General features: G+C 60.5%; 59 protein-coding genes and 1 tRNA gene (1 of these 60 only partly in view). 21 read left to right on the top strand and 39 right to left on the bottom strand.

Annotation, left to right across the window (positions count from 1 at the left end):
- The 9 genes from HYE77_RS29120 to HYE77_RS29080 all read right to left on the bottom strand — a co-directional run.
- Window positions 1-362 carry the 5' portion of a sigma 54-interacting transcriptional regulator gene (locus HYE77_RS29120; protein ID WP_177070190.1) on the bottom strand. 571 nt of this gene lie to the left of the window's left edge, so the window shows 362 of its 933 coding nt (coding positions 1-362); it begins with the start codon at window positions 360-362; the stop codon falls past the left edge of the window.
- Between the two features lie 402 nt (window positions 363-764).
- A complete protein-coding gene (gene ychF, locus HYE77_RS29115; RefSeq protein ID WP_008432257.1) occupies window positions 765-1,865 on the bottom strand; it encodes a redox-regulated ATPase YchF in 1,101 nt (366 codons plus the stop codon).
- 23 nt (window positions 1,866-1,888) lie between these two features.
- Complete coding sequence (gene pth / locus HYE77_RS29110; RefSeq protein WP_177070189.1) at window positions 1,889-2,473, bottom strand: aminoacyl-tRNA hydrolase; 585 nt, start codon at window positions 2,471-2,473, stop codon at window positions 1,889-1,891.
- Window positions 2,474-2,638: 165 nt separating this feature from the next.
- A complete protein-coding gene (locus HYE77_RS29105) occupies window positions 2,639-3,238 on the bottom strand; it encodes a 50S ribosomal protein L25/general stress protein Ctc (protein WP_003208391.1) in 600 nt (199 codons plus the stop codon).
- A gap of 138 nt (window positions 3,239-3,376) precedes the next feature.
- Window positions 3,377-4,318 carry a ribose-phosphate pyrophosphokinase gene (locus HYE77_RS29100; protein ID WP_003208392.1) on the bottom strand — a complete coding sequence of 314 codons (942 nt, stop codon included), beginning with the start codon at window positions 4,316-4,318 and terminating at the stop codon, window positions 3,377-3,379.
- A gap of 45 nt (window positions 4,319-4,363) precedes the next feature.
- Window positions 4,364-4,438, bottom strand: a tRNA-Gln gene (locus HYE77_RS29095).
- A 36-nt stretch (window positions 4,439-4,474) separates the two neighbouring features.
- Complete coding sequence (gene ispE / locus HYE77_RS29090) at window positions 4,475-5,326, bottom strand: 4-(cytidine 5'-diphospho)-2-C-methyl-D-erythritol kinase (RefSeq protein WP_003208395.1); 852 nt, start codon at window positions 5,324-5,326, stop codon at window positions 4,475-4,477.
- Window position 5,327: 1 nt separating this feature from the next.
- Window positions 5,328-5,945: a lipoprotein insertase outer membrane protein LolB gene (lolB, locus tag HYE77_RS29085; protein WP_177070187.1), complete on the bottom strand. Its 618-nt coding sequence runs from the start codon at window positions 5,943-5,945 to the stop codon at window positions 5,328-5,330.
- 4 nt (window positions 5,946-5,949) lie between these two features.
- A complete protein-coding gene (locus tag HYE77_RS29080) occupies window positions 5,950-7,674 on the bottom strand; it encodes a tetratricopeptide repeat protein (RefSeq protein WP_177070185.1) in 1,725 nt (574 codons plus the stop codon).
- A gap of 274 nt (window positions 7,675-7,948) precedes the next feature.
- Here HYE77_RS29080 and hemA point away from each other — a divergent pair, with 274 nt between their 5' ends.
- From hemA to HYE77_RS29050, 6 genes are all read left to right on the top strand, one after another.
- Window positions 7,949-9,238, top strand: a complete 1,290-nt coding sequence (gene hemA, locus HYE77_RS29075; RefSeq protein ID WP_008432265.1) for a glutamyl-tRNA reductase — start codon at window positions 7,949-7,951, stop codon at window positions 9,236-9,238.
- The gene (gene prfA / locus HYE77_RS29070) at window positions 9,235-10,317 is read left to right on the top strand and encodes a peptide chain release factor 1 (protein WP_003208405.1); all 1,083 of its coding nucleotides are present in this window, start codon (window positions 9,235-9,237) and stop codon (window positions 10,315-10,317) included. The genes hemA and prfA overlap by 4 nt, the downstream gene beginning before the upstream one ends.
- Entirely contained in the window at window positions 10,318-11,145 is an 828-nt protein-coding gene (gene prmC / locus HYE77_RS29065) for a peptide chain release factor N(5)-glutamine methyltransferase (RefSeq protein WP_177070183.1), read from the top strand.
- Window positions 11,142-11,897: a molybdopterin-synthase adenylyltransferase MoeB gene (locus HYE77_RS29060; protein ID WP_177070181.1), complete on the top strand. Its 756-nt coding sequence runs from the start codon at window positions 11,142-11,144 to the stop codon at window positions 11,895-11,897. The genes prmC and HYE77_RS29060 overlap by 4 nt, the downstream gene beginning before the upstream one ends.
- Window positions 11,890-12,684 (top strand): glutamate racemase, encoded by a 795-nt coding sequence (murI, locus tag HYE77_RS29055; RefSeq protein WP_008432270.1) that lies wholly within the window; start codon window positions 11,890-11,892, stop codon window positions 12,682-12,684. The genes HYE77_RS29060 and murI overlap by 8 nt, the downstream gene beginning before the upstream one ends.
- A gap of 112 nt (window positions 12,685-12,796) precedes the next feature.
- Window positions 12,797-13,315, top strand: a complete 519-nt coding sequence (locus HYE77_RS29050; protein ID WP_003208415.1) for an acyloxyacyl hydrolase — start codon at window positions 12,797-12,799, stop codon at window positions 13,313-13,315.
- Between the two features lie 137 nt (window positions 13,316-13,452).
- Here the strand turns inward: HYE77_RS29050 and HYE77_RS29045 are convergent, their stop codons facing one another.
- From HYE77_RS29045 to HYE77_RS28990, 12 genes are all read right to left on the bottom strand, one after another.
- Window positions 13,453-13,758 carry a YkgJ family cysteine cluster protein gene (locus HYE77_RS29045; protein WP_003208416.1) on the bottom strand — a complete coding sequence of 102 codons (306 nt, stop codon included), beginning with the start codon at window positions 13,756-13,758 and terminating at the stop codon, window positions 13,453-13,455.
- 54 nt (window positions 13,759-13,812) lie between these two features.
- Entirely contained in the window at window positions 13,813-14,304 is a 492-nt protein-coding gene (locus HYE77_RS29040) for a DUF2878 domain-containing protein (RefSeq protein WP_177070180.1), read from the bottom strand.
- On the bottom strand, window positions 14,297-15,568 hold the full coding sequence (locus tag HYE77_RS29035; protein ID WP_087693767.1) for a cyclopropane-fatty-acyl-phospholipid synthase family protein: 1,272 nt from the start codon (window positions 15,566-15,568) through the stop codon (window positions 14,297-14,299). The genes HYE77_RS29040 and HYE77_RS29035 overlap by 8 nt, the downstream gene beginning before the upstream one ends.
- The gene (locus HYE77_RS29030) at window positions 15,555-16,361 is read right to left on the bottom strand and encodes a DUF1365 domain-containing protein (RefSeq protein ID WP_087693766.1); all 807 of its coding nucleotides are present in this window, start codon (window positions 16,359-16,361) and stop codon (window positions 15,555-15,557) included. The genes HYE77_RS29035 and HYE77_RS29030 overlap by 14 nt, the downstream gene beginning before the upstream one ends.
- Complete coding sequence (locus HYE77_RS29025; RefSeq protein ID WP_177009579.1) at window positions 16,358-17,605, bottom strand: FAD-dependent oxidoreductase; 1,248 nt, start codon at window positions 17,603-17,605, stop codon at window positions 16,358-16,360. The genes HYE77_RS29030 and HYE77_RS29025 overlap by 4 nt, the downstream gene beginning before the upstream one ends.
- Entirely contained in the window at window positions 17,602-18,384 is a 783-nt protein-coding gene (locus HYE77_RS29020) for an SDR family oxidoreductase (protein WP_177070177.1), read from the bottom strand. Before HYE77_RS29020 ends, HYE77_RS29025 begins: the two co-directional genes overlap by 4 nt.
- Window positions 18,381-18,803 carry a nuclear transport factor 2 family protein gene (locus HYE77_RS29015; RefSeq protein WP_008432282.1) on the bottom strand — a complete coding sequence of 141 codons (423 nt, stop codon included), beginning with the start codon at window positions 18,801-18,803 and terminating at the stop codon, window positions 18,381-18,383. The genes HYE77_RS29020 and HYE77_RS29015 overlap by 4 nt, the downstream gene beginning before the upstream one ends.
- Entirely contained in the window at window positions 18,796-20,241 is a 1,446-nt protein-coding gene (gene phrB, locus HYE77_RS29010; protein ID WP_177070175.1) for a deoxyribodipyrimidine photo-lyase, read from the bottom strand. Before phrB ends, HYE77_RS29015 begins: the two co-directional genes overlap by 8 nt.
- Complete coding sequence (locus HYE77_RS29005) at window positions 20,242-21,171, bottom strand: MerR family transcriptional regulator (RefSeq protein WP_177070173.1); 930 nt, start codon at window positions 21,169-21,171, stop codon at window positions 20,242-20,244. It lies immediately after the preceding gene.
- Between the two features lie 3 nt (window positions 21,172-21,174).
- Window positions 21,175-22,146: a DUF523 and DUF1722 domain-containing protein gene (locus HYE77_RS29000; RefSeq protein WP_008432288.1), complete on the bottom strand. Its 972-nt coding sequence runs from the start codon at window positions 22,144-22,146 to the stop codon at window positions 21,175-21,177.
- 112 nt (window positions 22,147-22,258) lie between these two features.
- Window positions 22,259-22,474: a TIGR02450 family Trp-rich protein gene (locus HYE77_RS28995; protein ID WP_177070171.1), complete on the bottom strand. Its 216-nt coding sequence runs from the start codon at window positions 22,472-22,474 to the stop codon at window positions 22,259-22,261.
- Window positions 22,471-23,457 carry an NAD(P)/FAD-dependent oxidoreductase gene (locus HYE77_RS28990; protein ID WP_003208434.1) on the bottom strand — a complete coding sequence of 329 codons (987 nt, stop codon included), beginning with the start codon at window positions 23,455-23,457 and terminating at the stop codon, window positions 22,471-22,473. Before HYE77_RS28990 ends, HYE77_RS28995 begins: the two co-directional genes overlap by 4 nt.
- Window positions 23,458-23,666: 209 nt before the next feature.
- On the opposite strand from HYE77_RS28990, the gene HYE77_RS28985 reads away from it, so the two are divergent.
- Both HYE77_RS28985 and hemH read left to right on the top strand, forming a co-directional pair.
- Window positions 23,667-24,566: a TIGR01777 family oxidoreductase gene (locus HYE77_RS28985; RefSeq protein ID WP_003208436.1), complete on the top strand. Its 900-nt coding sequence runs from the start codon at window positions 23,667-23,669 to the stop codon at window positions 24,564-24,566.
- Between the two features lie 14 nt (window positions 24,567-24,580).
- Window positions 24,581-25,606 (top strand): ferrochelatase, encoded by a 1,026-nt coding sequence (gene hemH / locus HYE77_RS28980; RefSeq protein ID WP_134325751.1) that lies wholly within the window; start codon window positions 24,581-24,583, stop codon window positions 25,604-25,606.
- A 752-nt stretch (window positions 25,607-26,358) separates the two neighbouring features.
- Here the strand turns inward: hemH and HYE77_RS28975 are convergent.
- From HYE77_RS28975 to algW, 3 genes are all read right to left on the bottom strand, one after another.
- The gene (locus HYE77_RS28975; RefSeq protein WP_177068003.1) at window positions 26,359-27,078 is read right to left on the bottom strand and encodes a DUF4198 domain-containing protein; all 720 of its coding nucleotides are present in this window, start codon (window positions 27,076-27,078) and stop codon (window positions 26,359-26,361) included.
- Between the two features lie 12 nt (window positions 27,079-27,090).
- Window positions 27,091-29,202, bottom strand: coding sequence for a TonB-dependent siderophore receptor (locus tag HYE77_RS28970; RefSeq protein ID WP_177070169.1), 2,112 nt, complete (start codon window positions 29,200-29,202; stop codon window positions 27,091-27,093).
- Between the two features lie 108 nt (window positions 29,203-29,310).
- Window positions 29,311-30,465 carry a Do family serine endopeptidase AlgW gene (algW, locus tag HYE77_RS28965; protein ID WP_003208442.1) on the bottom strand — a complete coding sequence of 385 codons (1,155 nt, stop codon included), beginning with the start codon at window positions 30,463-30,465 and terminating at the stop codon, window positions 29,311-29,313.
- A gap of 103 nt (window positions 30,466-30,568) precedes the next feature.
- On the opposite strand from algW, the gene HYE77_RS28960 reads away from it, so the two are divergent.
- The 3 genes from HYE77_RS28960 (at window position 30,569) to cysN (ending at window position 34,409) form a co-directional block, all read left to right on the top strand.
- Window positions 30,569-31,327, top strand: coding sequence for a Nif3-like dinuclear metal center hexameric protein (locus HYE77_RS28960; protein ID WP_003208444.1), 759 nt, complete (start codon window positions 30,569-30,571; stop codon window positions 31,325-31,327).
- Between the two features lie 256 nt (window positions 31,328-31,583).
- The gene (cysD, locus tag HYE77_RS28955) at window positions 31,584-32,501 is read left to right on the top strand and encodes a sulfate adenylyltransferase subunit CysD (protein ID WP_003208447.1); all 918 of its coding nucleotides are present in this window, start codon (window positions 31,584-31,586) and stop codon (window positions 32,499-32,501) included.
- 9 nt (window positions 32,502-32,510) lie between these two features.
- Complete coding sequence (cysN, locus tag HYE77_RS28950) at window positions 32,511-34,409, top strand: sulfate adenylyltransferase subunit CysN (RefSeq protein ID WP_008432291.1); 1,899 nt, start codon at window positions 32,511-32,513, stop codon at window positions 34,407-34,409.
- Window positions 34,410-34,578: 169 nt separating this feature from the next.
- On the opposite strand, the gene HYE77_RS28945 is transcribed toward cysN, so the two are convergent.
- From HYE77_RS28945 to HYE77_RS28935, 3 genes are read right to left on the bottom strand one after another with little or no spacing between them, the layout of a single operon-like run.
- Window positions 34,579-35,478, bottom strand: a complete 900-nt coding sequence (locus HYE77_RS28945; protein WP_003208452.1) for an acyltransferase — start codon at window positions 35,476-35,478, stop codon at window positions 34,579-34,581.
- Window positions 35,479-37,578, bottom strand: a complete 2,100-nt coding sequence (pta, locus tag HYE77_RS28940; protein ID WP_003208454.1) for a phosphate acetyltransferase — start codon at window positions 37,576-37,578, stop codon at window positions 35,479-35,481. It abuts the gene before it with no gap.
- A 60-nt stretch (window positions 37,579-37,638) separates the two neighbouring features.
- Window positions 37,639-37,977: a DUF3565 domain-containing protein gene (locus tag HYE77_RS28935; protein ID WP_003208456.1), complete on the bottom strand. Its 339-nt coding sequence runs from the start codon at window positions 37,975-37,977 to the stop codon at window positions 37,639-37,641.
- Between HYE77_RS28935 and HYE77_RS28930 the strand changes: the two genes are divergently transcribed.
- The 3 genes from HYE77_RS28930 to HYE77_RS28920 all read left to right on the top strand — a co-directional run bounded on the left by HYE77_RS28930 (window position 37,946) and on the right by HYE77_RS28920 (window position 40,384).
- On the top strand, window positions 37,946-38,431 hold the full coding sequence (locus HYE77_RS28930; protein WP_003208457.1) for a peptidylprolyl isomerase: 486 nt from the start codon (window positions 37,946-37,948) through the stop codon (window positions 38,429-38,431). The two genes, HYE77_RS28935 and HYE77_RS28930, sit on opposite strands and share 32 nt — an antisense overlap.
- A 135-nt stretch (window positions 38,432-38,566) precedes the next feature.
- Window positions 38,567-39,049 carry a glutathione peroxidase gene (locus HYE77_RS28925; RefSeq protein WP_087693757.1) on the top strand — a complete coding sequence of 161 codons (483 nt, stop codon included), beginning with the start codon at window positions 38,567-38,569 and terminating at the stop codon, window positions 39,047-39,049.
- 231 nt (window positions 39,050-39,280) lie between these two features.
- Window positions 39,281-40,384 carry an NADH:flavin oxidoreductase gene (locus HYE77_RS28920; protein WP_003208465.1) on the top strand — a complete coding sequence of 368 codons (1,104 nt, stop codon included), beginning with the start codon at window positions 39,281-39,283 and terminating at the stop codon, window positions 40,382-40,384.
- 82 nt (window positions 40,385-40,466) lie between these two features.
- Here the strand turns inward: HYE77_RS28920 and HYE77_RS28915 are convergent, their stop codons facing one another.
- From HYE77_RS28915 to cysZ, 3 genes are all read right to left on the bottom strand, one after another.
- Complete coding sequence (locus HYE77_RS28915) at window positions 40,467-40,643, bottom strand: hypothetical protein (protein WP_177070167.1); 177 nt, start codon at window positions 40,641-40,643, stop codon at window positions 40,467-40,469.
- Window positions 40,644-40,860: 217 nt separating this feature from the next.
- Entirely contained in the window at window positions 40,861-42,048 is a 1,188-nt protein-coding gene (locus tag HYE77_RS28910; protein WP_102368138.1) for a glycosyltransferase family 1 protein, read from the bottom strand.
- Between the two features lie 64 nt (window positions 42,049-42,112).
- Window positions 42,113-42,868, bottom strand: a complete 756-nt coding sequence (gene cysZ, locus HYE77_RS28905) for a sulfate transporter CysZ (RefSeq protein WP_177070165.1) — start codon at window positions 42,866-42,868, stop codon at window positions 42,113-42,115.
- A 293-nt stretch (window positions 42,869-43,161) separates the two neighbouring features.
- On the opposite strand from cysZ, the gene trxB reads away from it, so the two are divergent.
- A complete protein-coding gene (gene trxB, locus HYE77_RS28900; protein WP_003208470.1) occupies window positions 43,162-44,124 on the top strand; it encodes a thioredoxin-disulfide reductase in 963 nt (320 codons plus the stop codon).
- A gap of 182 nt (window positions 44,125-44,306) precedes the next feature.
- On the opposite strand, the gene HYE77_RS28895 is transcribed toward trxB, so the two are convergent.
- The 6 genes from HYE77_RS28895 to HYE77_RS28870 are packed head-to-tail and all read right to left on the bottom strand — an operon-like array spanning window position 44,307 to window position 47,244.
- Window positions 44,307-44,648, bottom strand: coding sequence for a HopJ type III effector protein (locus tag HYE77_RS28895; protein WP_008432300.1), 342 nt, complete (start codon window positions 44,646-44,648; stop codon window positions 44,307-44,309).
- Window positions 44,641-44,937, bottom strand: coding sequence for a DUF1244 domain-containing protein (locus tag HYE77_RS28890; RefSeq protein ID WP_008432302.1), 297 nt, complete (start codon window positions 44,935-44,937; stop codon window positions 44,641-44,643). The genes HYE77_RS28895 and HYE77_RS28890 overlap by 8 nt, the downstream gene beginning before the upstream one ends.
- Before the next feature lie 23 nt (window positions 44,938-44,960).
- The gene (folX, locus tag HYE77_RS28885) at window positions 44,961-45,332 is read right to left on the bottom strand and encodes a dihydroneopterin triphosphate 2'-epimerase (RefSeq protein ID WP_003208474.1); all 372 of its coding nucleotides are present in this window, start codon (window positions 45,330-45,332) and stop codon (window positions 44,961-44,963) included.
- A gap of 2 nt (window positions 45,333-45,334) precedes the next feature.
- Entirely contained in the window at window positions 45,335-45,895 is a 561-nt protein-coding gene (folE, locus tag HYE77_RS28880) for a GTP cyclohydrolase I FolE (RefSeq protein WP_003208476.1), read from the bottom strand.
- A gap of 20 nt (window positions 45,896-45,915) precedes the next feature.
- Complete coding sequence (gene folM, locus HYE77_RS28875; RefSeq protein ID WP_177029268.1) at window positions 45,916-46,626, bottom strand: dihydromonapterin reductase; 711 nt, start codon at window positions 46,624-46,626, stop codon at window positions 45,916-45,918.
- A gap of 57 nt (window positions 46,627-46,683) precedes the next feature.
- Entirely contained in the window at window positions 46,684-47,244 is a 561-nt protein-coding gene (locus HYE77_RS28870) for an antibiotic biosynthesis monooxygenase (protein ID WP_008432309.1), read from the bottom strand.
- Between the two features lie 215 nt (window positions 47,245-47,459).
- On the opposite strand from HYE77_RS28870, the gene HYE77_RS28865 reads away from it, so the two are divergent.
- Window positions 47,460-48,416 (top strand): MerR family transcriptional regulator, encoded by a 957-nt coding sequence (locus HYE77_RS28865; protein WP_043225723.1) that lies wholly within the window; start codon window positions 47,460-47,462, stop codon window positions 48,414-48,416.
- Window positions 48,417-48,418: 2 nt separating this feature from the next.
- Here the strand turns inward: HYE77_RS28865 and HYE77_RS28860 are convergent, their stop codons facing one another.
- Both HYE77_RS28860 and HYE77_RS28855 read right to left on the bottom strand, forming a co-directional pair.
- Window positions 48,419-49,024: a hypothetical protein gene (locus HYE77_RS28860; protein ID WP_003208483.1), complete on the bottom strand. Its 606-nt coding sequence runs from the start codon at window positions 49,022-49,024 to the stop codon at window positions 48,419-48,421.
- Window positions 49,025-49,082: 58 nt separating this feature from the next.
- Window positions 49,083-49,550 (bottom strand): PAS domain-containing protein, encoded by a 468-nt coding sequence (locus HYE77_RS28855; RefSeq protein WP_003208484.1) that lies wholly within the window; start codon window positions 49,548-49,550, stop codon window positions 49,083-49,085.
- A gap of 113 nt (window positions 49,551-49,663) precedes the next feature.
- On the opposite strand from HYE77_RS28855, the gene HYE77_RS28850 reads away from it, so the two are divergent.
- Window positions 49,664-50,119: a flavodoxin gene (locus HYE77_RS28850; RefSeq protein WP_003208486.1), complete on the top strand. Its 456-nt coding sequence runs from the start codon at window positions 49,664-49,666 to the stop codon at window positions 50,117-50,119.
- Here HYE77_RS28850 and HYE77_RS28845 read toward each other — a convergent pair.
- Window positions 50,100-50,996: a LysR family transcriptional regulator gene (locus HYE77_RS28845; RefSeq protein WP_003208487.1), complete on the bottom strand. Its 897-nt coding sequence runs from the start codon at window positions 50,994-50,996 to the stop codon at window positions 50,100-50,102. The genes HYE77_RS28850 and HYE77_RS28845 overlap by 20 nt on opposite strands.
- A gap of 99 nt (window positions 50,997-51,095) precedes the next feature.
- On the opposite strand from HYE77_RS28845, the gene HYE77_RS28840 reads away from it, so the two are divergent.
- The 4 genes from HYE77_RS28840 to HYE77_RS28825 all read left to right on the top strand — a co-directional run bounded on the left by HYE77_RS28840 (window position 51,096) and on the right by HYE77_RS28825 (window position 53,992).
- Window positions 51,096-51,482 carry a CidA/LrgA family protein gene (locus tag HYE77_RS28840; protein WP_087693754.1) on the top strand — a complete coding sequence of 129 codons (387 nt, stop codon included), beginning with the start codon at window positions 51,096-51,098 and terminating at the stop codon, window positions 51,480-51,482.
- On the top strand, window positions 51,472-52,158 hold the full coding sequence (locus HYE77_RS28835) for an LrgB family protein (protein WP_177070163.1): 687 nt from the start codon (window positions 51,472-51,474) through the stop codon (window positions 52,156-52,158). The genes HYE77_RS28840 and HYE77_RS28835 overlap by 11 nt, the downstream gene beginning before the upstream one ends.
- A 149-nt stretch (window positions 52,159-52,307) precedes the next feature.
- On the top strand, window positions 52,308-53,090 hold the full coding sequence (locus HYE77_RS28830) for a class II aldolase/adducin family protein (RefSeq protein WP_102368141.1): 783 nt from the start codon (window positions 52,308-52,310) through the stop codon (window positions 53,088-53,090).
- Window positions 53,090-53,992 (top strand): alpha/beta fold hydrolase, encoded by a 903-nt coding sequence (locus tag HYE77_RS28825; RefSeq protein WP_177070161.1) that lies wholly within the window; start codon window positions 53,090-53,092, stop codon window positions 53,990-53,992. Before HYE77_RS28830 ends, HYE77_RS28825 begins: the two co-directional genes overlap by 1 nt.
- Window positions 53,993-54,060 lie beyond the last annotated feature (68 nt).

The following is a 54,060-nucleotide window of genomic DNA, read 5'->3' as shown; positions in this document are numbered from 1 at the left end:
TTGGCTTGCAGGGTGAGGGGCATGCTGTCTATTTCGTCGAGGTACAAGGTACCCAAGTGTGCGGCTTCGACAAAGCCTGCCCGTGATTGCATCGCACCGGTGTAGGCGCCGCTGTTGACCCCGAACAGTTGGCTTTCCGCCAGGCTTTCGGGAATTGCAGCACAGTTGACGGCGACGAAGTTGCCGCGCCGGCCCGATAAGCGATGGATGCGTTGGGCCAGGGTATCTTTACCGGTGCCGGTTTCCCCCAGCAAAAGTATGTCGATGTTTAAAGCCGCAGTATTGTTGATAGTGGCTTCAATGGTTGGGCATTCAGTAAATGGATCATCCGTTTCAAACGCGCTTTGATAGGAGGCCGACATATCGCTGTTGCTCCTATTGTTTCTCATTGTTTTACTGAGGGGCTTCCCTGCTGATATGGATAAGTAGAACGGAATTTAGCTGATTTGTCATTCTGTCGGAGAGTGCGAAATAGACGTTTGTGATGTGTGAAAAACCAAAAAATCTTAAGTTAAATATTATCAAGTGGGCGCTCGCTCGTGATTGCCTGATAATGGGTCGGAATAATCTTAAACTCGGGGGTGTCAGGGAGGAATGGCGTATTTTTACGTATTGAGGGCTGTGGTTGTTTTATAGGGTTGCCGTATTAAGATGTCAGGGGATATTTCAAAGTCGATCTTTGTAGAAAGTTGCAAACATCGCCCACAAAAAAGCCGATGCAGTGCATCGGCTTTTTGTTTTGCGGCATAGGCCGCAGGTAAAGCTTATACGTTGAAGCGGAAGTGCATCACGTCGCCATCCTTGACGATGTATTCCTTGCCTTCCAGGCGCCATTTACCGGCTTCCTTGGCACCGGCTTCACCCTTGAACTGGATGAAGTCGTTGTAGGCGATGACTTCGGCGCGGATAAAGCCTTTTTCGAAGTCGGTGTGGATCACCCCAGCCGCTTGCGGGGCAGTGGCACCGACCTTGACGGTCCAGGCGCGTACTTCTTCAACACCGGCGGTGAAGTAGGTCTGCAGGTGCAGCATTTCGTAGCCGGCACGGATCACGCGGTTCAGGCCAGGCTCTTCCAGGCCCAGGGCCTCGAGGAACATATCTTTCTCTTCGCCGTCTTCCAGCTCGGCGATTTCCGCTTCGATCTTGTTGCACACCGGAACAACGATAGCGCCTTCTTCTTCGGCAATGGCCAGGACCACGTCGAGCAGCGGGTTGTTCTCGAAACCGTCTTCAGCCACGTTGGCGATGTACATCACCGGCTTGGTGGTCAGCAGGTGGAAGCCCTTGATCACAGCTTTTTCGTCGGCGCTCATGCTCTTCATCAGGCTGCGTGCCGGCTTGCCCAGGGTGAAGTGGGCAATCAGTTGCTCCAGCAAGGCTTTCTGGACCACTGCGTCCTTGTCGCCGCCCTTGGCGTTACGCGTGACCTTTTGCAGTTGCTTCTCGCAGCTGTCGAGGTCGGCGAAGATCAGTTCCAGGTCGATGATCTCGATGTCGCGTTTCGGGTCGACGCTGTTGGAGACGTGAATCACGTTCTCGTCTTCGAAGCAGCGGACCACGTGGGCGATGGCATCGGTCTCGCGGATGTTGGCGAGGAACTTGTTGCCCAGGCCTTCACCTTTCGACGCGCCGGCTACCAGGCCCGCGATGTCGACGAACTCCATGGTGGTCGGCAGGATGCGCTTTGGATTCACGATGGCCGCCAGGGCGTCCAGGCGTGTATCGGGCATCGGCACGATACCGGTGTTCGGTTCGATGGTGCAGAAGGGGAAGTTCTCCGCCGCAATACCGGATTTGGTCAGGGCGTTGAACAGGGTGGACTTGCCGACGTTAGGTAGGCCGACGATGCCGCAATTGAATCCCATGGTGTTTCCCCTCGGGTAAAGAGTCAGGCCTTCTGGCTGTGCAGGTTTTTCATCGCACGGTTCCATTCACCGGCGAAGATATCCGGCAGCACGCCGAGGGCAAAATCGATGCTGGCATCGAGTTTTTCCTGTTCGGCGCGTGGCGCACGACCCAGGACGAAATTTGAAACCATACTGGCAACGCCCGGGTGGCCAATGCCAAGCCGCAAGCGGTAGAACGTATTCTGATTGCCCAACTGCGCGATGATGTCGCGCAGGCCATTATGCCCGCCATGGCCGCCGCCTTGCTTGAGCTTGGCAACGCCGGGTGGCAGGTCTAGTTCGTCATGGGCCACCAGGATTTCTTCGGGTTTGATCCGGAAGAAGCCCGCAAGCGCCGCGACAGCCTGGCCGCTGCGGTTCATGTAGGTGGTGGGAATCAACAGACGAACATCCTGAGCCTGATGCGAAAAGCGTCCGGTCAGGCCAAAATATTTGCGATCGGCCACAAGATTGACGCCTTGGGCGTGGGCGATACGCTCAACAAAAAGGGCCCCCGCGTTATGCCGGGTCTGTTCGTATTCGGCGCCTGGATTTCCCAGGCCAACGATCAGTTTAATGGCAGTCACGACAGGGGCCCTTCCTTTGGAGTTGTGGATAACATCGCCGTTGGTGCGGCGAAAGTGGACGACAAAAACTCATTAACCGTTAGAGGCCAACTTCGCATTCTCGCCCGCTTTCTCGCTACGTTCCGGTCCGCGATGTTTCCTCAAGCTCCGGCATTACAGAGTGAATTACTCTGCAGCGCCTTCTTCAGCTTCTGGTGCAACGCGTGGAGCGTGTACGTTTGCAACAGCTTTGTCGTCACCGTGAGCCAGTGCAACGAACTCAACGCCTTTAGGAGCCTTGAGGTCGGACAGGTGAACGATTGCGCCGATTTCCAGAGCCGACAGGTCGACTTCGATGAACTCAGGCAGGTCTTTCGGCAGGCAGGTCACTTCGATCTCGGCGATAACGTGCGAAACTTCGCCGCCTTTCTTGACCGGAGCTTCTTCACCAACGAAGTGCACAGGCACGATAGCGGTCAGTTTCTGACCAGCTACTACGCGTACGAAGTCAGCGTGCAGCACGTGGCCTTTAGCTGGGTGGCGTTGCAGTGCCTTGATGATGACGTTCTGCTTGGTGCCGCCAACGTTCAGCTCGATGATGTGGCTGTAAGCCGCGTCGTTTTCGAGCAGTTTGGCGATTTCTTTAGCCAGCATGCTGATGGATTCAGGGGCTTTTTCGCCACCGTAAACTACAGCTGGAACCAGGCTTGCGAGACGACGCAGGCGGCGGCTCGCACCTTTCCCCAGGTCGGAACGCAGTTCAGCATTCAAAGTAAAATCGTTCATGTTGTATCTCCAAAATAACCACATTCGCCCTAGCGTTTGCGACCAGCGCTAAAGGCGATATGGGCAAAAAAGCCCCGCCCCAACAGAATGCTGGGGCGGGGCGCTTTTCGTCAGGTTGATGCCGCTAAGGTTTGACCCTTAACGGAACATCGCGCTGATCGATTCTTCGTTGCTGATGCGGCGAACCGCTTCGGCAACTACCGGTGCGATATCCAGTTGACGGATACGCGAACAGGCTTGAGCGGCAGCGGACAACGGGATGGTGTTAGTCACCACCAGTTCGTCCAGCATTGAGTTCTCGATGTTCTCGATCGCTCGGCCCGACAGCACAGGGTGTGTGCAGTAGGCGAAGACTTTTGCTGCACCGTGCTCTTTCAAGGCTTTCGCCGCGTGGCACAGGGTGCCGGCGGTGTCGACCATGTCATCAACCAGAATACAGGTACGCCCTTCGACATCACCGATGATATGCATCACTTCAGAGTGATTGGCTTTCTCGCGGCGTTTGTCGATGATCCCGAGATCCACGCCCAGGGATTTGGCAACAGCCCGTGCACGCACGACGCCACCAATGTCCGGGGACACGATCATCAGGTTTTCAAAGCGCTGGTCTTCGATGTCATCCACCAGGACGGGGGAGCCGTAGATGTTATCTACCGGAATATCGAAGAACCCCTGGATTTGGTCAGCGTGCAGGTCAACCGTGAGAACACGGTCGATACCTACCACGGTCAGCATGTCAGCAACGACTTTCGCGCTGATAGCCACACGTGCGGAACGCGGACGGCGATCCTGACGGGCATAACCAAAGTAAGGGATTACAGCTGTGATTCGAGTCGCTGAGGAGCGGCGGAAGGCATCAGCCATCACGACGAGTTCCATCAGGTTATCGTTGGTCGGAGCGCAAGTCGGCTGAATAATGAAGACATCTTTACCGCGGACGTTTTCATTGATCTCGGCTGTAATTTCGCCGTCGGAGAATTTACCGACAGAGATGTCACCGAGAGGGATATGCAGCTGACGTACAACACGCCGAGCCAGATCGGGGTTAGCATTCCCCGTAAAGACCATCATCTTGGACACGCGCAGTACCTAGAGGCTGAGGGTAACCTGGATGAGTATAGAAAATGGCAGGGGCGGCTGGATTCGAACCAACGCATGGCAGGATCAAAACCTGCTGCCTTACCGCTTGGCGACGCCCCTGTATCTGTTGCAACGAGTACCCAGTACTCGGTTCCTTTAGAGCAGACTTTGCAGCTTGCGATGCAACATCGAAACGTTGCTTCCCTTTGCTACAAACCCTGTAAGGGTCTCTGTAAGAAGGGCCGAGACTTTATCAGCTTCAGCTTTGCTTGGGAAGCCCCCAAACACACAACTTCCAGTTCCGGTTAATTTTGCTTCGGTAAAATTACCTAACAAATTCAAAGCGTTACGTACATCTGGATAACGCCTTGCTACAACCGGTAAGCAGTCATTTCGACTGTTTCCCTTGGGAACGGGGCGCACTTTAATGGGAGGAGAGTTACGTGTCAACAGTGGATCTGAAAAAATTTCTGCTGTACTTACAGATACTTGCGGAACAAGCACGACATACCACGGCTCTTCGGGGTCTACAGGGGTGAGTTTCTCCCCCACGCCTTCGGCAAAAGCGGCGTGCCCACGCACGAAAACCGGGACGTCCGCGCCCAGTGTCAGGCCCAGCGCCGCCAGGCGATCGTGGTCCCAACCCAGTTGCCACAAGTGATTCAGGCCGAGCAATGTCGTTGCGGCATTTGAGCTGCCGCCACCGATGCCGCCGCCCATGGGCAGGATTTTTTCGATCCAGATGTCGATGCCCAGTGGGCAACCGGATTGTTCCTGGAGTTTTTTCGCGGCCTTCACAATCAGGTTGCTGTCGTGAGGCACGCCGTCGAATTCGGTGTGCAACTGGATCACGCCGTCATCGCGAACGGCGAAGGTCAGCTCATCGCCGTAGTCGAGAAATTGAAAAATCGTCTGCAACTCGTGATAGCCGTCTTCACGGCGACCGAGAATGTGCAGCATCAAATTCAGTTTGGCCGGGGAGGGCAGGGTCAGGCGTTGCTCGTTCATCTCACTGCCCCAGCTTGCGCGGTTGCCAGTCCTTGATCACCAGCGTGACGTCAAGGTCGGTGCCATGCAGCTTGATGCGCTCGGGCAGCCAGTAACCGTTCTGTTGCACATAGCTCAGGTATTCGACCTGCCAGCCATCCTGTTCCAGCGAAGCCAGGCGGCTGTCGCCATTGAGGCTCAGGCGGCTCTTGCTGTCTGGCGCAGGAAGACCGCGTACCCACCACACCAGGTGCGATACGGGGAGTTTCCAGCCCATCTGTTCTTCCAGCAGGGCTTCCGGCGTTGGCGCTTCATAGCGGCCCTGATTGGCCACTTCCAGGCTGACTTGCCCCGGCCGGCCGGTCAGGCGTGCCGCACCGCGGCCCAGCGGGCCGGACAGGCGAATGTCGTAATAGTCCTGGCGTTGCAGCCAGAACACGGTGCCGCTGCCCGAATCTTTCGGGGCGCGAATGCCCACCTTGCCCTCGATCTGCCAGCCATCAAGGCTGCTCAGTTGATCCTTGTGCTGCTGCCACTGCGCCGGGTTGCCCGGGCCTTCGACAGATTCACGGGTGCCAAGACCGGAACAGCCGGCAAGCAGGGCGATAAAGCTGAAAACGATAACGTGGCGCAAAAACATAAAATTAAAGGGTCTCGGATCCGGTCAGGCGCTTGATGGTGCTGCGCAGGATTGGGCTTTCGGGCTGTTCCTTGAGGAACTTCTCCCAGATTTGTCGCGCTTCACGCTGCTTGCCATTGGCCCAGAGCACTTCGCCCAGGTGTGCGGCGACTTCCTGGTCGGGGAAGCGCTCCAGCGCCTGGCGCAACAAGCGTTCGGCTTCGTCCAGGTTGCCCAGGCGGTAATTCACCCAGCCGAGGCTGTCGAGTACGGCCGGGTCTTCCGGGTTGAGCTGGTGAGCTTTTTCAATCAGATCCTTGGCTTCGGCGTAGCGCGTTGTACGGTCGGACAAGGTGTAACCCAGGGCGTTCAGTGCCATGGCATTGTCCGGGTCGCGCTTGATGATCAGGCGCAGGTCTTTTTCCATCTGCGCCAGGTCATTGCGTTTTTCCGCCTGCATGGCGCGGGTGTACAGCAGGTTCAAGTCGTCCGGATATTGCAGCAAGGCTTGCTGGAGGATTTTCCAGGCGCGATCGCCCTGCTTGTTGGCCGACAGGGTCTCGGCCTGGATCAGGTACAGCTGGATCGCGTAGTCCGGTTCGGCATCCCGTGCGGCAGCCAGGCGTTTTTCCGCCTCGTCGGTGCGGCCGTTGTTCATCAGGATATCGGCCTGGCGCAGTTGCGCCGGCAGGTAGTCATTGCCGGCGCCGACCTGGGCGTATTCAAGCAATGCAGCCTGCGGGTCGTTACGCTCTTCAGCGATGCGGCCCAGGTTCAGGTGCGCCGAATCCACGTGGCTCTCGCGGGCGATCAGGTCTTCCAGGTAACCCTTGGCCTCATCCCAGGCCTTGGCTTCCAGGCACACCAGCGCCAGGGAGTAGCGCAATTCGTCATCGTCCGGGTATTGCTGCACGAGGTTGGCGAATTGCACCTTGGCGTCTTCCATGCGGTCCTGTTCAACCAGCATGCGGGCATAGGTCAGCAGCAGGCGTTTGTCGCCCGGGTACTTCTTGATGCTTTTTTCCAGCAGCGGAATCGCTTCCTTGCCGCGGTTGAGGTTTTGCAGCAGGCGGGCACGCAGCAGGATCGGCGCGATCTCGCCCTCTTCCGGCGGGTGTTGCTCCAGCAGCTTCAGCGCAGCCTCGGGCTCATCATCCTGTTGCAACAACAGCGCCTTGCCGAAAATCAGCTGGCTGTTGTTCGGGTGTTTTTGCAGCAGGCGGTCGAAACTCTTCATCAGGCCGTTGCGGGTGTCCTGATCGGTGTCGGCGGCCGACAGCGCGAGGAAGTCGAAATGCGTGTCGCCCTTGCCCTGCAGGACCTTCTCCATATACACCATGGAGTCGTCATAGCGCCCGGCGCGGGCCAGTTGAATGGCCGCTGCCCGTTGTGCCTCGAGATCGTCCGGGGCGTTTTTCGCCCAGATCAGCGAGGAGTCCAGGGCCGCCTGATCGGCGCCCAGGTACTCGGCGATGCGAAACGCCCGCTCCGAAATCCCCGGATCCTGAGTATTGATGGCCTGGGTCACGTAGTTATCCAGGGCAATGTCGAAACGATTGCGCTGGCCGGCCAGCTCCGCGCTCAGCAGGCTGAAGATCGTCTCTTCACTGAACGAGGAATAAACCTTGGGCTTTTCAGGGGCGGGGGTGCTGTCTTCTACCGGCGGCGTACCGTCCGGCGACACGGGTGCCATGGCCTGGCAGCCGCTGAGAAAGACAAAAGCAAGGAGCAACGCGGAAGATCTATTCATATAGGAAGAGGACGACTAACCTGCGGTCGGATCATCATGACACAAGCCTTCGGCCAAACATAACCGTGTAGGAGCGAGCTTGCTCGCGAAGAACCAGAGGACAACGCGTTTTATCCCGTAAGCCAGCGTTATCGTTAACGACCATCGCGAGCAAGCTCGCTCCTACAGATGGCCTTTATAGGCGTAAGCTACTAGGACAATAGCCTACGGTGGTTGTTCTGAATCATTCGAAGTAGGACAATTGTCGGCTTCCCGACATCATCAGCGATATTGAATGGCCTTCCTTGCACTCGGTATTAACCACAAGACTGCTTCTGTAGACGTCCGCGAGCGCGTGGCTTTTACTCCCGAGCAGTTGGTTGAGGCCTTGCAGCAGCTCTGCCGGCTCACCGACAGTCGCGAAGCTGCGATCCTTTCGACCTGTAATCGCAGCGAGCTCTATATAGAGCAGGAACATCTTTCAGCGGATGTGGTGCTGCGCTGGCTGGCCGATTACCACCATTTGAGCCTCGATGAGCTGCGCCAAAGCTCATATGTGCACGAAGAGGATGCGGCAGTTCGTCACATGATGCGCGTCGCCTCCGGGCTGGATTCGCTGGTGTTGGGCGAACCGCAGATTCTCGGCCAGATGAAGTCCGCCTACGCCGTGGCCCGCGAGGCCGGCACCATCGGCCCGCTGCTGGGGCGCCTGTTCCAGGCCACCTTCAACTCCGCCAAGCAGGTGCGCACCGACACCGCCATCGGTGAAAACCCGGTGTCCGTGGCGTTTGCCGCCGTCAGCCTGGCCAAACAGATTTTCAGTGACTTGCAGCGCAGCCAGGCCCTGCTGATCGGCGCCGGCGAGACCATCACCCTGGTCGCCCGCCACCTGCACGAGCTGGGCGTAAAGCGCATCGTCGTCGCCAACCGTACCCTGGAACGCGCCAGCATCCTGGCCGAGCAGTTCGGTGCCCACGCGGTGTTGCTTTCCGACATCCCGGCCGAGCTGGTGCGCAGCGACATCGTCATCAGCTCTACTGCCAGCCAGTTGCCGATCCTCGGCAAGGGCGCGGTGGAAAGCGCCCTGAAACTGCGCAAGCACAAGCCGATCTTCATGGTGGATATCGCCGTTCCCCGGGATATCGAGCCTGAAGTCGGCGAGTTGGACGACGTTTACCTCTACAGCGTCGACGACCTGCACGAAGTGGTCGCCGAAAACCTCAAGAGTCGCCAGGGCGCTGCCCAGGCTGCCGAGGAAATGGTCAGCACCGGTGCCGACGATTTCATGGTGCGCCTGCGTGAACTGGCGGCAGTGGACGTGCTCAAGGCCTACCGTCAGCAAGGCGAACGCCTGCGGGACGAGGAATTGATCAAGGCCCAGCGTATGCTCGCCAACGGCAGCAGTGCCGAAGATGTGCTGATGCAGTTGGCGCGCGGCCTGACCAACAAGTTGTTGCACGCTCCCAGTGTCCAGTTGAAAAAGCTTACCGCCGAAGGCCGCCTCGATGCGCTGGCCATGGCCCAGGAACTCTTTGCCCTCGGTGAGGGCGCGACAGAAAGCTCTTCGGATAAAAAACCGCAATGAAAGCGTCACTGCTCAATAAACTGGACGTCCTTCAGGACCGTTTCGAAGAACTGACCGCCTTGCTCGGCGATGGCGAGGTCATCTCCGATCAGACCAAGTTCCGCACCTATTCCAAGGAGTACGCGGAAGTTGAGCCGATCGTGGGCACCTATAAACAGTTGCTCAAGGTTCAGGCTGACCTCGAAGGCGCCCAGGCGCTGCTCAAGGACAGCGACCCGGACATGCGCGAAATGGCCGTTGAAGAAGTGCGAGAGGCCAAGGACAAGCTGATCGAACTGGAAGGCGACCTGCAACGCATGCTGTTGCCCAAGGATCCGAACGACGGGCGCAACGTGTTCCTTGAAATCCGCGCCGGCACCGGCGGTGACGAAGCGGCGATTTTCTCCGGCGACCTGTTCCGCATGTATTCGCGCTATGCCGAGCGTCGCGGCTGGCGTGTGGAGATTTTGTCCGAGAACGAAGGCGAACACGGCGGCTATAAAGAAGTCATCGCCCGGGTTGAGGGCGAGAATGTCTACGGCAAACTGAAGTTCGAATCCGGCGTGCACCGCGTGCAGCGGGTGCCGGCCACGGAATCCCAGGGCCGTATCCACACCTCGGCGTGCACCGTGGCCGTGTTGCCCGAGCCCGACGAGCAGGAAGCCATCGAGATCAACCCGGCAGACCTGCGGGTCGACACCTACCGCTCATCGGGCGCCGGTGGCCAGCACGTCAACAAGACTGACTCGGCGATCCGTATCACTCACTTGCCTTCGGGCATCGTGGTGGAATGCCAGGAAGAACGTTCCCAGCACAAGAACCGTGCGCGGGCCATGTCCTGGCTGTCGGCCAAGCTGAATGACCAGCAGACCAGCGCCGCCGCCAATGCGATTGCCAGCGAACGTAAGCTGCTGGTGGGCTCGGGCGACCGTTCCGAGCGCATTCGTACCTACAACTTTGCCCAGGGCCGGGTCACCGACCACCGCGTCAACCTGACGCTGTACTCCCTGGACGAAATCCTCGCCGGTGGCGTCGATGCGGTAATCGAGCCGTTGTTGGCCGAATACCAGGCCGACCAGCTTGCGGCGATAGGTGAATAAATGACCATTATTGCCAGTTTGTTACGCGCCGCCGACCTGCCGGACTCGCCGACTGCGCGCCTGGACGTGGAATTGTTGCTGGCCGCCGCCTTGGGCAAGTCCCGCAGCTACCTGCACACCTGGCCGGAAAAAATCGTCAGCAGTGAACACGCGCTGACCTTTGCCGACTACCTGCAACGCCGTCGTGCCGGCGAGCCCGTGGCCTACATCCTCGGCCAGCAAGGCTTCTGGAAGCTCGACCTGGAAGTGGCACCGCACACGCTGATCCCGCGTCCGGAAACCGAGATGCTGGTGGAAGCCGCCCTGGAATTGCTGCCTGCCACACCGGCCAAGGTCCTGGACCTGGGCACCGGCAGCGGCGCGATTGCCCTGGCCCTGGCCAGCGAACGCCCGGCCTGGCAAGTCACGGCGGTCGACCGCGTGCTGGAAGCCGTGGCCCTGGCCGAACGCAACCGCCAGCGCCTGCACCTGAACAACGCCACGGTGCTGAACAGCCATTGGTTCAGTGCCCTCGAAGGCCACACTTACAACCTGATCATCAGCAACCCACCTTATATAGCCGACACCGACCCGCACCTGGTGGCCGGTGACGTGCGCTTTGAACCGGCCAGCGCGCTGGTATCCGGGCATGACGGCCTGGACGACCTGCGGCTGATCATCGCCCAGGCGCCTGCGCACCTCGACGCCGCGGGTTGGTTGCTGCTGGAACACGGTTACGACCAGGCGCCCGCCGTGCGCGACCTGCTGCTGGGGGAAGGCTTTGAAGAAGTCCACAGCCGCATCGACCTGGGCAGCCACGAACGCATCACGTTGGGACGCCGCCCGTGATGAACGACCAGGAGCTGTTGCGCTATAGCCGGCAGATTCTGTTGCAGCATGTCGACATCGAAGGCCAGTTGCGCCTGAAAAACAGCCGCGCGCTGATCGTCGGCCTGGGTGGCCTCGGTTCGCCGGTGGCGCTGTACCTGGCGGCGGCGGGTGTGGGTGAGCTGCATTTGGCGGATTTCGACACTGTCGACCTGACCAACCTGCAACGCCAGATCATTCACGACACCGACAGCGTCGGCCTGAGCAAGGTCGACTCGGCGATTCGCCGCCTGAGCGCGATCAATCCTCAAATACAGCTGGTTGCCCATCGCAGCGCGCTGGATGAGGATTCCCTCGCGGCCGCCGTGGCGGTGGTCGATGTGGTACTGGATTGCAGCGACAACTTCTCCACCCGCGAAGCGGTCAACGCTGCGTGTGTCGCTGCCGGCAAGCCTTTGGTGAGCGGTGCGGCGATTCGCCTCGAAGGCCAGTTGTCGGTGTTCGACCCTCGTCGCGCCGAAAGCCCCTGCTACCACTGTTTATACGGGCACGGCAGCGACGCCGAACTGACCTGCAGTGAAGCCGGTGTCATCGGCCCGCTGGTGGGTTTGGTCGGCAGCCTGCAAGCCCTGGAAGCCTTGAAATTGCTGGCCGGTTTCGGCGAGCCGCTGGTGGGGCGGCTGTTGTTGATCGACGCCCTGACCACGCGTTTTCGCGAGTTGCGGGTCAAGCGCGATCCCGGCTGCAGCGTCTGCGGTAGCCAACATGGTTAAGGATGCGCCGATTGGTGTGTTCGACTCCGGTGTCGGCGGCCTGTCGGTGCTGGACGAAATCCAGCGTCTGCTGCCCCATGAGTCGCTGCTGTACGTGGCGGATGGCGGGAATATCCCCTACGGCGAGAAAACCCCGGCGTTCATCCTCGATCGTTCGCGACAGGTGGCGGCGTTCTTCCGTGAGAAGGGCGCCAAAGCGTTTGTGATTGCCTGCAACACGGCGACCGTTGCGGCGGTTGCCGATTTGCGTCAGGACTATCCCGACTGGCCATTGGTGGGCATGGAACCGGCAGTCAAACCCGCGGCCGCCGCGACCCGCAGTGGCGTCGTCGGCGTGCTGGCGACCACCGGCACCCTGCAAAGCGCCAAGTTCGCCGCCTTGCTCGACCGCTTCGCCACCGATGTGCGGGTGATCACCCAACCCTGCCCGGGCCTGGTGGAGCTGATCGAAACCGGCGACCTGGACAGCCCGGCCCTGCGCCTGCTGTTGCAAGGCTACGTGGAGCCGCTGATTGCGGCCGGTTGCGACACCATCATCCTCGGTTGTACCCACTACCCGTTCCTCAAGCCCCTGCTCGCCGAGATGCTCCCGCCGACGATCATTTTGATCGACACCGGGGCGGCAGTAGCGCGTCAATTGCAGCGTCTTTTGAGTGATCGCGAACTGCTGGCCACTGGCAATCCGCCGCCTGTACAGTTCTGGACCAGCGGCGATCCGCAGCATCTAAGAAATATCCTACCGACCCTATGGAAATCTCCCGGAGTTGTGAGTAGTTTTGGCGTGTGAAAAAAACGTGAAATAACGCCTTTATCCGCTGAACTTCTGGCTATACGGCAGCTTCTATAGCAAGTTAGCCGGTACAAAATCATACAACTTCGTTCGGAAGGGATGTTTCTCTATGAAGCGCTTGTTCTGTTTGGCTGCGATTGCGGCCGCAATGTTGGGGCACTCTTTTTCCGCACAGGCGGCAGGCCTGGAACTTGGGGTGGGAAGTACGAGCGATTCGACCATGACCTATCGGTTGGGGCTGACCTCGGACTGGGATAAAAGCTGGTGGCAGACCGATACGGGGCGCGTGACCGGGTACTGGAGCGGCGCCTACACCTACTGGGACGGTGACAAGCGGGCCAGCGTCAGCAGCCTGTCGTTCTCACCCGTGTTTGTGTATGAGTTTGCCGGGGAGAGGGTGAAGCCGTACATCGAGGCCGGCGTGGGTGTGGCCGTGTTCTCCCGCACGCGGGTAGAAGACAACAATATCGGCCAGGCTTTCCAGTTTGAAGACCGGCTGGGCTTTGGCTTGCGCTTTGTCGGTGGCAGTGAAGTGGGGATTCGGGCCACCCATTACTCCAATGCCGGGATCAGCAGCAATAATGATGGTGTAGAGAGTTATTCGCTGCACTACACGCTGCCGTTGTAGTTTTTTAAGCACACTGCAAAACCATTGTGGGAGCGGGCTTGCTCGCGAAAGCGGTATATCAGCCACGAATCAGTTGACTGACACACCGCTTTCGCGAGCAAGCCCGCTCCCACATTGGCTACTCATTGGTTCCGAAATCAGCGATACACCGTCGCAATCCCCTGGCGCTCATCGATGCACTCCGGCGCGCCCATCTCGAATTCCCGGCAGATCAGCGGCCGCTTCTCGTAAATCGTGCACATCATCGTGTCGCGGTCCAGCGCCGCGCACCAGCCGTCATCCAGGCGTAGCATGACTTCGCCGCCCCAATCGTCGGTATCGATAAAGCGATCGGGCACGCCGGTATCAGTGATCAGCATGACTTCCAGCTGGCAGCAGCACGCGGCGCAGGTGGAGCAGGTGACGGCAGGTTCGGCGATTTGGGTATGGGGGATGTTGGTCATAGGCGCGCAGTGTAAGGCAAGCGGCTCATAGGTGTGTGAAAGGCCTGACGGACGTCAATGCGCCAACTGCCTGGCGACCCAATGCAACAACGGAAAAATCATCCCCCAGAGTAACGCCAGGCCGATGACGGTCGGCACGGTGCCATAGCCGAAACTCACCCCCGCCAGTTGGCTGCCCGCGTAATAGGACAGCGGCCCACCCACCGCCCCCAACAAACTCGCAAGCCACCAGGGCTGCGCGCTCCAGGCCAGGCAATGGCGCAGCGTGGTCGCCAGCAATGCCCACAACAGGATCAGCCACAATGGCGCCAACAGCCCGGGCAGGCTGAAATGAAACACGCCGAATGCACGTAGCACGGTGTCGATCACGGTGCCCAACAAGGTGACGGCAACAATCACCTGGCCTTCCGCTGACCACGAACTTATCCACAGCAGGTGGATTACCAGCACCGCCAACCCCACCAACAGCCACAGACTGTCGCCGCCCAGCACACAGGCAAACCAGCCGCACTGGAACAGCACGGCATTTGCCAGTGGTTTAAGCATCAAAGCGCCCGAGCAGTGGCTGGGTCAGCGCCGCCGGCTTGGCCAGCAGCATCTGCGCGGTGCCGATGGTGCGCTCCATAAAGCCGCCTTCGCAGTAGCACAGGTAAAACTCCCACAGCCGCAGGAAGTATTCGTCGTAGCCCATTTCCGTCAGGCGGCTGTGGGCGCGACGAAAGTTCTCATGCCACAGGCGCAGGGTTCGCGCGTAGTGCAGGCCGAAGTCCTCCATGTGCAGCAGGTTCATGTCAGTGTCGCGGCTGACGACCTCCAGCATCTTCTGTACACAGGGCAGGGCGCCGCCGGGGAAGATATAGCGCTGGATAAAATCCACGCTGCTCTTGGCTTGTTCGTAGCGCTGCTCGCGAATGGTGATCGCTTGCAGCAACATCAGGCCGTTGCTCTTGAGCAACTGCGCGCACTGTTTGAAATAGGTCGGCAGGAAGCGGTGGCCCACGGCTTCGATCATCTCGATCGACACCAGCTTGTCGTACTGCCCGGTCAGGTCGCGGTAGTCCTCCAGCAGCAACGTCACCTGATTCTGCAAACCCAGGGCCTCGATGCGTTTTTCAGTGTAGGCAAACTGCTCTTTGGACAGGGTCGTAGTGGTGACCTTGCAGCCGTACTGCTGCGCGGCATAAATCGCCATGCTGCCCCAGCCGGTGCCGATTTCCAGCAGGTGGTCGGACGGTTTCAGCGCGAGCTTCTGGCAGATGCGTTCCAGCTTGTTCAGTTGTGCCTGTTCCAGTGTGTCATCGGCGGTGAGGAACTGCGCGGCCGAATACATCATGGTCGGGTCGAGGAATTCCTCGAACAGGTCGTTGCCCAGGTCGTAGTGGGCGGCGATGTTTTTCTGCGAGCCCTTGCGCGTATTGCGGTTGAGCCAGTGCAGGCCCTGGGTGAAGGGCCGCGCCAGTTTGGCCAGGCCACCTTCCAGCGCATCCAGCACGTCGAGGTTGCTGACCATCACCCGTACCACGGCGGTCAGGTCCGGGCTGCTCCAGTAACCATGGATAAATGCCTCGCCGGCGCCGATGGAGCCGTTGGCCGCCACCAGCCCCCACACGGCTGAATCGAGGATCTGGATCTCCCCCAGCAGGTGCGCTTCCCGTGCGCCGAAGACTTGCCGTTCGCCGTCCTCGATCACCACCAACTGGCCGTGGCGCAGTTGGCCGAGCTGGCGCAGCACGGCTTTGCGCAGCAGCGCGGCGGTCATGCCGTTGACGTTCAAGCGGTTGGATTTGACCGATAAGCTAGGGGATTTCATGGCGGCGATCCTTGGTGTATCCGACTGCGGTGCGAGAAGCGCCTTCGGCGGCGTGATGGGAAAAAATCGGCGTGCGTTTAAGCAAGAGGCGCAAGGCCTGCCAATAAATGGCCAGGCAGGTCTTGGCGGTCATCCACGGGAAGCGCCACAGGTAGCGGTGCAGGCTGGCGCGGTTCAGGGCTTCGCGTTGCAGGCTCAAGGTGGCGTCAAAGACTTTCAGTTCGCCCTGCCAGTCGGCCATATGCACGCCGAGCCTGGCGGCGGGCGGGCTGAAGCTCATGCGGTATTCCAGGTCCCGGGGCAAGAACGGCGACACATGAAACGCCTTGGCCACGGCGAAGTGCTGATGCTCACCGGCAGGCAGCGCCTGGGCCGGCAGCACGTAGTGATAGCGCTCGCGCCACGGGGTGTTGGTCACTTCACAAAGGATCGCGGCCAGCGTTCCGTCGGCCTCGAAGCAGTAGAAGAAACTCACCGGGTTAAAGGCCAGGCCCCAACTGCGGGCCTGGGTCAGCAGGCAGATAACGCCCGAGGGGATGCGCCCCAGGGCCTTGCCGACTTCTTGGCGCACGGCATCGGTCAAACTCATGCCGTGACGGGTCAATTCACGCAGGTAATCCTGCTGGCGAAACGCGAACGGCGCCCAGCGCTCACCCGCCAATGGCGACAAGCCGAACACTTCGTCCTGTTCGCTGAGGTCCAGGTACAGCAGGCCGATCCGGTAGCGGAAGGCATGGCCCTTTGGCGTAAACCGCCGATGGGCGATCCAGCCACTGTACAGGGCGCTGTTCACAGGATTTCCCCGAACGCCTTGGCCACGCGCAATGCGCTGACCACGCCGTCTTCGTGGAAACCGTTGGCCCAGTAGGCGCCGCAATAATAGGTGTGCTGCGCGCCGTGCAGTTCTTCCCAGCGCGCTTGGGCGGCCACGGCGGCCAGGCTGTATTGCGGGTGGGCGTAGGTGTAGCGGGCGAGGACTTTGAGCGGGTTGATCAGCGCCGTTTGGTTGAGGCTCACGCAAAAGGTGGTGGTGCTGTCGATGCCTTGCAGGATGTTCATGTCGTAGGTCACCGCCGCCTGTTTTTGCGCGCGGCCATCCAGGCGGTAATTCCAGCTGGCCCAGGCCAGTTTGCGCTCGGGCAGCAGACGGGTATCGGTGTGCAGGACGACGTCATTGTCGGCGTAGGGCAGGGCGCCAAGGATCTGTTGCTCGGCCAGGCTCGCATCCCCCAGCAACGCCAGGGCCTGGTCGCTGTGGCAGGCGAACACCACCTTGTCGAATGCCTCGCTGCCGGCGGCGCTGTGGATAACTGCGCCGATGGCTGAGCGCTCAACCCGGGTGACCGGGCAATTGAGGCGGATATTTTCGCGGAAGGACTGGGTCAGCGGTTCGATATAGCGGCTGGAACCGCCTTCGATCACGCACCACTGCGGCCGGTTGCTCACCGACAACAAGCCATGGTTCTTGAAGAACCGCACGAAGAATTGCAGGGGAAACCCGAGCATGTCAGCCAGGGACATCGACCAGATCGCCGCGCCCATCGGCACGATGTAGTGCTGGATAAATCGCTGGCCGTAGCCGCCCGCTTGCAGGTACTCGCCCAGGGTCATCTCGGCGCTGATGCGTTGCTCTTGCAGGTCCAGGGGCGCCTGGCGGTTGAAGCGCAGGATATCGCGCAACATGCCCCAGAACCCCGGCGACAGAATATTCCGGCGCTGGGCAAACAGGCTGTTGAGATTGTTGCCGTTGTACTCGAACCCGGCGTTCGGGTCGCACACCGAAAAGCTCATCTCGGTGGGTTTGTACGTCACGCCAATTTGCCCCAGCAGCTTGATGAAGTTGGGATAGGTCCAGTCGTTGAACACGATAAAGCCGGTGTCCACCGCATGGCTTTTGCCTTCCACCGTGACATTCACCGTATGGGTGTGCCCGCCGATGCGGTCGCCCGCTTCGAACAGGGTGATGTCGTGGCGGCGACTGAGCAGGTAGGCGCTGGTCAGCCCGGCAATGCCGCTGCCGATAATGGCGATCTTCACAGGTCGTCCTTTCTCGGCGGCGGGCTGCGCAGCATGCGTTTGCCAATGATCAACTGGACGCGGTTCGGCAGTTTCGACAGTGGCCACAAGGCGGCAATAAACAGGGCAGGGAAGGCAATTTCCAATGGGCGGTTCTGCAGCTTGGCGAAGATATGTCGCGCGGCCTTGTCCGCCGGCCAGCTCAAGGGCATCGGGAAGTCATTGCGGGCGGTCAGCGGCGTGTCGACAAACCCCGGGCTGACCACGGTGACGTCGATCCCTTCAGGCGACAGGTCGATACGCAGGGACTCGAACAGGTAACGCAGGCCGGCCTTCGACGCACCATAGGCTTCCGCCCTGGGCATCGGCAGGTAGGTCACCGCACTGGCCACACCGACCAGGTGCGGTGTATGACCGGCACGCAACAGCGGCAGCGCGGCCTCGATGCAGTAACTGCTGGCCAGCAGGTTGGTGCGCACCACGTGCTCGATGATCGAGGCGTCGAATTGCCTGGCATCCACGTATTCGCAGGTGCCGGCATTCAGGATCACCGTATCCAGCGAACCCCAGGCCACCGCGATGTGTTCACCGATCTCGCGTACGGTCTGGCTGTTGGTCAGGTCGCCGGCCACCACCAGCACTTGCCCGGGATATTGCTGGGCAAGCTGTTCCAGGGGCGCCTTGGAGCGGGAACTGAGGGCCACATGGGCACCGCTTTCGAGCAGCGTCTTGGCCAGTTCGGCACCGATGCCACTGCTGGCACCGGTCAACCAGTAACGACGTGGAAGGTTAACGCTCATCCCATTCTCCTTTTCAGCCAGCTGACCACACCGCCAAGGACCGGCACGTGTTCATACAGCAACTGTCCAGCGTCAAAATAGTCCCGGTGGCGATACACCTTGTCGCGCCACAGCAGGTGCGAGCAGCCTTCCACACGAATCACTTCGCCCTTGGCCAGGCGCGGGTGGCAGAAGCTCATTGTCCAGCGCAGATAGCCTTCGCCTTCCGCTACTTGATCAAAGCCATGGAAGTCAAAGCGCAACTGAGTGACGTTGTCGTACAGCTCGGCGAAGTAGCGGTGCAACGCCGGTAGCCCGTGCACCTCGTGCAGTGGGTCGGTGAAACTGATGTCCTGGCTGTACAGGCCGTCGAGCAGGTGCAGGTTGTGCTTGTCCACACTGGCGAACACCTGGGCGAAGCGGCGCAGGAAATCACTCATAAGCACCTCCGACCGCCTGGCGTGAAGGCAGGCTGCGGAAAGCGGCGAGGGCGCGCTCGCGGGATTTTTTCAAATCGACGATAGGACGAGGATAGTCTGCCACACCAAACAGGCCGCCCACGGCGTCGGGGTTGTGCACTTCCTTTTTGTTCAGCGCCGACAACTGTGGCAGCCAGTGCTTGATAAACACACCTTCGCCGTCGAATTTTTCCGATTGGCTCAAGGGGCTGAAAATCCGGAAGTACGGGGCCGAGTCGGTGCCGGTGGACGAGCTCCACTGCCAGCCACCGTTGTTGGCTGCCAGGTCGCCGTCGATCAGGTGACGCATGAAAAAGCGCTCGCCTTCGCGCCAGTCGATCAGCAGGTTTTTGGTCAGGAACATTGCCACCACCATGCGCAGGCGATTGTGCATCCAGCCGGTTTCCAGCAGCTGGCGCATGGCGGCGTCGATGATCGGCAGGCCGGTGCGTGCTTCCTGCCACGCTTTCAAGTCTTCCGGGCTGTTACGCCAGGCCACGGCTTCGGTCTCCGGGCGGAATGCGCGGTGGCGCGAGACCCGTGGGTAGCCCACCAGAATATGTTTGTAGAACTCGCGCCACAGCAGCTCGTTGATCCAGGTAATCGCGCCGATGTCGCCGCTTTCGAATTCACCCTGGTTGCTTTGCAGCGCGGCATGCAGGCACTGGCGCGGTGAAACCACGCCCGCTGCAAGGTAGGCCGAAAGCTGGCTGGTACCGGGCTTGGCCGGGAAGTCGCGTTCGTCCTTGTAGTAGCTGATTTGTGCGTCGGCGAACTGGTCGAGACGGCGCCGGGCTTCGGCTTCGCCGGCAGGCCACAGGGCGCGCAAGGCTTCGCTCGGGGTAGCGAAGCCCTCGACGTGATCCGGAACCTCGTCGCTTTTGAGTTTGAGCGGCGCCTGCGCCTTGGGAGTGGCGACCAAACGCGGCAAGGCGCCATGCAGGCGGCTGTAGCAGACCTTGCGGAACTGGCTGAACACCTGGAAGTAGGTGCCGGTCTTGGTCAGCACGCTGCCGGGCTGGAAAAACAACTGGTCCAGATAGGTGTGGAACGTGATGCCTTGAGCTTCGAGGGCCTTGGCCACGGCGGCGTCGCGGCGCTCTTCGTGGATGCCGTATTCGTCATTGACGTGCACCGACTCCACCGACAGTTCCTGGCACAGGCCTGCCAAAACTTCAGGTGCTTGATCCCAAGTGTCGGCATGGCGGATCAATAACGGAATGTTCAACTCGCCCAGCGCTGAGCTCAAGCGCTGCAGGTTGCGCAGCCAGAAATCGACCTTGCACGGCGCGTCATCGTGGGCCAGCCATTGCCCGGGGCTGATCAGGTAGACGGCCGCTGTCGGGCCACGCTGTGCGGCGGCGGCGAGGGCGGTGTTGTCATGTAGGCGCAGGTCGGTGCGCAGCCAGATCAAGTGCATTTAAATAAGTCCACGCTGGATCAGTACCTGATGGGCCGACAACGGGTCTTCGGCCAGGAGCAATTCAGGAATCTCTTGGGTTAATACGGACAGCTCCGCCTGGTGGATGCATACCGTTGGTCCGGTTATCAGTTTTGGGCAACTGAAGCCGCTCAACAGTTTGCCCAGCACCGAGGTATGGAGTGCCTTGCTCGAATACAGCAGTACCGCGCGGGGTTGCAGATGCTCGACGGCCAGGGCCAGTTCGCCTGCCGGCAATGGCCAGTCGAAAACTTCCACCGGGCAATCGGCGCTGCTGGCGAGCCAGGCGGTGAGCCACAGGTGCGGCTCCAGCGGCAGGTCGGAATGGTTGATCAGCAGCAGGGGGGCGCCGTTGAGCTGGCGGTTGTTGTGATACATCCGCGCACCGAATTTGCTGCGCAGCCAGGAATAGAAAAATACCCGTTCCATCTGCGCGCCGAACTGGCCTTGCCAGCGCAGTTCGAGCTCCTTGAGCAACGGCAATAACAGTTGCTCGCACAAGGTGCGCGGCGGGTACAGCGCCATGGCCTGGTTGAAGGCATCATCCACCCGGCGCTCGGCCAGTTCGCTGATGGCCTGCACAAGGTGCTGGCGGCGGTTGTGCCATTCGTTTTCCACCGGCGGCTCGCTGGTGGCTTGCGCGGTGTCGATCAGGCTCTTGACCTGGCTGACCGGCACACCGCGGTTGAGCCAGGTCAGGATGGTATGGATGCGTTGCACGTGCTCGGCACTGAACAGGCGGTGCCCCTTGGGCGTGCGCTGGGGCACGATCAGCCCGTAGCGCCGCTCCCAGGCGCGCAAGGTCACGGCGTTGACGCCGGTCTGGCGCGCCACTTCGCGGATCGGCAGCCAGCCTTGTTCGATGGCCTCGGCGATGTCTTCGCCAGGTTCTTGCAGGGGAAAAGTCATAGGTTAAATCGCATTACGCAGGCTGAGGTTTTCCGGGTGCGGTTGCAGGTAGGCCTGCTGCGCGATATAGCGGTCCGGATGCTGGCGAAAGTGGTGCTTGAGCAGCGTCAGCGGTACCACCAGCGGCACGATGCCCTGGCGGTATTGGCTGATGATGGTCTGCATTTCCTGTTTGTCTTCGGCGCTGATGGCTTGCTTGAGGTAGCCGCTGATGTGTTGCAGCACGTTGGTGTGGGTGCCGCGTGTGGCGCACTGGGTCAGGGCGCTCATCAGTTCGCTGAAGTAGCCGGCGGCCAAGGCGCCCAGGTCGACGTCCCTGGGCATGCTGCCCAGCAGGTTGCCGAGGCTTTTGTAATGCACCGGGCTGTGGGCCATCAGCAGGTATTTGTAGCGCGAGTGAAATTCCAGCAGGCGATGACGGGTCAGGCCTTCGGCGAGCAGTTGCTGCCAGGTGGCGTAGACGAACACCCGGGTCAGGAAGTTTTCCCGCAGCACCGGGTCATTCAGCCGACCGTCTTCTTCCACCGGCAGATTGGGGTGGCGTGCACAAAACGCCTGGGCGTAGATGCCGCGCCCGCCGCCGTCGATGGGCATGCCGTTGTCCTGATAGACCTTTACCCGCTCCAGGCCGCAGGACGGGGATTTCTGCATGAAGATGTAACCGCATAGGTCGGTGTGTTCAGCAGCCATTTGCTGGCCGTAATCGTCCAGCGGCTGGGTCACGTTAAGTTCGCGGTTTACGGTGCCAACGGCCTGTGGATTGAGCGGGTCGCCCACCAGGCGAATCGGCTCGCGGGGAATGCCCAGGCCAATGGCGACTTCAGGACACAGCGGCACGAAGTCGAAATAATCGGCCAGGGTCTGGCTACACAGCTGGGATTGTTTATGCCCGCCGTTGAAGCGCACGTTCTCGCCCAACAGGCAGGCGCTGATGGCGATTTTCGGTTTGCCGGTGGCGGGCAGGGTGCTGGACATGGCCAAACCTCGATGAAATTCCTGTACAGAGTTAAATTTCTGTACAACTTAATCTCATCATAGGTTTGAAGCTGTACAAGTCAAATAATTTGTACAAGTATTTGCGCAATGGCTATTTCCAGCCGATTTTCCAGTCTTCGGCGTTCTGCAGGGTTTGCCAGGCCAGGCGCTGCACGCGATGGCTCATCACGGCTTCCAGCTCGATTTCCTGCACATCGCCTTCGTCATCACGCAGCAGTTTGGTCACCAGAAAATGTTTTTCCTTGTGCTGCGGGCGGGCTGCTGTCCACTTCGACAGCAGCAGCCTGGCGGGATTGATGCGGTTCATCGCAGGTGCTCGATCAACCGCCGCGCCGCCTCCTGGCCGCTGAGCCACGCACCTTCCACGCGGCCTGACAGGCACCAGTCGCCACATACATACAGGCCCAGGTCGGCGTCGGCCAGCACGCCAAATTCATGGCTGGTGGACGGCCGCGCGTACAGCCAGCGGTGGGCGAGGGTGAAGGAAGGCGCCGGCATGGCGCTGTGCAGCAGTTCGGCGAAGGCGCCGTGCAGGTGTTCGATCACGGCTTCCTTGGACAGGTCCAGGTGTTGCTTGCTCCAGGTGCTGGTGGCGTGCAAAACCCAGGTGTCGAGGGTGGTGTCGCGCCCCGGTTTGCTGCGGTTGCGCGCCAGCCAGTCCAGCGGGCTGTCCTGGACGAAGCAGCCTTCCATGGGCGTATCCAGCGGCTTGTCGAAGGCCAGGGCAATGGCCCAGGTCGGGTCCATCTTGACCCCGGCGGCGACACTCGCCAGCTTGGGCGCAGCGGCCAGCAAGGCAGTGGCCTGGGGCGCCGGGGTGGCGATGATCACGTGGCTGAACGGGCCGTGGCTTTCGCCGTCGGCGTCCAGCAGGTTCCAGTGATGTTTACCCTGGAACACCTCGGTGATGCGGCAACCGAACTGCACCGGCAAGTCATCGAGCAGGGCGCGGGTGATCGCACTCATGCGCGGCGTGCCGACCCAGCGGATCTGTTCATCGGGGGAGGGCGTCAGTTGGCCGGACTTGAAGTTGTACAGCTGTGGCTTCCATTGCTCGGCGCAACCATTGGCCTGCCAGCGTTGCACCTCGTTGACGAAGCGCCGGTCGCGGGCGGTGAAGTACTGTGCGCCCATGTCCAGCGATCCCGCATCGCTGCGCTTGCTGGACATGCGACCGCCACTGCCGCGGCTTTTATCGAAGAGTTGTACAACGTGCCCCGCGTCTTTCAACGCTCGGGCGGCGGAGAGACCGGCGATGCCGGTGCCAATGATCGCGATGGGAACAGTCATGGGAGGCCTCGTTTTACCGTTGGGTACAGACTACGCCGACACCAATAGCTGTACAATATTGTTTTTTGGTATAAGTTTTGGCGTACCTGATCGTTTGGCGTGACCTATGGTTAAACCTGAAGGTTTAACCAGCGTTGCGCCCGATTAAAACATCCCTGTTTATAAAATAGACTAACGGTGGTCGGCGAACGTTACACGAGGAACAACTCATGCACATTTTGCTGACCGGCGGTACCGGTTTGATCGGCCGTCAACTTTGCCAATACTGGCTTGCCCAGGGCCATCGCCTCACGGTCTGGAGCCGCCATCCCGAACAAGTGGCTAAATTGTGCGGCGCCCAGGTGCGTGGCGTCGCCCGCCTGCAGGACATAAACGAGGCGGTGGACGCGGTGGTCAATCTGGCCGGCGCGCCGATTGCCGACCGGCCCTGGACGCATAAACGCAAGGCGCTGTTGTGGAGCAGCCGTATCGGCCTCACCGAAACGCTGCTGGCCTGGCTTGAGGGCCTTGAGCACAAACCGGCGGTGTTGATCTCCGGTTCCGCGGTGGGCTGGTACGGCGACGGCGGTGAGCGCGAGCTGACCGAAGACAGCGGCCCGGTGCAGGACGATTTCGGCAGCCAGTTATCCATTGCCTGGGAAGAAACCGCCCAGCGTGCCGAGGCATTGGGCATCCGCGTGGTGCTGGTGCGTACCGGGCTGGTGCTGGCGGCGGAGGGCGGCTTTTTGTCGCGGCTGTTGCTGCCGTTCAAACTGGCGCTGGGCGGGCCTATCGGCAATGGTCGGCAGTGGATGCCATGGGTCCATATAAAGGATCAAATCGCCCTGATTGATTTTCTTCTGCACAAGACCGATGCCAGCGGTCCTTATAATGCCTGCGCGCCACACCCGGTACGCAACCTGGAGTTCGCCAAGACCCTGGGCAAGGTGCTGCACCGCCCGGCGTTCATGCCCATGCCGGCGTTTGCCTTGCGCATCGGCCTGGGCGAGTTGTCCGGTTTGTTGCTGGGTGGCCAGCGGGCTTTGCCGCAGCGGCTGTTGGCGGCCGGTTTCACTTTCCAGTTCACTGAGTTGCATGCGGCCCTGGACGACTTGTCCAGCCGCCTCTAGAGATAGGATGTTGCATGACGGATCACGCGTTGTTACTGGTCAACCTGGGTTCACCGGCGTCCACTTCGGTGGCGGATGTGCGCAGCTACCTCAATCAGTTCCTGATGGACCCTTACGTCATTGACCTGCCATGGCCGGTTCGGCGTTTGCTGGTGTCGCTGATCCTGATCAAGCGCCCGGAGCAATCGGCCCATGCCTACGCCTCGATCTGGTGGGACGAAGGCTCGCCGCTGGTAGTTCTTAGCCGTCGCTTGCAACAACAGATGACTGCACAGTGGACCCAGGGGCCGGTGGAGTTGGCCATGCGCTATGGCGAGCCGTCGATTGAAAGCGTACTGACCCGGCTGGCGTCCCAAGGCATCCAGAAAGTGACCCTGGCGCCGTTGTACCCGCAGTTTGCCGACAGCACCGTGACCACGGTAATCGAAGAGGCCCGGCGCGTGGTGCGGCACAAAAAGCTGGCGATCGAGTTTTCGATTCTGCAGCCGTTCTACGATGAACCGGAGTACCTGGACGCCTTGGCCAACAGCGCCAGAGCCTATGTGGAAGAGGATTTCGATCACCTCCTGCTGAGCTTTCATGGGTTGCCCGAGCGCCACCTGAAAAAGCTCGACCCTACCGGGCAACACTGCTTCAAGGACGCCAACTGCTGCCAGAACGCCTCTCCCGAGGTGCTTGCCACGTGCTATCGCGCGCAGTGTTTCAGCGTTGCGCGGGATTTTGCCGAGCGCCTTGGCTTGCCGGATGGCAAATGGTCGGTGGCGTTCCAGTCGCGGCTGGGCCGGGCCAAGTGGATCGAACCGTACACCGAGGCACGCCTTGAAGCGTTGGCTCAGCAGGGCGTGAAGAAGCTGCTGGTGATGTGCCCGGCGTTTGTTGCGGACTGCATCGAGACACTGGAGGAAATTGGTGATCGCGGCCTGGAGCAATTCCGCGAAGCGGGGGGCGAAGAGTTGGTGTTGGTGCCGTGCCTGAATGATGACCCGCAGTGGGCGGCGGCGCTCAATACCCTGTGTGAAAGAGCGCCGGTCGCACTGTAATCAAGCCGAGTGAGGCCTGAATGTGGGAGCGGGCTTGCTCGCGAAGACGGTGGGTCAGTTAATGAAGATAGCGACTGAAACACCGCTTTCGCGAGCAAGCCCGCTCCCACATTGACTGTGCCCACTCTGGATTTGCGGGGTTACTCGTGATGCGGCTCGCCCTGAAAGCTCAGGGAACTGGAAAGAGCGCCGGTTGCACTGTAATCAAGCCGAGTGAGGACTAAATGTGGGAGCGGGCTTGCTCGCGAAGGCGGTGGGTCAGTTAATGAAGATGGCGACTGACACACCGCTTTCGCGAGCAAGCCCGCTCCCACATTGACTGTGCCCACTTTGGATTTGCGGGGTTACTCGTGATGCGGCTCGCCCAGGAAAGTCAGGGAACTGGAAAGAGCGCCGGTTGCACTGTAATCAAGCCGAGTGAGGACTAAATGTGGGAGCGGGCTTGCTCGCGAAGACGGTGGGTCAGTTAATGAAGATAGCGACTGAAACACCGCCTTCGCGAGCAAGCCCGCTCCCACATTGACTGTGCCCACTCTGGATTTGCGGGGTTACTCGTGATGCGGCTCGCCCTGAAAGCTCAGGGAACTGGAAAGAGCGCCGGTTGCACTGTAATCAAGCCGAGTGAGGACTAAATGTGGGAGCGGGCTTGCTCGCGAAGACGGTGGGTCAGTTAATGAAGATGGCGACTGACACACCGCCTTCGCGAGCAAGCCCGCTCCCACATTGACTGTGCCCACTTTGAATTTGCGGGGTTACTCGTGATGCGGCTCGCCCAGGAAAGTCAGGGAACTGAACAGTCCGCGAGTCGCGACATCAGCATTGTCTTTGAGCTGGATTTCCACCTGCGCCGCAATCACATTCAATCCTTCATTTCTCACCAGCACCCGGGCGCGACCGTCTTTATCGGTCTCGGTGCTCAGGGTGTTCGGTGCGTTGCGATAGTCTCCGATCAGCTTGACCCCAGCCGCCGGCTTGCCATCCAGCAGCACCCGTACCGGCAGTGATTTACCCGGGCCGACCGTCAGCGGATCAACTTCCGGCAAGATCAGTAGCTTGATCTGATCCAGCTGCGGCAACTTCGCCCCCGGCTGGTAGATCGCCAGGCTGTACTTGAAGGTCTGGGTCGACTCAATCGCCCCCGGCACCTTGCTGCGGCCCTCGTTGATCCACTTCTTGTCAGGCGTCTGTGACCACATCCCGTTATCCAGGGCGACCGCCAGTACAGCCGGCGATTTGAGCGGCTTCAGGCGCGCATGGTCGGGCAGACGTTCCACGGTCACCGGGATCATTTTGCCGCTGGCGTCGTAGGCCCAGGCGCCGCTGATTTTCTGCGCCTTGAACGCGTTGTCTTCGGCGCCGTGGCCGTAGATCACTTCGATATTGCCGCGCCGTTGTTCGGTCCACAGTCCGTGGGCCGAGACTTGGGTGGCAAACAGCAGGCCGAGCACGGCCAGGGATTTGAAGGCTTGCATGGTGACGTCCTTTTACAGGTTGAGGGTCAGGCTGACGGTGAAGTTGCGCGGCTCGCCGGGATTGACCCAGTAGTTGCTGTAGGAGCGCTCGTAGTACTTTTCATCGAACAGGTTGTTGAGGTTCAGGCCCACGGTGACGTTGTCGCTGGCCTTGTAATGGGCCAGTAAATCGACGGTGTGGTAGGCCGGTAATTCAAAGCTTTTGCCGGCTTCGCCGGAGCGGTCGCCGACGTAGGTAAAGGCCGCGCCGAGGTCGGAGCCACGCAACAGGCCGTCCTGGAATTCATACACCCCGAGCAAGCTGCCGCTACGTTTGGCTACGCCGAGAATCCGGCTGCCGGTGGGGATGGCTTTGTCGCCTTTGGTCACTTCGGCGTCGATGTAGGCAAAGGCGCCGATCACCCGTACGGCGTCAGTCACCTGGCCGGTCAGTTGCAGGTCAAAACCCTGGCTGCGGGCCTTGCCCATGGCGCGCTGTGTGTCGGTAGCCGGGTCCAGGGCCAGGACATTTTCTTTCTCGATATGGAAGGCGGCGAGGGTGGTGCTCAGGCGGTCGTCGAACAGCTCGCTCTTGATCCCTATTTCATACCCCACGCCTTCTTCCGGCTTGAAGGATTTGCCGCCGGCGTCCAGGCCATTGTTGGGTTTGAACGAGGTGGAGGCGTTGGCGAACAGGCCCACTTCAGGCGTCAGTTGGTAGAGCAAGCCGGCGCGTTGGGTCAGGGCGTCGTGGGTCTGCCGGCTTTTGGCATGGTTGCGGCTGAAGTCGTCGGTGTGTTGCTCGAAGTGTTCGAACCGCGCGCCGATCATCCCGCGCAGGCGGTCGGTGAAGATGATCTGGTCCTGCAGGTTCAGCGCCTGGCTTTTCACCTGTTCGAAAAAGTCAGTGCCGGAGCGCTTGCCGTTCGGTTTGGGCTGGCCATAGACCGGGTCATAGATGTCGATGGCGTAATCGCCGCCGGCGATGGCGGTCACCCGTTCTTTCTTGCGGTAGACCTCGTACTCGGTGCCGATCAGCAATTCGTGCTGCCAACTGCCGATGTCGAACCGACCGCGCAGTTCGAGCTGGGTAATGCTGTCATGCCAACCGGTGGAGCGCTCGCGGTAGCGGCGGCTGAGGGTGTGGCCATCGGCATCCAGCGCGCGGTTTTCCGAGGCGTTGCCCCACAGGCTGCCTTGTTTGTAATGGCTGGCCAGGCGCAGTTGCCAGGCATCGTTGAGGTGATGTTCGAGGCTGGCTTGCAGGCGGTTGTTGTGGTTGCGGATATCGCCGTCGTCGGGCTCGCCGAGAAAGGTCGAGCGGGAGACGCCGCTCCAGCGGTTGTTGGGCGCGACGATGCCGCGGTCGAAAGTGGAGCGGTGACGCACGAATTCACTTTCCACCAGCAGGTGTGTGTCCGGGTCCAGTTGCCAACTGATGGAGGGCGCGACGAAGACCCGTTTGGCCTCAACGTGGTTGCGGAAGCTGTGGTTGTCTTCCACCGCCAGGTTGACCCGCGATAACACGTTGCCCTCGCTGTCCAGCGGCGTGTTCACGTCCAGCGCGGTGCGGTAGCGGTCCCAACTGCCGGCGCTGGTCTGCAGTGTGGTGAAGGCCTCGGGCTGCGGCTTTTTGCTGACGATATTCACCGTGCCGCCTGGGTCACCACGGCCATACAGGCTGGCGGCGGGGCCTTTGAGCACCTCGATGCGCTCGATATTCGCCGCGTCCGGCGTGCTCGGGTAACCGCGGTTGGCGCTGAAACCGTTCACGTAAAACTCTAACGTGGTGAAGCCGCGAACGCTGTATTCGTAGAGCGTCAGGCCGCCGAAGTTGTTCTGTTTGGACACGCCGCCGGCAAACTCAAGGGCACGCTCGACGTTGGTGCTGCCCAGGTCGTTGAGTACCGAAGCGGGAATCACGCTGATGGATTGTGGGATATCCCGCAAGGCGGTGTCGGTTTTTGTGGCGCTGGCGGAGCGGGTGGCGCGATAGCCCTTGACCGGGCCGGTGGCTGATTCGTACGCCTCGCTGGTGATGCGGGTGGCTTCCAGTTCAACGGGGGCGGTGTCTTCGGCGTAGGCCGGGTCCACCAGCAAACCCAGGGCGATTCCCGCCAGCGGGGCAAATCTTCGAGACGGCATGATAGAGCGTTCCAATAGCGATATTGAAACAATATAACATGACTAATGAGAATGAATTTCTTTTGAAATATTAGGTAACAGGAGCCCGCGAACGGGCTCCCGAAGCCGTTATTCCTCTTCTTTCACCGGTGCAGGCGGCGGACGCAGGCCGATTTCCGCCGACAGCTTGATTTCCTTGCCATTGCGCATCACCTGGATCGCCACCTTGTCGGTGGGTTTGATCCGCGCCACCTGGTTCATCGACTTGCGACCATCCCCGGCCGGCTCGCCGTCGATGCTGAGGATCACATCCCCCAGTTGCAGGCCGGCTTTCTGCGCCGGGCCGTCGCGGAAGATCCCGGCGACCACGATGCCAGGGCGCCCGGTCAGGCCAAACGATTCGGCCAGTTCCTTGGTCAGCGGCTGGACTTCAATCCCCAGCCAGCCACGAATCACCTGGCCATGCTCGATGATCGACTTCATCACTTCAGTGGCCAGCTTCACCGGAATCGCGAAACCGATGCCCTGGGAGCCGCCGGACTTGGAGAAGATCGCGGTGTTGATGCCGGTCAGGTTGCCGTTGGCATCCACCAGCGCGCCGCCGGAGTTGCCCGGGTTGATCGCGGCGTCGGTCTGGATGAAGTCTTCATAGCTGTTGAGGCCCAACTGGTTACGCCCGGTGGCGCTGATGATGCCCATGGTCACGGTCTGGCCGACGCCGAACGGGTTGCCGATGGCCAGCGCCACGTCACCTACGCGCAGCCCTTCGGAGCGCCCGATGGTGATCGAGGGCAGGCCTTTCAAATCGATTTTCAGCACCGCGAGGTCGGTTTCCGGGTCGCTGCCGACCACGCGGGCCAGGGTTTCCCGGCCATCACGCAGGGCCACCACAATCTGGTCGGCGCCGGTGGTCACGTGGTTGTTGGTGAGGATGTAGCCTTCCGGGCTCATGATCACACCGGAGCCGAGGCTGGATTCCATGCGCCGCTGCTTGGGCGAGTTGTCGCCGAAATAGCGACGAAACTGTGGGTCTTCAAACAGCGGGTGCGCCGGTTTGTTGATGACCTTGGTGGTGTACAGGTTGACTACGGCGGGGGCAGCGATCACCACCGCATCGGCGTAAGTCACCGGGCCTTGTACCACCGCGCTGGTTTGCGGTGCCTGTTGCAGGTTGACATCAAGGGTCGGCAGGCCGACCAGTTGTGGATAACGCTGAATAATCAGCATCGCGATCAGCACGCCAGCCAACAATGGCCATCCAAAAAAACGCAGTGCCTTGAGCATGAAGAAAAATCCTGACAGGTTGCAGGGGGCGGGAGAGCGCCCATAATGTCGCGCATTATACGAGGCCGTGAGCGCCTCTGAACGGGATATTTAGGAGTCTTTTATGGCCGTTGCCCTGAGCACCTTAGTCGAGGAAGCGGACCGCTACCTTAATAGTGCCAAAATCGCCGATTACTGCCCCAACGGCCTGCAGGTCGAGGGCCGACCGCAAGTGCTGCGCATCGTCAGCGGCGTGACCGCCAGCCAGGCATTGCTGGACGCGGCGGTCGAAGCCCAGGCCGACCTGGTGCTGGTGCACCACGGTTATTTCTGGAAAGGCGAAAGCCCGTGCATCACCGGCATGAAGCAGCGCCGCCTGAAAACCCTGCTCAAGCACGACATCAGCCTGCTTGCCTATCACTTGCCGCTGGACCTGCACCCTGAGGTCGGCAACAACGTGCAACTGGCCCGGCAACTGGACATCACCGTCGAAGGCCCGCTGGACCCGGACAACCTCAAGGTCGTCGGCCTGGTGGGTTCCCTGGCCGAGCCGGCGTCGCCCCGTGATTTTGCCCGCCGCGTGCAGGAAGCCATGGGCCGCGAGCCGCTGCTGATCGAAGGCAGCGAGATGATCCGCCGCGTGGGCTGGTGCACCGGTGGTGGCCAGGGCTATATCGACCAGGCGGTGCTCGCCGGGGTTGACCTGTACCTGAGCGGCGAAGCCTCGGAGCAGACCTTCCACAGTGCCCGGGAAAACGACATCAGCTTTATCGCGGCCGGGCACCACGCCACCGAGCGTTACGGCGTGCAAGCCTTGGGCGATTACCTCGCACGGCGCTTCGCCCTCGAACACCTCTTCATCGATTGCCCAAACCCGATCTAACGAACACCACCGGACACATGTGGGAGCGGGCTTGCTCGCGAATGCGGTGCATCAGTCGCCATATGCATTGACTGACACACCGCATTCGCGAGCAAGCCCGCTCCCACATTTGATCGAGTCGAGCCAAACCCAGCGGTATATTGATATACCGTTTCGATCTAGCCAGCCCCCTCAATAGAATCAGGCGCTGTGCTAGCATGCCCCGCTCGAACACGGCCCGCTGGCCGTCCATAAGATCGTTTTTCCGTGAGTAACCATGGTCGACAAACTGACGCATCTGAAACAGCTGGAGGCGGAAAGCATCCACATCATCCGCGAGGTCGCCGCCGAGTTCGATAACCCGGTGATGCTCTACTCGATCGGTAAAGACTCCGCCGTGATGCTGCACCTGGCACGCAAGGCCTTTTTTCCGGGCAAGCTGCCGTTTCCGGTGATGCACGTCGACACCCGCTGGAAATTCCAGGAGATGTACAAGTTCCGCGACAAGATGGTCGAAGAGCTTGGTCTTGAGTTGATCACTCACGTCAACCCGGACGGGGTGGCGCAGGGCATCAATCCGTTCACCCACGGCAGCGCCAAGCACACCGACATCATGAAGACCGAGGGCCTGAAACAGGCGCTCGACAAGTATGGTTTCGACGCTGCATTCGGCGGTGCCCGTCGCGATGAAGAGAAATCCCGTGCCAAAGAGCGCGTGTACTCGTTCCGCGACAGCAAGCACCGCTGGGACCCGAAAAACCAGCGCCCGGAGCTGTGGAACGTCTACAACGGCAACGTCAACAAAGGCGAGTCGATCCGTGTGTTCCCGCTGTCCAACTGGACCGAGCTGGATATCTGGCAGTACATCTACCTGGAAGGCATCCCGATTGTCCCGCTGTATTTCGCCGCCGAACGCGAAGTGATCGAGAAGAACGGCACGTTGATCATGATCGACGACGACCGCATCCTCGAGCACCTGTCCGACGAAGACAAAGCCCGAATCGTCAAAAAGAAAGTACGTTTCCGTACCCTTGGCTGCTACCCGTTGACGGGCGCGGTGGAGTCCGAAGCCGAGACGCTGACGGACATCATTCAGGAAATGCTCCTGACGCGAACTTCCGAGCGCCAGGGCCGTGTCATCGACCACGATGGTGCAGGCTCGATGGAAGATAAAAAACGTCAAGGCTATTTCTAAGGGGCTGTCATGTCGCATCAATCTGATTTGATCAGCGAGGACATCCTCGCCTACCTGGGCCAGCACGAGCGCAAGGAAATGTTGCGCTTCCTGACCTGTGGCAACGTCGACGACGGCAAGAGCACCCTGATCGGGCGCCTGCTGCACGACTCCAAGATGATCTACGAGGATCACCTGGAAGCCATCACCCGCGATTCGAAAAAATCCGGCACCACCGGTGACGACATCGACCTGGCGTTGCTGGTCGACGGCCTGCAGGCCGAGCGTGAGCAGGGCATCACCATCGACGTTGCCTACCGCTACTTCTCCACCGCCAAGCGCAAATTCATCATCGCCGACACCCCCGGCCATGAGCAGTACACCCGCAACATGGCCACCGGTGCCTCCACCTGTGACCTGGCGATCATCCTGATCGACGCCCGCTACGGCGTGCAGACCCAGACCCGTCGCCACAGCTTCATCGCCTCGTTGCTGGGCATCAAGCACATCGTGGTGGCCGTCAACAAGATGGACATCAATGGCTTTGACCAAAGCGTATTCGAGTCGATCAAGGCTGATTACCTGAAGTTTGCCGACGGTATCGCGTTCAAGCCGAGCACCCTGGCCTTCGTGCCGATGTCGGCCCTCAAGGGCGACAACGTGGTGAACAAGAGCGAGCGTTCGCCCTGGTACACCGGGCAGTCGCTGATGGAGATCCTCGAGACCGTCGAGATCGCCAACGACCGCAACTACACCGACCTGCGTTTCCCGGTGCAGTACGTCAACCGTCCGAACCTGAACTTCCGTGGTTTTGCCGGCACCCTGGCCAGCGGCATCGTGCACAAGGGCGACGAAGTCGTGGTGCTGCCGTCGGGCAAGAGCAGCCGCGTCAAATCCATCGTCACCTTTGAAGGTGAACTGGAAAACGCAGGTCCCGGCCAGGCCGTGACCCTGACCATGGAAGACGAAATCGACATCTCCCGTGGCGACCTGCTGGTGCATGCCGACAATGTGCCGCAAGTGACCGATGCTTTCGACGCCATGCTGGTGTGGATGGCTGAAGAACCGATGCTGCCGGGCAAGAAATACGACATCAAGCGCGCCACCAGCTACGTGCCGGGTTCCATCACCAGCATTGTGCATCGCGTGGATGTGAACACCCTGGAAGAAGGCCCGGCGAGCGCCTTGCAGTTGAACGAGATCGGCCGGGTCAAGGTCAGCCTCGACACGGTCATCGCCCTGGACGGTTACGCGAGCAACCGCACCACCGGCTCGTTCATCGTCATCGACCGTTTGACCAACGGCACCGTGGCTGCGGGCATGATCATCGCGCCGCCGGTGACCCATGGCAGCGCGGCGCAGCACGGCAAACTGGCTCACGTGGCCACCGAAGAACGCGCCCAGCGCTTCGGCCAGCAACCGGCGACCGTGTTGTTCAGCGGCTTGTCGGGCGCCGGCAAAAGCACCCTGGCCTACGCGGTTGAACGCAAACTGTTCGACATGGGCCGTGCGGTGTTTGTGCTGGACGGCCAGAACCTGCGCCACGACCTGAACAAGGGCTTGCCGCAGGACCGTGCCGGGCGTACCGAGAACTGGCGTCGTGCCGCGCACGTGGCGCGTCAGTTCAACGAAGCCGGCTTGCTGACGTTGGCGGCGTTTGTTGCCCCGGATGCTGAAGGGCGTGAACAGGCCAAGGCGCTGATCGGCGGTGATCGTTTGCTGACCGTGTACGTGCAGGCTTCGCCTTTGGTGTGTGCCGAGCGTGATCCGCAAGGTTTGTACGCGGCGGGCGGCGATAACATCCCGGGTGAGTCGTTCCCGTATGACGTGCCGTTGAATGCGGACCTGGTGATCGACACCCAGGCGTTGTCGCTGGAAGACAGCGTCAAGCAAGTGCTGGAACTGCTGCGCCAGCGCGGCGCGATCTAAGCTTCACGCGCGCAAAAAAGCCCGCCATGTTGGCGGGCTTTTTTTATGGGGCCTTGGAAACAACTCGGTCAAATGGGGGAGCGGGCTTGCTCGCGAAAGCAGAGTGTCAGCCGCCACATGTATAGGCTGGCACACCGCATTCGCGAGCAAGCCCGCTCCCACATTTTGATCAGTGACTGGCGGGATAATCTGTGTGCAATTTGGCGAGCAACACATCCTTCTCTTCCCACAACCGGTTGATCCAGCCCTGGAACGCCAACCGATACTCCCCATCCTGCTCATAATTCTTGCCGATAAACTCGGCCGGAATCTGCACCTCTTCAAACTGCACGACAACGTCCTTCACATTCCCGCACAGCAAATCCCAATAACCGGGGCGCCCACCAGGATAGTGAATGGTCACGTTCACCAGCGACTTCAGCTGTTCACCCATGGCATCCAGCACAAAGGCAATGCCGCCGGCCTTGGGCTTGAGCAGGTAGCGAAACGGTGACTGTTGCTGTGCATGCTTGCCCGGGGTAAACCGCGTGCCTTCGGCAAAGTTGAAGATTCCCACCGGGTTGTGGCGAAACTTCGCGCAGGTCTTGCGGGTAGTTTCCAGGTCCTTGCCTTTCTTTTCCGGGTGCTTTTCCAGGTACGCCTTGGTGTAGCGCTTCATGAACGGGAAGCCCAGCGTCCACCACGCCAAGCCAATCACCGGGACCCAGATCAGCTCTTGCTTGAGGAAGAACTTCAGCGGGCGAATGCGCCGGTTGAGCACGTATTGCAGCACCATGATATCGACCCAGCTCTGGTGGTTGCTGGTCACCAGATATGAGTGTTCATAGTCCAGGCCTTCCAGGCCTTTCAGGTGCCAGCGGGTGCGTCGCACCAGGTTCATCCAGGCCTTGTTGTTGCTGATCCAGGCCTCGTGGGTCTGGTTCATCAGCCATTCGCTGAAGCGCTTGGCAAACGGCAGCGCCTTGAACAGCGCCACGATAAACAGGAACGAGCACAGCAAAATCGTATTCAACGCCAGCAACAGCGAGGCGATCACCCCGCGCACGGCGGCAGGTAGAAAATCCAGCATTTAGACATCCATAGGTCGGTTGGCGGCTTGAATCGCGGTCAATGCGATCGTGTACACGATATCGTCCACCTGCGCCCCGCGGGGCAGGTCGTTCACCGGTTTGCGCAGGCCTTGCAGCATTGGGCCCAGGCTGACGCAATCGGCACTGCGCTGCACGGCCTTGTGGGTGGTGTTGCCGGTGTTGAGATCCGGGAACACGAACACCGTGGCCTTGCCCGCCACCAGGCTGTTGGGCGCCAGTTGCCGGGCCACGCTTTCGTTGGCGGCGGCGTCGTACTGCAACGGGCCGTCGATCAGCAGCGAGCTTTGGGCTTCGTGGGCCAGCAGGGTGGCTTCGCGGACCTTCTCGACTTCTTCTCCCGTGGCCGAATCACCGCTGGAGTAACTGATCATCGCCACCCGTGGCGTGATACCGAATGCGGCGGCCGAGTCGGCGCTTTGCAGGGCGATTTCCGCCAGCTCCGCCGCGCTGGGGTGCGGGTTCATCACGCAGTCGCCGTATACCAGCACTTGCTCGGGGAACAGCATGAAAAACACCGACGAGACCAGGGTGCAGCCCGGCGCGGTCTTTATCAGTTGCAAGGCCGGGCGAATGGTATTGGCAGTGGAGTGGATGACGCCGGAGACCAGGCCGTCCACTTCATCCAGAGCGAGCATCATGGTGGCGATCACCACGGTGTCTTCCAGTTGCTGCTCGGCCATCGGCGCGTTGAGGCTTTTGGTTTTGCGCAGGGCCACCATCGGCTCCACGTAGCGCTGGCGAATCAGGTCGGGGTCGAGAATCTCCAGGCCTTCGGGCAGCTCGATGCCATGGGCGCGGGCTACGGCTTCCACGTCGGCCGGCTTGGCCAACAGTACGCAACGGGCGATCCCGCGTGCCTGGCAGATGGCGGCGGCCTGCACGGTCAGCGGCTCGCTGCCTTCGGGCAACACGATGCGCTTGTTGGCCGCCTGGGCGCGCTGGATCAGTTGATAACGGAACACCGCCGGCGACAGGCGCATCTCCCGCGGCGTGCCGCAGCGTTGGTGCAGCCAGCGGGCGTCGAGGTGGCTGGCGACGAAGTCGGTGATGATCTCCGCACGTTCGCGGTCATCAATCGGGATTTCCTTGTTCAGGCTGTTGAGCTGGTTGGCCGTGTCATACGAGCCGGTGCTCACCGACAACACCGGCAGCCCGGCCTGGAACGCGCCACGGCACAGGTCCATGATCCGTGGGTCGGGCAGGGTGTCGCTGGTCAGCAACAGGCCCGCCAGCGGCACGCCGTTGATGGCGGCCAGGCTGACAGCGAGGATGATGTCGTCGCGGTCGCCGGGGGTCACCACCAATACGCCGGGCTTGAGCAGCTCCACAGTGTTACGCATGGTGCGGGCGCAGATGATGATTTTGGTCATGCGCCGGGTTTCGTAGTCACCGGCGTTGAGGATCTGCGCGCCCATCAGGTCGGCCACGTCGCGGGTGCGCGGGGCGTTGAGTTCCGGCTGGTAGGGGATGCAGCCCAACAGGCGGAAATCGCCGCTGCGCAACAACGGCGAATGCTCTTTGAGCCGTGCCGAGAACGCCTCCATGCTTTCGTCGGTGCGCACTTTGTTGAGGATCACGCCCAACACTTTTGGATCTTTCGGGCCGCCGAACAGCTGGGCCTGCAATTCCACGCGGCCGGAGAGTTCGGTCAGCACTTCGTTTTCCGGGGCCGAGACCAGGATCACCTCGGCGTCCAGGCTCTTGGCCAGGTGCAGGTTGACCCGGGCCGCATAGCTTGCGCTGCGGGTCGGCACCATGCCTTCGACGATCAGCACGTCCTTGCCCACGGCGGCTTGCTGGTAAAGGGTGATGATTTCTTCCAGCAGCTCGTCGAGCTGGCCGTCGCCGAGCATCCGTTCGACATGGGCCAGGCCCAGAGGCTGGGGCGGTTTCAGGCCGTGGGTGCGGGCCACCAGCTCGGTGGAGCGCTCGGGGCCGGTGTCGCCGGGGTGCGGCTGGGCAATCGGTTTGAAGAAGCCGACTTTCAGCCCGGCCCGTTCAAGGGTGCGCACCAGCCCAAGGCTGATGGAGGTCAGACCCACACCAAAATCGGTGGGCGCGATAAAAAAAGTCTGCATGCGAATTCTCTGGAGGTGCATGGCTTCGGTGGCGGCCTATGGCTGGCTGCCTACCGGGAATCAGGTGCCAAGGTTATCTTTATCTGAGCCTTGCGCACACCAGCCGCACGTAAAGGGCTTGTCTATTTTTTCAAGGCGTTGCGCCGGGTCCGTGACCCAGGCCCGGGATTGCCAGGGTGGCTGGTGGCGCAGGTGCTGGGTGTGGCCGCAGGAAAGCTCGACGACCCAGTGCCGGTCTTCGTCCTGGTGAAATCCGACGACCGTCGGGTCAGTTGTTCGACCCCGTCCGTCCGGGTTGTGTTCGCTTTCGGGCAAATCCTTGTTTAGACTTGTCCGTTCTTCATTCTTCTGCAAAAGGTCTCGCCCCATGCCGATCGCCGCCAATAAGGCTGTCTCCATTGACTATACCCTGACCAACGACGCTGGTGAGGTCATCGACAGTTCTGCCGGCGGCGCGCCGCTGGTCTACCTGCAAGGTGCAGGTAACATCATCCCGGGCCTGGAAAAGGCCCTGGAAGGCAAAGAGGTCGGTGACGAACTGACCGTTGCCGTAGAACCTGAAGATGCCTACGGCGAATACGCTGCCGAACTGGTCAGCACCCTGAGCCGCAGCATGTTCGAAGGTGTCGACGAGCTGGAAGTGGGCATGCAGTTCCACGCTTCCGCTCCGGACGGCCAGATGCAAATCGTCACCATCCGTGACCTGGACGGCGACGACGTGACCGTCGACGGCAACCACCCGCTGGCTGGCCAGCGCCTGAACTTCCAGGTGAAGATCGTCGCTATCCGTGACGCTTCCCAGGAAGAAGTGGCCCACGGCCACGTGCACGGCGAAGGTGGTCACCACCATTAATTGACTGAGCGACGCTCTGTCAGTTGGAAAAAGGCGCCTTCGGGCGCCTTTTTCATTTGGCGGCTATTCTTGCCGACTTGGCGGCTGTAATCTCGAATGGCCGTTACGAAGAACATGGGATATCTGGAGTTCGTCATGAGTGCTTTCCACGACCTTAAACTCAAAGCCCTGGATGGTCAGGAGCTGTCTCTGGCGCCCTTCAAGGGGCAAGTCGTGCTGGTGGTCAACGTCGCCTCCAAATGTGGGTTGACCCCACAGTACGCCGCGCTGGAAAACCTCTATCAGCAATACAAAGACCAGGGTTTCACCGTACTCGGGCTGCCGTGCAATCAATTTGCCGGGCAGGAACCGGGTACTGAAGAAGAAATCCAGGAATTCTGCAGCCTCAACTACGGCGTGACCTTTCCCCTGGGCAGCAAGCTTGAGGTGAATGGCCACGATCGCCACCAGCTGTATCGATTGCTGGCGGGCGAGGGCGCCGAATTTCCCGGGGACATCACCTGGAACTTCGAGAAGTTCCTGTTGGGCAAGGACGGCCGGGTGCTGGCGCGTTTCTCGCCGCGTACACCGCCGGATGACCCCTCCATTATTCAGGCGATCGAAAAAGCATTGAGCTGATACTTTCAGCATTGTCGAGTGAGTTTCTGTGGCAAGGGAGCTTCCTGTGGCAGGGAGTCTCCTATGGCAAGGGAGCTTGCTGTGGCGAGGGAGCTTGCTCCCGTTGGGCTGCGAAGCAGCCCCATGCCCTCCCGCTTTTACCCCTTAATCACCCCAATCAATAGTGCTATCCAACACGCTGCACACTCCATATTATCCACATCATAAATTCCTTTCCGATGGAGTGCTCCCATGCCTGTCCAAGCTTTGTTCAAACCGTTCCAGCTCGGTGCACTGCAACTGCCGAGTCGCGTGGTCATGGCGCCGATGACCCGTTCCTTTTCTCCGGGTGGCGTGCCCAACTCCAAAGTGATCGAGTACTACCGCCGCCGCGCCGCCGCCGGTGTCGGCCTGATCATCACCGAAGGCACCGTGGTCGGCCACCCGGCTTCCAACGGCTACCCGAACGTCCCGCATTTCTATGGTGAAGCCGCCCTGGCCGGCTGGAAGAAAGTAGTCGACGCGGTACATGCCGAAGGCGGCAAGATCGTTCCGCAACTGTGGCATGTGGGCAGCGTTCGGCGCATCGGCACCGAGCCGGATGCCAGCGTCCCGGCTTACGGCCCCACCGAAAAACTCAAGGACGGCAACGTCGTCGTCCACGGCATGACCGTGCAAGACATCAAGGACGTGATCGCCGCGTTCGCCCAGGCTGCCAAGGATGCCCAGAGCATCGGCATGGACGGCGTTGAAATCCACGGCGCCCATGGCTACCTGGTGGACCAGTTCTTCTGGGAAGGCACCAACCAGCGCACCGACGAATACGGCGGCAGCCTGGCCAACCGTTCGCGTTTCGCCATCGAGTTGATCCAGGCCGTCCGCGCCGCCGTGGGGCCGGACTTCCCGATCATCCTGCGTTTCTCCCAGTGGAAGCAGCAGGACTACACCGCGCGCCTGGTGCAAACCCCGGAAGCCTTGGGTGAATTCCTCAAGCCGCTGTCTGACGCCGGCGTGGATATTTTCCACTGCTCCACCCGCCGTTTCTGGGAGCCGGAATTCGAAGGCTCCGAGCTGAACCTGGCCGGCTGGACCCGCAAGCTCACCGGCAAGCCGACCATCACCGTGGGCAGCGTCGGCCTGGATGGCGAGTTCCTGCAGTTCATGGTCAACACCGACAAAGTGGCGCAACCCGCCAGCCTGGAAAAACTGCTGGAGCGCCTGAACAACGACGAGTTCGACCTGGTCGCTGTGGGTCGTGCGCTGCTGGTGGATCCGGATTGGGCACTGAAGGTTCGCGAAGGCCGTGAAGGCGACATCCTGCCGTTCAGTCGTGAGGCGTTGACGACCCTCGTTTGACGCGCACACGTTTAACTGCGTGGCTGCAAAAAATGCCTGGAACCAGTTTCCAGGCATTTTTGCCAAGTTGCCTTGAGTTGTATTAAAACTTCAGCTGGTTTTTTTCCTGCTCCTGCTGCTCCTGCTGCTCCTGCAATGCAAGGAGGCCTGCTTGTTGATCGTCAGGCCGCTTGCCGCGAATACCCCCGTTCTCTAAGCCCGAAGGCGCAGGAGGCAGACTGAACGACGAAGGCTGGATGCTGTTGAGTGGCATCGACATGGGTGAACTCCACATATTTTATCTAAGAGTATTTGGGCTTTATGGCTGGTTCTTCCTATGACCCTGAACAACCTGCCACTGATGTTGTGGTGTTCACCTGCGCACTAGTTCCCAACTGCAACTCGCAACATTCCCCCTCACGCAGCACTGAGTTGGCTTGTCTACTGGTCATGCAAGGGTGTTCGCTTGGGCAGATCAAAAATATCTACATCGAATACTAGACATTCATAGTGTTGCTGCTGACTTTGTACACACTCGATATGCCCCTGCATACATCCAGTAACTTGCTTTCAAACTGCTCAATAATTGCCGGCCAGCCCTGGCGACTGGCGTGTTGTCGGGCATTGAGCCTGACCCTGCGCAAACTTTCACGCTCCTCCAACAACCAGTTGGCGGCATCACAAAATGCCTCCTCGTCCCCAGGCATCGCCAGCACACCGTTGTAACCATGGCGAATATGCTGGGTTGCAGCTGCCTGGTCGTAAGCCACCACCCCCAACCCTGCGGCCATGGCCTCTAACACTACATTGCCAAAGGTTTCGGTCAGGCTGGGGAACAGGAACAGATCCCCTGAGGCGTAGTGCCGAGCCAGCTCCTCATCGCGTCGGGTACCGCAAAAAATTGCCTGAGGCAGCGATTTCTCAAGCATTGTCCGTTGGGGGCCATCGCCGACAATGATCAGTTTCAACCGGCGCTGTGGGTAAGTGGTTTGCAGCGAGTCGAAGCAGCGCTTGAGCAGCCCGAGATTTTTTTCCTGGGCCAGGCGTCCGACGTGCAGCACGGCGATGTCTTCATCGCTCAGCCCCCACTGCTCACGCAGGGCTGGGTCGCGTTTGGCCGGGTGAAACAGCTGGCTGTCGACACCGCGCGCGAGCATGCCCAGGCGCTCGAAATGGCGCCGCTCCAGCTCCAGTCGCTGGCTGGCGCTGGGCACCAGGGTCAGGGTCGAGCGATTATGGAACCAGCGCAGATAGTGGGTTAGCACCCGGCTCAGCATGCCCAGGCCGTACTGGTTGGAATACTGCTGGAAGTTGGTGTGGAAGCCACTCACCACGCTGATCCCCAGGCGCCGCGCCGCCCGCAACGCCGACAAACCCAGTGGGCCCTCCGTGGCGATATACAACACATCCGGGCGCTGGCGGGTCCAGCGCCGCAACAGCTTGTGCATCGACGACTGGCCCCATTGCAGCCCCGGGTAGCCCGGCAGCGGCCAGCCGCGACAGAGCATCAGGCCGTCGTCGCTGGGCCGGCTCTGGTCGCTGCCCTGGCGCGGGCGAACCAGTTCGACTTGATGCCCGCGCGCGCGCAAACCGTCACACAGGCGGCCAAGGGTATTGGCCACCCCGTTGATCTCAGGCGGGAAGGTTTCGGTGATCAGGGTGATGTGGAGCGAAGCTGTCGTCATGACCCACAGTGTCGGCGTGGGCCATGTCGTCATTGTGTCTTTTGGATGATGGATTTGTGACGGCTCAGGCCTTTTTAATGGCCATGGCCTCGGCGCCCTGCTCACGCACCCAGAACAACGTCGCCCCGGCCACCGCTGCCGGCATCATCAGCAGGTTGACCACTGGCACCAGCAGCACCAGGTAGACGATGCTGCCAAAACTCATGCTCTGCCAGCGCTTCTGGCGCAGCCAGGCGAGCATTTCGTTCCAGCCCAGCTTGTGGTTGTCGGCCGGGTAGTCGATGTACTGGATCGCCATCATCCACACACCAAACAGCAGCCACAGCGGCGCCGCCACCAGGTTGACCACTGGGATGAACGACAGGATAAACAGGCCGATGGCCCGGGGCAGGAAGTAACCCAGTTTGCGCATTTCCCGGGCCAGGGTGCGCGGGACCATGGCCGCCAGTTCGCCCCAGCTGAACGCCGGGAAATCATCGGTGCCGCGCACCACCACTTCGACCTTTTCCGACAGAAAGCCGTTGAACGGCGCGGCAATGATGTTGGCAAGCATGGTAAAGGTGAAAAACACCATCAGCACCACCAGCACCACGAACAAAGGCCACAACAGGTAATTGAGGAAGCTCAGCCAGCTCGGCAGCGTCGGCATGAGTGTGTCGACCCACAGGCTGAACTGATGGCCGGCGAAGTAGATCAATCCGACGAACAGGATCAGGTTGATTGCCAGCGGCAGCAGCACAAACAGCCGCAGGCCGGGGCTGAGTACCAGTTTGAGACCTTCGCGCAGGTACTGTGGGCCTGAAAGAACGGGGGCGGGCATGGATAACTCCGGGCAATAGGGGCGAACGCGCCGACCTTACCGGCTTTGGGAGTACCGGGAAAGCACGGCCCGCATCGCCACATTAACGGTAACAAAGGTGTCGATTAATAGAAGGCATGGGATAGAGACCACCTATGAGCTGGATTGTTAATCCGTATTTCCTTAATCTTGCCTCCCTCTATACGCTGCACCCATTATTTTCAGGATCTGCGAGTTCAAGCCTTCCCCAAGTGCTTCGCGGTCCTTTTTTATTCCAGCCGTTCTGTAGTCCGGGCGGTCGATAGGAGTGAGTCATGTCTGATACCCGTCATTCGCGAGTGATTATTCTCGGTTCCGGCCCTGCCGGTTACAGCGCTGCCGTCTACGCTGCCCGGGCCAACCTCAAGCCGTTGCTGATCACCGGCATGCAAGCGGGCGGTCAGTTGACCACCACCACTGAAGTCGACAACTGGCCGGGCGACGTCCACGGCCTGACCGGCCCGGTGCTGATGGAGCGCATGAAAGAGCACGCCGAGCGTTTCGAAACCGAGATCGTGTTTGATCACATCAACAAGGTCGACTTCTCCAAGAAGCCTTACAGCCTGACCGGCGACAGCGGCGTGTATACCTGTGACGCGCTGATCATCGCCACCGGCGCCAGCGCTCGTTACCTGGGCCTGCCGTCGGAAGAAGCGTTCATGGGCAAGGGCGTTTCGGCCTGCGCAACCTGCGACGGTTTCTTCTACCGCAATAAGCCAGTGGCTGTGGTCGGTGGCGGCAACACCGCGGTGGAAGAAGCGCTGTACCTGGCCAACATCGCCAGCACCGTGACCCTGGTTCACCGTCGCGAGACCTTCCGCGCCGAGAAGATCCTGATCGACAAGCTGCATGCCCGCGTGGCCGAAGGCAAGATCATCCTCAAGCTCAACGCCACCCTGGACGAAGTCCTGGGCGACAACATGGGCGTGACCGGTGCTCGCCTGAAGAACAACGACGGCAGTTTCGACGAGCTGAAAGTCGACGGTGTGTTCATCGCCATCGGCCACACTCCGAACACCTCGTTGTTCGAAGGCGTGCTGGATGCCAAAGACGGTTACCTGATCGTGCAGGGCGGCCGTGAAGGCAATGCGACTGCCACCAACATCGAAGGTATCTTCGCTGCCGGTGACGTGGCCGACCACGTGTACCGCCAGGCGATCACCTCCGCCGGCGCCGGTTGCATGGCGGCACTGGATGCCGAGCGTTACCTCGACGGTTTGAAGGACGCTTCGTTCTAAACCGTAGAAACAAAAAAACCGGCTGCGAGGCCGGTTTTTTTATGCACGGGATTTGATGATCACCGCAGTCCAAATGTGGGAGCGGGCTTGCTCGCGAAAGCGGTGTGTCAGTCACCCGATGTATTGACTGACACTCTGCTTTCGCGAGCAAGCCCGCTCCCACATTTTGATCTATGTCTGACTCAGGATTTGCGGGTCAGTGGCTGTGCGGCAAACTTCACACCCGCCAACCCATGCTCGATCAGCGCACGAATGTTGCCATGGTCACTGCCTTCAGGCGTGGCCAGCACCGAACGGTAATGCTCGCCAAACGCCAACAGCGCTTCCTGGTCGCTCAAGCCTTCCAGCAGCGCCAGGCCCAGGGTCTTGCACGAACCTTCGTTCTGCCCGGCGGCGTTTTCCACGCTGCCATTGGTGAACGCTTGTGGCTGGTAGTCGTAACCCGCAGCTACAAAGGCCAGGGTATCGGCAAAAACATGTTCGCCACTGTTGAGGCTGGCGCGCAGGGTGTTCAGGTCAGTCATGGGTTTTTCCTTTGGCGAATGCCGCTTGCTGTTCGGCACTGGCTTCTTGCTGGTATTGGGCTTTCCACTCGGCGTACGGCATGCCGTACACCACTTCACGGGCGTCATCGAGGCTCAGCTCGATCTGGCGCTCGTCGGCCTCGGCCTTGTACCACTTGGATAAGCAGTTGCGGCAGAAGCCCGAGAGGTTCATCAGGTCGATGTTCTGCACATCCTTGCGGCTGTCCAGGTGGGCCACCAGCCGGCGGAAGGCGGCGGCTTCGAGTTCGAGGCGTTGTTGATCGTTCATGATGCTCACTGCAAAGGTAAGGGTTAGCGACTGGCCGCCAGGGTGATCGACACCGATTCGGCAAAACGCAACGCATGGGGTTTGTCGACTTCGACTTCGGCGTACAGCACCGATGTATTGCTCATCACCAGGTCGAGGATCTCCTGGGTCAGGCGCTCCAGCAGGGCAAAGCGGTTGCCTTCCACATGGGCGATGATCGCCTTGGTGATGGTGCGGTAGTTCAGCGCGTGGTCGATGTCGTTGTCGCGCACGGCTTCCTGGGCGGCATACAGGATGGTCAGGTTGATCAACACATCCTGCTTGTTGAGGATTTCATCCTCGTTGATCCCGATAAACGTGCGCAGGCACAGGTCCTTGACCCGGATGCGCGCCATGCCTGGCTGAAGTTGTGGCATTGCTACTTGCTCCGTCCAATCAGTTGCAGGAACTCCATGCGCGTGGTGTTCGACTCGCGGAAGGCGCCGAGCATCACCGAGGTGTTCATGGTTGAATTCTGTTTTTCGACACCGCGCATCATCATGCACATGTGCCTGGCTTCGATCACCACCGCCACGCCGGCGGCCTGGGTCACCGTCTGGATGGCGTCGGCGATTTCCCGCGTGAGGTTTTCCTGGATCTGCAGGCGACGGGCGAACATGTCGACGATACGCGCCAGCTTCGACAGGCCGAGCACCTTGCCGGTCGGAATATAGGCCACATGGGCCTTGCCGATAAAGGGCAGCAGGTGATGCTCGCACAGCGAATACAGCTCGATGTCCTTGAGGATCACCATCTCGTCGTTGTCGGAGGAAAACAGCGCACCGTTGACGATTTCTTCCAGGTTCTGCTCGTAGCCGTGACACAGGTACTGCATGGCCTTGGCGGCACGCTTTGGCGTGTCGAGCAAACCCTCGCGCTCGGGGTCTTCACCCAGGCCCTTGAGGATCTCGCGGTAGTGGTGGGGCAGGGACAAAGTCATACAACATCCTCGCAAACGGCTTACTTGATATGCCGCCCGCCGTTGACGGTCAGGGTGGTACCGGTGACATACGGGTTATCCAGCAGGTAGCGCACGCTCTGGTAAATCACCTCGGGGCCGGGCTCGATGCCCAGTGCCGCCTTGGCCAGGACCTTGGCGCGGTAAGCCGCGTCGTCGCCCTCGTTGAACATCACCATTGCCGGGGCAATGCCGTTCACCTTGATATCCGGTGCAAGCTGCGCGGCAAACGACAAGGTCAGGCTGTCGAGCCCGGCCTTGGTGGCGCAGTAGGCAATGTGCTGGCGGCTGCCCTTGCGGGTCACGTCATCGCTGATGTGCACGATATCCGCAGGCGTGGAGCGTTGCAGCAGGTAAGCACAATGCAGGTTGATCAGGTACGGCGCAAGCATGTGCACGCTGAACATGTCGGTAAAGGCGCGGCTCTCGTCGCCGGGCGCTTCCGCCACCCAGGCCGAGGCATTATGAATGATCGCCCGCAGGCTTTGGGTGTGCGTCTTCAGTTCGTCGATGAAGGCGAGAATACCTGTCTCGTTGGAGAAGTCGGCAAACACACCGATCGCACCGCGTTCGCGCAAGGCTTGCACGCCGGGACGTTCGGTGCGGTAGCTGAAAATCACTGGCTGCCCTTCGTCCAGCAGGCGCTGGGCGCAATGCAGGCCGACGCGCTGGCCGGCACCGGTGATCAGGATCGGGGCGGGTGTTGAAGACATGGGAGGCTCGAATCGCTGGCAGGCTAAAACTATACCAGCGAGCGGCCTCCCTTGTACTCAAGCAGCGGCTTCGGTGGCCTTTACCCGGGCTGGCGCCGGATGCAGCCAACCGGCCAGCAGGTGGGTCGACAACGGGATAAAGAAGTAAACCATCAATGGCGTGAGCGCGAGGGTGCTGACCAGCACACGGCTCAGCAACCCCAACTCGCTGAGCAGCGGCTCAAGGCCGAAGTTGAACAGCAGCGACACCGGGAAAAATGCCAGCCAGATGGCCACGGCCTGCTTCCAGCGCGGCGGACGTGCGGCGGCGGCGCCAAACCAGCCGTCGATACCGCGTACGCGATGCTCCGACGGCGCAGCAAACAGCTCACTGCCACGCCCGAGCCATGCACCACGGGAGGCGGAAAACTCCCACGCATGCAGGGTTTTTTCGTCGGCGAAACGGAAAATAATCTGGAACTCGTCATCGTTGGGCGGCGGTGCAAGCACGCCTGAACCCAGGTAACCGGGGAAGTCCGTGGCCAATTGCTCGCCTTCGCGCAGCCAGGCCATCAACTCTTCATAGCGGCCCTTGGCCACGCGGCGCGCAACCATCAGGGTGACGGGGGAGGTAGACATTGTGTATCTCCATAAGGATCAGGTGCACTGGGCCGGGTAGGCGGCGCACGAACGAAGCTGCGGGGTAAGCAGCCACGTTGAAAAAACAGGCAAGGATTATTCCTGTTTTGCAGAAATACACCAGCGACATTGGTCGGCTTGTCGAAGACCTTGAATCGGACAGCTGTATGGGCGTTAAATGGGATCCAAGTTCCTGACAGTATATTGATGCCCTGATGTCTGTAATGACTGCTCCACGTCCCGAAATGGCCCTTGGCAACCCTGCCGATTCCGATGAGCTGTTTCCGATTCGCGAAGTCGCGAGATTGACAGGCATCAACCCTGTCACCTTGCGTGCCTGGGAACGGCGTTACGGGCTGATCCACCCGGTTCGCACCGAAAGTGGGCACCGCCTGTATTCGCGCACCGATATCGAGACCGTTCATCGCATTCTTGACTGGATCGAGCGTGGCGTGGCCGTGAGCAAGGTCGGCAAGATCCTCGCGCGCGACGATCATCAAGTCGAAGCGGCGGCTGCTTCGCCGGCAGGTGCAGAGCATGAATGGGCCCAATGGCAGGCGCAGTTGCGAACGGCCGTCGGTGCCTTCGACGACCGGCAACTGGACCGGTTGTATGGCCAGATTTTCGCTGCCTACCCGGTCGCGGTGGTGTTCCAGGACATCCTGATGCCCCTCTGGCAGCAACTGTTGCGACATCAGGGGTTGTTTGGACAAACCAGTGAATGGCTGTTTTTTGATGGATTTCTGCGCAGCCGAACCTGGAAACGCCTGCAGATAGGCTGTGCCTCAGCGGCGCCACGGGTATTGCTGGCGGCCATTGCGGGGGAGTGCCGAGAGCTGGAGTTGTTGGTCGCAGGCCTGTTGATGAGCGGTGACGAGTTGGCGGTCAAGGTTCTGGCTGTGGGCCAGCCGATGGATGAATTGACCCTTGTCTGTGAAAAAACCAGGCCACAAGCCCTTGTGGTGTTCTCCAATCACTCGCCGGCCAATGGCTTGCCTCGGCGCCTTGAACGGCTGGCCCTGACCCTGGATTGCCCGCTGTTGCTGGCCGGCGATGCGGCGGAGTTGGCGCAGGAACAACTGGCGGGTTCATCCGTTGGCTGCCTGGGTAACGAAGGGCGATTGATGCAGCGCCGCTTGCAGCAGTTTCTGCGCGGTAACCTGGATACCTGACTTCAGGCGTGGACTTCGGGGTGAAACAGGCGATGTTGCTGCAGGATAAACTGGCGCAGGCGCTCGGTCTCATCCACATCGTTCTGGCTCAGGCGGTAGGCGAACAATCCTCGGGCAGTTTCCCGTTCCAGCGTGCCCCGCACCGAAATGCGCTCGTACCCGGACGGACTGAACCACAGCGAAAAGGTTCTTGGCGCCTTGATCCGCCCGCGAATTTCCACCAGCAATCCCTTGAATGACACCTCATGCACCCACAGCGCACCGGGCTGGCCCTTGATGTTTTCCAGGGGTACCGGCTCTTCGAGCGCCAGGCGCCACGGGCGGATCATCGGCCCGTCTTCGAAAATACTCGGTACACCCAGCCGCAGATGCACGGCATGAAACTCGTCTTCCACCAATTGCAGCGGAAACGTCATTTGCTGGTTGTCGAATTGGGCCTGGAGGGTGACATGGTCATGGGCGGCCAGGCGGGTGAGCAGATCACGAATCTGCGCACCGCCATTGACCGTCAGGCTCGACGACGCGTCCCGCACATTGAGTTGCGGGTTATGGTGCATGGTCTGAATAAAATCCAGCTCGTCCTGCGTCAAAAGCGCGTCGCGTTGCATTGATCTTGCTCAAGAAAAAGGTATTAAAACGCCATTATCTCTTTAAAGACCGCGTTTTCTAGTTTTTGTTAGATCCGCTCGTCGCCTTGAGTGCCGCAAGCTCCGCCTTGAGGTCAGCCAACTGGGCTTCCAGTTGCGCGACACGCTGCTGGGCCTTGACCTGAACGGTCACATCCTTCTGCACACCGACAAAGTAGGTCTGCTTGTCGGCCGGGTTGTAAACCGTCGATAACGACAGCTCGTTCCAGAAATGCGTGCCGTCCTTGCGGTAATTGCGCAGGATTTCCCGGCAGGCGCCGCCACTCTCCAGGGCTTCGCGAATCGCCATCAGCCCCGGCTGGTCACGATCGCCCGATTGCAGGAAGCGGCAGTCCTGATAGAGGATTTCGTCGAGGGTGTAGCCAGTCATGCGCTCGAAGGCCGGGTTCACATAAATCAGTGGCTTGTCCTTGCCTTCGCGCTCGGCGATAACGATGCCGTCGTTGGAAGCGTTGATCACCAGTTGCATCAGCTTGGCGTTAATCATTGAGCGGTCCATGGCTTGTAGTTGGAGTTTGCAGTTTAAGACATGCCGGCAGCCTGTCCATGGGCCCCAGCTGTTAATATCCCAGGCTTTTAGTCAGCTACAGGATCAGATTGATGAAAGTCGCCATCCTTTCCGGCTCGGTGTACGGCACGGCTGAAGAAGTCGCCCGTCATGCTGCAAGCATCCTCAACGCTGCCGGCTTCGACGCCTGGCACAACCCGCGGGCAACCCTCGCCGACGTACAGGGCTTTGCTCCGGAAGCCTTCCTGGCCGTGACGTCCACCACTGGCATGGGCGAACTGCCCGACAACCTGCAGCCGCTTTACTCGACCATTCGCGACCAACTGCCGGCCGCCTGGCGAGGCTTGCCCGGCGCGGTGATCGGCCTGGGCGACGCCAGCTATGGCGACACGTTCTGCGGCGGCGGCGAGCAAATGCGCGAGCTGTTTGCCGAGTTGGGCGTGCACGAAGTGCTGCCGATGCTGCGCCTGGACGCCAGCGAAAGCGTGACCCCGGAAGCCGACGCCGAGCCGTGGCTGGCCGAGTTGGTCACTGCACTGCGCGGTTGACCGGGAACTCGCGCAATAACGCCAGCCAGGCCTGGGCGGCTTTCGACAGGTAGGCACCCTCACGCCAGATAAAGGCAATGTCCCAGCGCAGGTAGTCCGGCGCCTTGAGCGTCAGGCGCACCACGCCGGGCCTTATCAGGCCCCGGGCTACTACGCTGGGCAGCAGCACCACGCCTTGGCCGGCGGCCACCAATGCGGCGAGAAAATCCGCCTGGCCACTGCGCCCGCTTTCCTTCGGGGTGAAGCCCAATTGCTGACAGGCCTGTAGCAGGCGGTCGTTCAACACAAAACTGCGCTGATACATCAGGAACGGCGTGTCAGCCAACTCCTCCAGGCGGATCTGCGCGTTATCGGCCAATGGATGGTCCATCGGCAGCAGGGCATCCAGCGGTTCATCGCAGAATGCCTGCCAGGCGAATGCCGGGTCGCTGGGCATCAGGCTGCCGCCCACTTCCAGCTCTCCGCTCAAGATCGCCTGCTCGATATTGCGGCTGCCGCCTTCCAGCAACTGGATGGTGACGTTCGGATAACGGCGGCGGTATTCGGCAAACAGCCCGGCGAACAACGTGTCGCCGCCCAACTGCGGCAGGCCCATGCGCAACTCGCCACGGGTCAACTGATTCAAGTCATCCAGCTCACTGAGCAATTCGGTTTGCTGGCGCAGCATGGCCTCCGCCCGCTGCAGCACCACTTGTCCGGCAGCCGTCAGGCGAATCTGCGAACCCAGGCGATCCAGCAGCGGCGTGCCCAGGCTTTGCTCCAGTTGTGCCACCTGCTTGCTGACGGCGGATTGGCTGATGTGCAGGGTTTTGCCGGCCTGGGTAAAGCCGCCGCGGTGGATCACTTCGACAAAACTGCGCAGTTGTTTAAATTCCATCGACATGATTCCAGTTTGGAATAGCTTGCAGTCTAACAATTCGCTGTGGGGATGCCAGGGGCCTCTTTAAAATGGGAGCCCTGCGAGGACCCAAAGCTCATGAAACGTTTCACCTTCAAAGTCGTCGGTCGGTTATTGACTGAACTGATTGTGCTGCTGGCCATATATTTTCTGGGCTGCCAATTGGCCGCCTGGCTGAGCTGGCCTATTCCCGGTGGTGTGGTCGGCCTGGGCCTGTTGTTGCTGACCTTCGCCACCGGCCTGGTAAAACCGGCGGCTCTGCAACTGGGCGCCGGTGTACTGATGGCCGAGATGCTGCTGTTCTTTATTCCTGCCTTGATGAGCCTTTTGGACTACGGTGGCCTGGTAAAGCACGACGGCTGGCGGATCATGTTGGTGATCGGTTTCAGCACCTTGTCGGTCATGCTGGTGACTGCGTTTACCGTGGAATTCGTCTGCCGCTGGAAGCTGCGCCATGAAGCTTGAGCTGATGCCGATGTTCTGGCTGGCGCTGACCCTCGGTGCCTACGGCTTCAGCCGCTGGATCTACCGGCGCACCGGGCGCTACCTGCTGTCGCCGCTGATCCTGGTGCCGGCGCTGCTGCTGGCGGTGGCCGTGCCGATGAAAACCGCCTATGCCGAATACGCCACCGACACCCACTGGCTGATGCTGGTGCTGGGCCCGGTGACCGTGGCGTTCGCGATTCCGATCTGGCAACAGCGCCGATTGCTGATGCGCCACTGGTCAGCGTTATTGCTCGGGATGGTCGCGGGCAGCGCGGCGTCCATCGCCACTTCGTATGGCCTGGCCAAGGCCCTCGCTCTCGACAGCTCGGTGACGATGTCGTTGGTGCCCCGTTCGATCACCACCCCGTTCGCGATGCCGGTGTCTTCCGACCTGGGCGGCGTGCCGGAACTGACGGCGGTGTTCGTGATGTTCACCGGGGTGTTTGGCGCCATGCTCGGCGGCGTACTGCTCAAGTGGTTGCCGTTGCGCACGCCATTGGCGCGCGGTGCGTTGTTCGGCGTGGGCGCTCATGGCGCCGGTGTCAGCCGGGCTCATGAGGTGGGCGGCGAGGAAGGCTCCGTGGCGGGGCTGGTGATGGTGCTGACCGGCTTGCTCAACCTGTTCGCCGCGCCTTTATTGGCGTCGCTTCTCTGACACGCGCAGAACAAAATCGAACTATCCTCAGGACTGACCCGTTCGGTCATCAAGCTGGCTGCCAATGCAACTACGGCGGCCTCGAGGTCTGACTAGACTGCCTCTTCACTCAAAAAAACAATAATAAGCGCGCCAAGGAGGTCATTGCCGTGAGCCTAGCCACTGTTCAATCGACACACAGTGTAAAAGACCAGGTCAGCGCGGCCGAATGGCAGGCCCGCGTCGACCTCGCCGCGTGCTATCGCCTGGTGGCGATGCATGGTTGGGACGACCTGATTTTCACCCACATCTCGGCCAAGGTGCCGGGCACCGAAGACTTCCTGATCAACCCCTACGGGCTGATGTTCCACGAGATCACCGCGTCGAGCCTGGTGAAGGTCGATCAGGCCGGCAACAAGCTGATGGACAGTCCCTACGAGGTCAACCCTGCCGGGTACACCATTCACAGTGCGGTGCACGAAGTGCGGCACGATGTGGTCTGCGTGCTGCACACCCACACCGCTTCCGGCATTGCCGTCTCCGCGCAGAAACAGGGCGTGCTGCCCATCAGCCAGCAATCGTTGTTCGTGCTGTCCAGCCTGGCCTATCACGCCTACGAAGGTGTCGCGCTGAACCACGAGGAAAAGGCCCGCTTGCAGGCCGACCTTGGCGAAAACAATTTCCTGATGCTGCACAACCACGGTTTGCTGACTTGTGGTGGGAGCATCGCCGATACGTTCCTGATGATGTTCATCTTCCAGCGCACCTGCGATATCCAGGTGATGGCGCAGAACGGTGGCGCTGAACTGATCAGCATTGCGCCGCAGATATTGGCCGGTGCCCGGGCGATGATCGCTGGGGTCACCAAAAGCGCTCAGGGCATGGGCGGCGCGCTGGCGTGGCCGGCGTTGCTGCGCAAACTCGATGCACTCGACACCGGGTATAAAAGCTGATGCCACTCGCCGAGATCCCGCTGCGCATCTGGCGCCAGCGTGCCCAGAGCTTTGAGTTTCGCGGCGCCACCATTCGGTACTGGGTGGCGGGGCAGGGCGAGCCGTTGCTGCTGATCCATGGTTTTCCCACGGCCAGTTGGGATTGGCATTACCTCTGGCAGCCGTTGGCCCAGCGCTATCAAGTGATTGCCTGCGACATGCTGGGGTTTGGCGATTCGGCCAAGCCGCTGGACCACACCTATTGCCTGCTGGAGCAGGCGGACTTGCAACAGGCGTTGCTGGAGCATCTTTGGGTGCAGCAGCCGGTGCATGTGCTGGCCCATGATTACGGTGACAGTGTTGCGCAGGAGTTGTTGGCGCGGCATTACGAAGGCCGGTTTCGGATGGGCAGTTGTGTGTTTCTCAACGGTGGGTTGTTTCCGGAGACGCATCGTCCGGCGTTGGTGCAGAAGCTGTTGCTGAGCCCATTGGGTTGGATGATCGGGCGGGCGTTTGGGCGTAATGCCCTTGCTAACAGTTTTGGGCAGATTTTCGGGCCGGCGACTCGGCCCAGTGAGAGTGCGCTGGATGATTTCTGGAGCTTGATCGAGAGCCAGGATGGGCCGCGGATTTTGCACAAGTTGATTGCGTATATTCCTCAGCGTAGGCAGCAGCGGGATCGATGGGTGGCGGCCATGCAGCGGGGGGAGGTGCCGTTGCGGGTGATCGATGGGGAGGTTGATCCGATTTCCGGGGGGCATATGGTTCAGCGTTATCGTGAGCTGGTGCCGCACGCGGATACGGTGTTGCTGGCGAATATTGGGCACTATCCGCAGATTGAGGCGCCGGTGCAGGTGTTGAAGCATTATTTGGCGTTTCGGGAGGGGCTTGGGGTTGGGGCTGCTCGGGTGGCTTATTCTTGATTGGGGTTGAGTACATATCCGTTATTTAGGTAACGGCGGCTTATGGTTCCGCTCTTACAGCGGCTCAC

It is taken from the genome of Pseudomonas sp. IPO3774 (assembly GCF_013386835.1).
Taxonomy (GTDB): Bacteria; Pseudomonadota; Gammaproteobacteria; order Pseudomonadales; family Pseudomonadaceae; genus Aquipseudomonas.
The sequence above is the reverse complement of the archived record's forward strand: the minus strand, read 5'-3'. Positions and strand labels throughout refer to the sequence as shown.

Bases quoted from the DNA above. Each gene is read 5' to 3' on its own strand.
- HYE77_RS28970 (WP_177070169.1), bottom strand. From the start codon at position 29,202: ATGCCGTCTCGAAGATTTGCCCCGCTGGCGGGAATCGCCCTGGGTTTG.
- cysD (WP_003208447.1), top strand. From the start codon at position 31,584: ATGGTCGACAAACTGACGCATCTGAAACAGCTGGAGGCGGAAAGCATC.
- cysN (WP_008432291.1), top strand. From the start codon at position 32,511: ATGTCGCATCAATCTGATTTGATCAGCGAGGACATCCTCGCCTACCTG.
- HYE77_RS28845 (WP_003208487.1), bottom strand. From the start codon at position 50,996: ATGGAATTTAAACAACTGCGCAGTTTTGTCGAAGTGATCCACCGCGGC.
- trxB (WP_003208470.1), top strand. From the start codon at position 43,162: ATGTCTGATACCCGTCATTCGCGAGTGATTATTCTCGGTTCCGGCCCT.
- HYE77_RS28935 (WP_003208456.1), bottom strand. From the start codon at position 37,977: ATGGAGACAGCCTTATTGGCGGCGATCGGCATGGGGCGAGACCTTTTG.
- HYE77_RS29105 (WP_003208391.1), bottom strand. From the start codon at position 3,238: ATGAACGATTTTACTTTGAATGCTGAACTGCGTTCCGACCTGGGGAAA.
- HYE77_RS29020 (WP_177070177.1), bottom strand. From the start codon at position 18,384: ATGAGCGTTAACCTTCCACGTCGTTACTGGTTGACCGGTGCCAGCAGT.
- pta (WP_003208454.1), bottom strand. From the start codon at position 37,578: ATGCAGACTTTTTTTATCGCGCCCACCGATTTTGGTGTGGGTCTGACC.
- ychF (WP_008432257.1), bottom strand. From the start codon at position 1,865: ATGGGATTCAATTGCGGCATCGTCGGCCTACCTAACGTCGGCAAGTCC.
- folM (WP_177029268.1), bottom strand. From the start codon at position 46,626: ATGTCTTCAACACCCGCCCCGATCCTGATCACCGGTGCCGGCCAGCGC.
- HYE77_RS28855 (WP_003208484.1), bottom strand. From the start codon at position 49,550: ATGATTAACGCCAAGCTGATGCAACTGGTGATCAACGCTTCCAACGAC.
- phrB (WP_177070175.1), bottom strand. From the start codon at position 20,241: ATGCACTTGATCTGGCTGCGCACCGACCTGCGCCTACATGACAACACC.
- HYE77_RS28890 (WP_008432302.1), bottom strand. From the start codon at position 44,937: ATGAACGATCAACAACGCCTCGAACTCGAAGCCGCCGCCTTCCGCCGG.
- HYE77_RS28825 (WP_177070161.1), top strand. From the start codon at position 53,090: ATGCCACTCGCCGAGATCCCGCTGCGCATCTGGCGCCAGCGTGCCCAG.
- HYE77_RS28870 (WP_008432309.1), bottom strand. From the start codon at position 47,244: ATGTCTACCTCCCCCGTCACCCTGATGGTTGCGCGCCGCGTGGCCAAG.
- algW (WP_003208442.1), bottom strand. From the start codon at position 30,465: ATGCTCAAGGCACTGCGTTTTTTTGGATGGCCATTGTTGGCTGGCGTG.
- HYE77_RS28960 (WP_003208444.1), top strand. From the start codon at position 30,569: ATGGCCGTTGCCCTGAGCACCTTAGTCGAGGAAGCGGACCGCTACCTT.
- HYE77_RS28865 (WP_043225723.1), top strand. From the start codon at position 47,460: ATGTCTGTAATGACTGCTCCACGTCCCGAAATGGCCCTTGGCAACCCT.
- HYE77_RS28995 (WP_177070171.1), bottom strand. From the start codon at position 22,474: ATGAACCGCATCAATCCCGCCAGGCTGCTGCTGTCGAAGTGGACAGCA.
- HYE77_RS28850 (WP_003208486.1), top strand. From the start codon at position 49,664: ATGAAAGTCGCCATCCTTTCCGGCTCGGTGTACGGCACGGCTGAAGAA.
- HYE77_RS29035 (WP_087693767.1), bottom strand. From the start codon at position 15,568: ATGAAATCCCCTAGCTTATCGGTCAAATCCAACCGCTTGAACGTCAAC.
- HYE77_RS28930 (WP_003208457.1), top strand. From the start codon at position 37,946: ATGCCGATCGCCGCCAATAAGGCTGTCTCCATTGACTATACCCTGACC.
- prfA (WP_003208405.1), top strand. From the start codon at position 9,235: ATGAAAGCGTCACTGCTCAATAAACTGGACGTCCTTCAGGACCGTTTC.
- cysZ (WP_177070165.1), bottom strand. From the start codon at position 42,868: ATGCCCGCCCCCGTTCTTTCAGGCCCACAGTACCTGCGCGAAGGTCTC.
- HYE77_RS28835 (WP_177070163.1), top strand. From the start codon at position 51,472: ATGAAGCTTGAGCTGATGCCGATGTTCTGGCTGGCGCTGACCCTCGGT.
- hemH (WP_134325751.1), top strand. From the start codon at position 24,581: ATGACGGATCACGCGTTGTTACTGGTCAACCTGGGTTCACCGGCGTCC.
- HYE77_RS28840 (WP_087693754.1), top strand. From the start codon at position 51,096: ATGAAACGTTTCACCTTCAAAGTCGTCGGTCGGTTATTGACTGAACTG.
- HYE77_RS29040 (WP_177070180.1), bottom strand. From the start codon at position 14,304: ATGCTTAAACCACTGGCAAATGCCGTGCTGTTCCAGTGCGGCTGGTTT.
- HYE77_RS28910 (WP_102368138.1), bottom strand. From the start codon at position 42,048: ATGACGACAGCTTCGCTCCACATCACCCTGATCACCGAAACCTTCCCG.
- HYE77_RS29080 (WP_177070185.1), bottom strand. From the start codon at position 7,674: ATGAATAGATCTTCCGCGTTGCTCCTTGCTTTTGTCTTTCTCAGCGGC.
- HYE77_RS28945 (WP_003208452.1), bottom strand. From the start codon at position 35,478: ATGCTGGATTTTCTACCTGCCGCCGTGCGCGGGGTGATCGCCTCGCTG.
- HYE77_RS28990 (WP_003208434.1), bottom strand. From the start codon at position 23,457: ATGACTGTTCCCATCGCGATCATTGGCACCGGCATCGCCGGTCTCTCC.
- HYE77_RS29000 (WP_008432288.1), bottom strand. From the start codon at position 22,146: ATGTCCAGCACCCTGCCCGCCACCGGCAAACCGAAAATCGCCATCAGC.
- HYE77_RS28925 (WP_087693757.1), top strand. From the start codon at position 38,567: ATGAGTGCTTTCCACGACCTTAAACTCAAAGCCCTGGATGGTCAGGAG.
- hemA (WP_008432265.1), top strand. From the start codon at position 7,949: ATGGCCTTCCTTGCACTCGGTATTAACCACAAGACTGCTTCTGTAGAC.
- folX (WP_003208474.1), bottom strand. From the start codon at position 45,332: ATGCCACAACTTCAGCCAGGCATGGCGCGCATCCGGGTCAAGGACCTG.
- HYE77_RS29015 (WP_008432282.1), bottom strand. From the start codon at position 18,803: ATGAGTGATTTCCTGCGCCGCTTCGCCCAGGTGTTCGCCAGTGTGGAC.
- HYE77_RS28860 (WP_003208483.1), bottom strand. From the start codon at position 49,024: ATGCAACGCGACGCGCTTTTGACGCAGGACGAGCTGGATTTTATTCAG.
- HYE77_RS29050 (WP_003208415.1), top strand. From the start codon at position 12,797: ATGAAGCGCTTGTTCTGTTTGGCTGCGATTGCGGCCGCAATGTTGGGG.
- prmC (WP_177070183.1), top strand. From the start codon at position 10,318: ATGACCATTATTGCCAGTTTGTTACGCGCCGCCGACCTGCCGGACTCG.
- HYE77_RS28915 (WP_177070167.1), bottom strand. From the start codon at position 40,643: ATGTCGATGCCACTCAACAGCATCCAGCCTTCGTCGTTCAGTCTGCCT.
- lolB (WP_177070187.1), bottom strand. From the start codon at position 5,945: ATGTTTTTGCGCCACGTTATCGTTTTCAGCTTTATCGCCCTGCTTGCC.
- ispE (WP_003208395.1), bottom strand. From the start codon at position 5,326: ATGAACGAGCAACGCCTGACCCTGCCCTCCCCGGCCAAACTGAATTTG.
- HYE77_RS28985 (WP_003208436.1), top strand. From the start codon at position 23,667: ATGCACATTTTGCTGACCGGCGGTACCGGTTTGATCGGCCGTCAACTT.
- murI (WP_008432270.1), top strand. From the start codon at position 11,890: ATGGTTAAGGATGCGCCGATTGGTGTGTTCGACTCCGGTGTCGGCGGC.
- HYE77_RS28975 (WP_177068003.1), bottom strand. From the start codon at position 27,078: ATGCAAGCCTTCAAATCCCTGGCCGTGCTCGGCCTGCTGTTTGCCACC.
- HYE77_RS28895 (WP_008432300.1), bottom strand. From the start codon at position 44,648: ATGACTGACCTGAACACCCTGCGCGCCAGCCTCAACAGTGGCGAACAT.
- HYE77_RS29045 (WP_003208416.1), bottom strand. From the start codon at position 13,758: ATGACCAACATCCCCCATACCCAAATCGCCGAACCTGCCGTCACCTGC.
- HYE77_RS28920 (WP_003208465.1), top strand. From the start codon at position 39,281: ATGCCTGTCCAAGCTTTGTTCAAACCGTTCCAGCTCGGTGCACTGCAA.
- HYE77_RS29005 (WP_177070173.1), bottom strand. From the start codon at position 21,171: ATGACTTTTCCCCTGCAAGAACCTGGCGAAGACATCGCCGAGGCCATC.
- folE (WP_003208476.1), bottom strand. From the start codon at position 45,895: ATGACTTTGTCCCTGCCCCACCACTACCGCGAGATCCTCAAGGGCCTG.